The sequence below is a fragment of the Exiguobacterium undae DSM 14481 genome (genome assembly GCF_000620805.1).
GTDB lineage: Bacteria > Bacillota > Bacilli > Exiguobacteriales > Exiguobacteriaceae > Exiguobacterium_A > Exiguobacterium_A undae.
Window position 1 is genome coordinate 1 of sequence record NZ_KK211187.1, and the last position, 41,867, is coordinate 41,867.

Consider the following 41,867-nt stretch of genomic DNA (forward strand, 5'->3'; position numbering starts at 1 on the left):
GTGACCGAAGTCACGTTGACGAAGCTTGCGCTTCATTCATTGTTTGTATCCGAAGATACGTTTTTTGCCTCATCGTTCAGTTTTCAAAGTTCGTCGTGTCGTTTTCAGCGACTTTAATATCTTACCAAGTCACTGACACGATTGTCAATAACTTTTTTGATATTTTTTTCGGTGTGTCACAACCATTTGCGGCACAAGAAGTAATATACCATGGAGTTTTTGTTTATACAAGTGTTTTATTAGAAAAACATTTAAAATAATCTTATTCCCGGTTTTCGTAAGGATTATTCTAATAAACACCTGATTAATTAAAGGTTTTTATTAGATGAATCAAAGTAAAAATCCCCCCGCTTCCTTCTATATGAAGAAAGACGAGGGAATGACCGTTCCAAGTTAGTTTTGTTGATGACGCATCGTTGGGAACAACAGTACATCGCGAATCGACGGAGAATTCGTCAATAACATGACGAGGCGGTCAATTCCGATTCCGAGTCCTCCAGTTGGCGGCATGCCGTACTCGAGTGCTTCAATGAAGTCATTGTCCATTTCATGGGCCTCATCATTCCCTGCTTCTTTTTCAACCAGCTGGGCTTCGAAACGTTCCCGTTGATCGATTGGATCATTTAACTCCGTAAAGGCATTCGCATGCTCACGGCGGACGATGAACAATTCAAATCGATCCGTAAAACGTGGATCTTCCGGATTTTTCTTCGCAAGTGGTGAAATCTCAACCGGATGTCCGTAAACGAATGTCGGCTGAACGAGTGACTCTTCAATTTTCTGTTCAAAGAATTCATTGAGGATATGTCCCGTCGTCATATGCGCTTGGACTTCGACACCATGTTCGTGTGCGAGTTCATGGGCACGCTCTTTCGAAATCTCTTCAAAGAAATCAACACCTGTCGCTTCTTTGACAAGATCCGCCATATGCGCACGTTTCCAGCCGACAGACAAGTCGATGACATCTTCGCCGTACGTGACTTGTGTCGTACCGAGTACTTCCTGCGCCACATGAGCAATCAGGTTTTCCGTCAAATTCATGATGTCGTTGTAATCCGCGTAAGCTTCATACAGTTCGATCATCGTAAATTCAGGGTTATGACGTGTCGAGATTCCTTCATTTCGGAAAACGCGACCGATTTCATACACCTTTTCAAGTCCACCGACAATTAACCGTTTGAGGTGCAATTCGATGGCAATTCGCATGTAAAGTGTCATATCGAGTGCATTGTGATGTGTAATGAACGGACGCGCCGAAGCACCACCCGCGATCGTATGCAACATTGGTGTTTCGACTTCCAGGTATCCGAGGCTGTCGAGGTACTGACGAATACCGCGAATGACTTTACTGCGTGCAATAAACGTCTCACGTGATTCGTTGTTCGTAATCAAATCCAGGTAACGTTGACGGTACCGTTGTTCGACATCTTTTAATCCGTGGTATTTATCCGGAAGCGGACGTAATGCTTTAGTCAGCAACGTAAACGATGTGACATGAACCGAGAGTTCGCCAACATTCGTTTTGAAGACGTAACCGCTGATTCCGACGATGTCCCCTAAGTCACACGTTTTATAAATTTCATATGCTTCTTCCCCAACGTCGTCCTTACGCACATACAATTGGATCTGACCGTTTACATCCTGGACGTTCGTAAAACCGACTTTCCCTTTACGGCGTGTCGTCATGACACGACCCGCGATGGAAACGTCCGGCTTCAGTTCTGCCAATTCTTCTTTTTCATGTTCGCCGTAAGCAGCACGAATACTCGCTGTATCCGTTGAACGTTCGAAACGTGCACCAAACGGATCAAGTCCTTGTTCACGCATGGCGTTCATCTTACCAAGACGCACCTGCATTTGATCATTCATTTCCATGTCCTGACTCACTGTCTTCACTCCTTTTATAATGGTTCACGATGGTTTTCATCCGCTTCGATGAAAAAGCTGCTGGCATGACCGACAGCTCTTAGAAAAACCGATTCGCTCATCTTCAATGGCATTAGCGTACCATAAAACGGGCAATCCCGACCATACTTTACGTGTCACGCGTGTACTGCGGTCGTTTCCAATGTTTCGACATACTGACGCAACAACTCTTGCAGACCCGCATGAGTATCGATATCAAATAACGCTTTGCGGACTTGTCCGTTTCCGCTTAATCCTTTGAGGTACCACGCAACATGGGTGCGCATTTCCCGCACGGCAAGTTTTTCCCCTTTTAGTGCGACGAGACGCGCGGCATGCAACAGGCAAATATCAATCTTCTCACGTGGTGTCGGCTCAGCCGGTAACGTTCCGGATTCAAGATACTGGATCGTCTGATACAGCATCCACGGATTCCCGAGTGCAGCCCGACCGATCATGACACCGTCTACTCCGATCTCATCGATCATCCGTTGGGCGTCTTGCGGCGTCTGGACATCGCCGTTACCGATAATCGGAATGTTGACTGCCCGCTTCGCTTCGCCGATGATGTTCCAGTCGGCAACCCCTTCATACTTTTGGGAACGAGTCCGTCCGTGGATGGCGACAGCCTTCGCTCCACCGGCTTCTGCCGCCCGGACATTGTCGACACAATAAATATGGTGACTGTCCCAACCGGTCCGCATCTTGACCGTCACGGGTTTCTCGACTGCTTGCGATACAGCATGGACCATCTCGTACACTTTATCCGGATCAAGCAACCATTTCGCTCCGGCATCACACTTCGTCACTTTCGGAACGGGACAGCCCATATTGATGTCAATGATATCGGCATTCGTATTGGCATCGACATACTGTGCTGCCTGGACCAACGTTTCCTTCGAACCGCCGTAAATCTGCAGACTGAGTGGTTTTTCCCGGTCATCAACGTACAACATCTGCATCGTCCGTTCATTTTCGTACAGAATCCCCTTATCACTGACCATTTCCGCACAGACGAGACCTGTCCCGAATTCTTTTGCAATCAAACGAAACGCAGGATTACAGACACCCGCCATCGGTGCTAAAATGACACGGTTATTCAGTTCAACATCACCAATTTTAAAACCTGTCATCACGCTCTTCCCTTCTCTGCTCTGAATGCGACTTAAGTTCGATTCGTTTTACATCCGCCCGTTCCGCTTCCGGCAAGTCGACATACAACTCGTCGACGGTTCGTTCCCACCCCGGCACAAAATAGGCAGCATTTAGTTCACGCAACGGCGCCAAGACGAATGCCCGATTGTTCATCCGTGGATGCGGTACCGTCAATCCTTCTGACTGAATCGTCTCGTCATTATACAAAATGATGTCGAGATCGAGTGTCCGCGGTCCATTTTTAAATAACCGCTTCCGCCCTTCCTGGTGTTCAATCTGTTGTAGCTCCGTCAATAGGTGCTCGGCGGATAAGGTCGTATCCAGTTCGACGACCATATTGTAAAAAAGATCTTGATCCACGTAACCGACGGGTGCCGTCTCATAAATCGACGAAGCACGCACCGCTTTCGTCGTTGGCAAAGCACGGATCAACCGGATGGCCGCTTGCAGGTGAGCTGCTTTATCGCCGATGTTCGATCCCAGTGCGACGTAGGCACGATTCATGCATAATCGCCCCGCTTCCGGTGGATTTCAACGGCAACATGTTCATAATGTCCTGCAATCGGCGGATCCGGTTTGATGACCTTGATCGTCGTCTCAAGAATCCGGGGATCGAGCAACAGTACCTGTTCTGCAATGCGGTCTGCAAGCGCTTCGACAAGTTGCAGCGGCTTCCCTTCGACGACCTGCTTCGTGACTTCGTATAACTCCGCATAATTGACACTTTCGCGTAAATCATCCGTCTTACCGGCACTTGATAAATCAAGACCAATCGTCAGGTCGACGTTAAAGCGTTGACCCAACTTCGTTTCTTCTGCAAACACACCATGGTATCCGTAAAAACGCATACCGGTCACCTGTATCCGATCCATCTTCATTCTCCTCCCGGTAATTCCGCAGCCAACATCGTATCCATCATGACAGCTGCCCGTTTGACCGCCTGCACATCATGCACCCGCATCCACTCACATCCCTGTTGAATGCCGTAGCAGACTGTCGCAATCGTCCCTTCGACACGCTGATCAGCCGGCAAGCCAAGCGTCAGACCAATCATCGACTTCCGTGATGTCCCGAGCAGGACCGGATAACCAAAGTCCGTCGTAATCGACAGATGACGCATTAAAAACAGGTTTTCTTGATGTGTCTTCATAAACCCAATGCCGGGATCCAACCAAATGTGGTTTTCTGACACTCCGGCCTGTTTCGCCAATCGAATCGAGTCTTCCAAATCGGCCCGTACTTCAGCCAGCATATCCGGTCCATGAGGTTCTGAGCGGTTGTGCATTAAAATAATCGGGACGTCATGCCGGGCTGCCACCTCGACCATCGAGCCGTCCCCCCATTTCGATCCCCAGACGTCGTTGATGATATCTGCTCCGGCACGAACAGCAGCTTCAGCGACTTCCGGTTTATACGTATCGATCGACACCAATATATCCAGTTCACGTTTCAAGCGCCGAATGACCGGGACAACACGGTCGATTTCGTCTTCAGCCGAGACAAATGAAGCGCCGGGTCTCGTCGATTCACCGCCGACGTCAATCGCGTCCGCTCCGTCCGCGACGAGTTGTTTCGCATGCCGGACTGCCTGCTCGATGTCCACATAGTTCCCGCCATCGGAAAAAGAATCCGGTGTCACGTTAAGAATCCCCATGATTTTCGTCATCCTTTTTCCCTCCTCGACCACTTCGACTGGACAGCGTCATCAAACAATCTCCGGACTGCTTGATATCCGTGTCCTTTAAGACCCGGGAACGTCCGCCCATCCAAGGAAGAGACTGCGACCGCTTCTTGAACCGAGTTCGTATAAAGGATTTCATCCGCTTCCGTCAATTGCGGCAATAACGCCAGCCGTTCCTCGACAGGCAACTCTTCCATCAGGAATTGACGGGTGATACCATTGAGGGCGCCTGTCTCAAGTGGCGGCGTGTACCATCGTTCTCCATAACGCCAAAAGATATTGGACGTGATGCCTTCACAGATAAAACCGTCTTTTGTCAAAAAGAGACCTTCTGCCTCCTGATTAAACAACTGACGTTTGGCAACCAGATTGTTCATATAGTGATGTGATTTCAACCGATAACTCGTTTCCGGTGTACTCCGGGGCAAACGAACCGTTTCAAGCGCCCGTTCCGCCATCTGTCTGGAACCGATCGATTTCGCATACAACAGAACGGTCGGCTGCTCATACGGTTCAATCGAAAGACCGATTTCACGGGCACCGGCGGAGACGTTTAAACGAAAGTAGAGATCTCCCGTTCCGTGCACACGACACAATTCTTCAACCGCCGCCAATAAATCATCACGTCCGTAAGGCAATTTGATGCCGATTGCCGCACAACTCATCTGCAGACGCTCGATGTGATCATCAAAGAGAAACGGATGACCCGCATACGTCCGGAATGTCTCGAAGACCCCCATCCCGTATAGATATCCATGATCGAGCGGCGAGATGCGTACGTCGTTTTCTTGTTTTATCTGTCCATCATGCCAAAGATACATAGTGTGTCAACTCCAAAAAGTTTTTTAACATCTGTTTCCCGTCACGGGTCAAAATCGCTTCCGGGTGGAACTGGACGCCGACGATCGGCAACTCCTTATGACGAAGAGCCATGATTTCCCCGTCTGCTTCTGCCGTCATCGTCAAGGCGTCCGGGAAACTTTCCCGTTCGACGACAAGTGAATGATAACGCGTCACCGGCGTCTCCTGTTCAATTCCGGCAAACATACCGGAACCGTCATGGGTCAGAAAGGACACTTTTCCGTGCATCAATGTCTTTGCCCGGACGACCTTTCCACCAAACACTTGACCGATTGCCTGATGCCCAAGACAGACACCAAGGATCGGCAGACGACCGGCAAAGTAACGGATGGCTTCCAAACTGATTCCGGCTTCGTTCGGAGTACACGGTCCCGGAGAAATGACCAAATGATCCGGTGCCAGTGCTTCAATTTCCTCAATCGTAATCGCATCGTTTCGGAAAACACGGACCTCTTGTCCAAGCTCTCCAAAGTACTGTACTAAGTTATACGTAAATGAATCATAATTATCGATCAGTACAATCATGTCGTTCCCTCCGCTAATTCTTTGGCGACCCAAAGCGCCTTCGCCTTACTGAGTGATTCTTCATATTCGCTTTCCGAATCGGAATCCGTCACGATTCCGGCTCCCGCCTGAATATACGCCATCCCGTCTTTTGCGACAAGCGTCCGAATCAAGATGTTGAAAATCGCATCATCCGCCCAGCTGATAAAACCGAGTGAGCCGGTATAAATCCCCCGGCGGACCGGTTCAAGCTCTTCAATGATTTCCATCGTCCGGATTTTAGGTGCGCCGGTAATCGTACCTCCCGGGAACATGGCGGCAAGGACACTGCTTCCGGTCTCCCCTTCCGCAATCTCACCCCGGACGTTTGAGACGATATGTTGAACGTGTGAATATTTTTCGATCACCATCAACTCATCAACATGAACCGAACCGTAGCGGCTGACCCGTCCTAAATCATTTCGTTCGAGATCAACGAGCATCACGTGTTCCGCCCGTTCTTTTTCGTTATCGAGCAACGTTTTCGCTAAAGCAAAATCCTCTTCTTCATTTTTGCCGCGCGGACGGGTTCCTGCAATCGGACGGGTCGCGAGGGCTGAATCGATTTTTTCGACGAGCAACTCAGGTGACGCCGACACGAGAACCAGTTCCTGATCTGCAAAATAGCCCATGTAAGGAGACGGGTTGACAGTTCGCAACACGTCATAAATGTGCGCTGGTGTCGTCTGGAGCGGCTCTTGCTGGCGGACAGCGAGATTCACTTGAAAGACATCGCCCGCTTCGATATACCGTTTGATTCGATCGGCGGCGTGAATGAAATCATGCCGTTTAAAGGAACGGTCCCGCTGAGGCTGCTTGACGTCCGGAACCTGAAAGACCGGTGCCGGACTCATTTGCCGCCACGAGGCGACTTCTTCGACTAAGGCCAGACGAGCTTCCGCTTCTGTCTCACGGGTCACGGCAACAAATAATTGATTTTTTTCATGATCAAAGACGGCCACCTCATCGTACCAATAGAGTGACAGATCAGCCGTCTCCAGATCGTCCGCCGCCTGCTGCGGCAGGCGTTCTAAATAACGGACAGCATCATAACTGACGTATCCTGCCAGCCCTCCAAAAAACGGCGGCATTCCCGCCGGTCGAGCCGAGGCGTAACGTGAACGGATGTCCTCTAAAATTGTGAATGGAGCATCCGTCGTCTCTTTTCGTTCCCCGGACACCGTCACCGTCGTGAGACCATTCTTTGTCCGAATGTGTCCCACCGGTCGGACCCCCGCCATCGTATAAGCGCCGATCCGGCCGCTTTCGAGCCAGACGTGCCCGGTCCGGTTTGCCGTCAATTCGACGTACCGGTTATAAAATTGTTCCTTCGTCCATGTAAATGCTTCGTATACTGTCTGTCGCACGCTTGTTCCTCCACTTCCGAGCTATTCTGTTTTCATTATACGCAAAAAATCAGTCAGACGGACGACTCAAACGCAAGTCCCATTCTTTCCGACAAGGAAAAAGAGGTCCATTCCGAACAAGCGGAATGAACCTCTGAGTCTGCTAAGATTATAGTTTTGAGCTGTCCGCTTCTTCTTCCACCTGATACAACGGTGTACTGAGGTAGCGTTCTCCGTTTGACGGAATGATCGCCAGAACGTTTTTGCCTTTTCCTAAACGCTTCGCCGTCTTCAAAGCAGCTGCAATCGCTGCACCGGAAGAGATTCCGCCGAGGACTCCGTTCGACTTGGCCGCGCGACGTGCATGATCAAACGCTTCTTCCGTCGTCACTTGCTCGACACCATCATAAATCTGTGTGTCGAGAATCGATGGAACGAATCCGGCACCGATGCCTTGCAACTTGTGTGGACCGGGTTTTCCACCCGACAGAACAGGTGAATCCGTTGGTTCAACCGCGATGATTTCGATTCCAGGGAACGCCTCACGCAAGACTTTTCCAGCGCCGGTGATTGTACCGCCCGTTCCGATTCCCGCGATGAAGGCATCGAGGGATAATCCTTCAAACGCTTCGACGATTTCCGGTCCCGTCGTTTTTTCATGAACGACCGGGTTCGCTTCATTGTTGAACTGTTGCGGCATGAAATAACCGTGTTCGTCCGCTTCTGCCGTCGCCCGAGCAATCGCACCCTTCATTCCTTCTGGACCGGGTGTTAAAATCAACTCCGCACCGTACGCACGAAGAAGAGTTCGACGTTCCATGCTCATCGTTTCCGGCATGACGAGAATCGAACGGTAGCCTTTTGCAGCAGCCACCATTGCGAGTCCGATGCCCGTGTTTCCACTCGTCGGTTCGATGATGGTATCTCCTGCTTTGAGATGTCCCGCTGACTCAGCCGATTCGATCATCGCTAAGGCGATTCGGTCTTTGACGCTTGAACCCGGATTCATATATTCCAATTTCAAGTACACGTCCGCATCTTCCGGTCCTGTCAAATGATTCAATTTAACGATCGGCGTGCGGCCGACTAAATCCAATACTGAATTCGCAATGCGCATGACCATTCCTCCTCATAATGAAAAACTTTAATTCCAAGTAATCCGATAGATCAATTATCCACGGACTGGATGAAAATTGTCAATCAAAGCGTTCTACAGTCGGCTTTGATCCATTTTCCGACTGTTTTTCGACTGCTTCTGCAATCAGACGGTCAATCGTTTCTTGTTCATGCTCGTTTCGCATGACTTGATACACATCCGCCCGCGTGATTTCCTGATCTCCGACTTTGGCGACGACATCTTCGAGTGGTCCACCGATGCTATCTTGAACGACCTTCGGAGAATCTACTTTCGGTAATTCTCCCATGAACGCGTAAGCACCCGTCAAAAAGTTTGTCAGTAATAAAATGAAAATCAACATCCACAAGTACTTAGAGTTTACAGTTCCCATTTTCAGACCCTCTTATGCTCTTTCGAGTGATTTTTCGCGAAGTGCTTGTAATTCTTCGACATCATATTGGTAATGTTCCGAACAGAAATGACAGACCGCTTCCGCTCCACCATCTTCATCAATCATCGCTTGAATCTCATCCGGTCCGAGGGCGACGATCGCCGTCGCTAACTTTTCACGTTCGCACGTACAGTTAAATGACACCGGAATCGTATCGAGCAGTTCGAACGATTCTCCTAAGACAAGACTTAACATCTCTTCCGGTGTTTTTTCTTCACCGACCAGAATCGAGATGGGTTTTAATGCCGCAACTCGTTGTTCCAGTGCCGCAATCGTTTCTTCCGACGCACCCGGCATCAGTTGAACGATCAATCCGCCTGCTGCGATGACCGACTCATCTTCCGGATAGACGAGGACGCCTGCTCCGACGACAGATGGACTTTGCTCGGAAACCGCGAAGTAATACGTAAAGTCTTCACTGATTTCACCTGTTTGAATCGGCGATTGTCCACCGACGAAGTCACGCAGACCTAAATCCTTGATGACGGAAATGTTTCCGCGCCCGACTGCATCGCCGACTTTCAGTTTTGTCAGACCGTCACTGTTGACGTATGTGTCCATTTCGACACGCGGGTGACTGACATATCCCCGGACCTGTCCTTTCGCATCCGCATCGACGATGATTTTTCCGATTGGACCATCCCCTTCGACTTTCAGCGTCACACGGGTATCCCCTTTTTGCATCGTTCCCATCATTGCACCAATCGTTAACGTCCGACCGAGTGCTGCCGTGACGACAGGTGTCGTCTGATGGCGGAGTTGTGCTTCATAAACGGTTTTTGTCGAACGAATCGCAAACGCGCGGACTTCGCCGTTAAACCCTAAGGCTCTGACTAAATAATCATCTTTTAATTGTGCTAATAATTCTTCACGTTTCATTATTTTTCCCTCACTTATTTCGTTCGTAGATAATCCGCAACCCGTCCAGCGTCAAAAATGGATCAACGATTTTAATCGTCGCGGATTCCTCACTGATTAATCGGGCGAGTCCACCTGTCGCAATGACAGTCGCTTCTCCCATTTCTTCTTTCATCCGATGGACCAGCCCATCGACTTGCGCGACGTATCCGAAATACGTACCGGACTGCATCGCATGTACCGTATTTCGACCAATCGTCGACTGCGGTTTGGCAATCTCGATTCGTGGTAATTTCGCCGCTTTGTTATACAAGGCTTCTGTCGACACCATGACACCCGGTGAAATGATTCCACCGTAGTAGCGTTTTTGTGAATCGATATAACAATATGTCGTTGCTGTTCCAAAATCAACGATGATTAAAGGACCATCATATTTTGCCGTCGCAGCGACGGCATTGACGATCCGGTCTGCCCCGACTTCTCTTGGATTATCGACTTTTAAATCGAGTCCCGTCTTGATTCCCGGTCCGATCACGAATGGACGTCGGTTGAAATAACGGACGCACATGTTCTCGAGTGGAAACACGACAGGGGGTACGACAGATGATAACACGATTCCCTCAATGTCTTCCACGTTTAAGTCTGCATCCCGAAACAGGGCTTTGACCAACATGCCGTACTCGTCCGTTGTCCGTGTACGATCCGTTGCAATGCGCCAATGCTGGACAAGTGTCTGTTCATCATAGACGCCAAGTACGATATTCGTATTTCCCACATCAATTACTAAAATCATCTGCTTCCCCACTTTTCTCTGACGATAACTGTTGCATACGTTGTGATTATACCATGCAGCCGGGGCTTCACCTACCGAAGTGCGCCTTGCAACCTGCCTACAAAAAAAGAGGTCAGCATCCCATTCGGAATACTGACCTCTTCGTCAAACGAAATCCATTGATCTTTCACTCCGTCCACCGATTCATCCGAACGGTGTTTCATGAGTGATTAGATTTGATCATCCCGGCGTGGTTGATCTGGTTTTTCCGTATCGACATTTTCCCCTTCGTCGATGACAGAGCCGCGTTGTGTCGGAGATTCTGTCGGTTGATCGATGACAGGTGTCGTCGATTCCGGCGTTTTCTCGTCCGCTTTTGGTTCCGTAATCACTTCAGGTTGATGCTTTTTATATTCGCCTGTCTCTAAGAGATGGTGAATTTGTTTCTGATCAAGTGTTTCCACGTCAAGTAACGTCGTCGCAATCAAATCAAGCTGATCGCGTTTTTCCGTTAAGATCGTTTTCGCTTTTTGGTAACACTTGTTGATGATCGCTTGAATTTCTTTATCGATTTCATGGGCAATCGCATCAGAGTAGTTCTGTTCGTTTTGGAAGTCACGTCCTAAGAAGACATTTCCGCCTTGACCGGAACCAAACTGAAGTGGTCCGAGTTTTTCACTCATCCCGAACTCCATGACCATCTTCCGTGCTAAACCTGTGGCACGTTGGAAATCATTACTCGCTCCAGTCGAAACTTCACCAAAGACGATATCTTCCGCGACACGACCACCAAGTAATCCAGTGATCTTATCTTCAAGTTCTGGTTTCGTCATGAAGTAGCGATCTTCTTTCGGAAGCATGATGACGTAGCCACCCGCATTCCCGCGAGGAACGATCGTTACTTTATGCACTTCATCTGCATCATCGAGTGTGACACCGATGATCGTATGACCAGCTTCATGCCATGCGACAATCTTTTTCTCTTTTGGTGAAATGATCCGACTCTTCTTCGCTGGTCCAGCGATGACACGGTCGATCGCTTCTTCGAGATCGACGATTGAGATCTTGTCACGGTCGGTACGCGCGGCAATAAGTGCTGCTTCGTTCAACAGGTTTTCAAGATCCGCACCAGAGAAACCTGGTGTGCGTTGTGCGATGGCTTTTAAATCAACCGTTGTATCAAGTGGTTTATTGCGTGCGTGTACTTTCAAGACCGCTTCACGTCCGACGACATCTGGACGCTCAACCGTGATTTGACGGTCAAAACGACCTGGACGGAGTAAAGCCGGGTCCAAGATATCCGCACGGTTTGTTGCTGCGATCATGATGATACCTTCGTTTTCACTGAATCCATCCATCTCGACGAGAAGTTGGTTCAATGTTTGTTCGCGCTCATCATGTCCGCCGCCAAGACCAGCTCCACGTTGACGACCAACCGCATCGATCTCATCGATGAAGATGATACATGGGGCGTTTTTCTTCGCATTTTCAAACAAGTCACGTACACGTGATGCACCGACACCGACAAACATCTCAACGAAGTCAGAACCTGAAATCGAGAAGAACGGTACGCCGGCTTCACCAGCTGCTGCACGGGCAAGCAATGTTTTACCTGTACCTGGAGGACCTACAAGGAGGACACCTTTAGGAATACGGGCACCGAGACGGGCAAACTTGCGTGGATCTTTCAAGAATTCAACAACCTCAACGAGTTCTTGTTTCTCCTCATCCGCTCCCGCGACATCGTCAAACGTAATCTTTTTCTTTTCTGTATCATACAGGCGCGCCTTCGATTTTCCGAAGTTCATGACACGGCCACCGCCGCCGCCACCTTGTGCTTGATTAATCAAGAAGAAGAACAGGATGAAGATGATGATGAATGGCACGATCGTCGTCAGTAACGCGATCCAACCGCCATTTGTTTCTGCTGCTTTGAAGTCCATCTTGACGTTTTGGCTACGCAATTGCGTATACAAATCCGTCAGTTCTGTATCAACAGCCGGTACGACGGTTTCATATGTCGTATCCTTTTCACGTAATTCACCCGTGACGTTATACGTCTGTCCCTCATACTGGAACGTCGCCGTCTTCACATCACCTTTTTCAACAGACTCGACAAACTGTGTGTAATTGATTTCTTTGCTTTTGTTCACTGGACTCTGCAAGTATTGCAGAAACAAGATCAAAGCTAGAAAAATGACCCCAAACACGAGGGTATTCTTCACTGCTCGGTTCATCGTAGGCCTCCTCTCCGCACCAACTGATTAAACTTACTCAATCGATACGAATCCTAACGCGGCAAAGCGCGCTTTGTAATTGGTTTCATCTTATCATGTGACAGTCAAGATTAAAAATAATTAGCCGCCGTAGACTGCTGGCTTCAATACTCCAACATAAGGAAGGTTCCGATACTTTTCTTCATAGTCAAGACCGTAACCGACAACGAACTCATGTGGAATGACGAAACCGCTGTAGTCGGCGTGTAAATCGTTTTTACGACCACTCGGCTTATCCAGCAACGTCACGATTTTAACCGACTTTGCTTTCCGGTATTTGAAGAGGTCCACGAGATACCCTAATGTTAATCCGCTGTCGATGATATCTTCGACAATCAGGATGTCACGTCCTTCTACTGATGTGTTTAAATCCTTCTCGATCTTGACTTCCCCTGTCGATGTCGTCCCACCGTGGTAAGTCGACACATCCATGAAGTCCATTTCAAGATGCATGTCCATCTTTTTGACGAGATCAGACATGAACGGCATTGCGCCTTTTAATACACAGACAAGCAGTGGGAAACGATCTCCATAATCCGCTGTCAGTTCACCCGCGAGTTCACCGACTTTATGTTGGATCTCTTCTTCCGAAATCAGTACTTTTTCCATATCATTCATTAAGGTCATGCTAGGTATTCCTCCTCCATTTTAAACACTACATTACCATTCTATCATTAAACCTGATTCTGCGAGGAGTTCAAATGACCCGAATATTGCAATTCGATGTCCGATGACTGCCAGAACTTGCCCTGTTGCATCCACGACGACCGGGATTTGTGTTCGAAGTGTCCGTGGAACTTTAGCATCCATCAAAATTCGGCTGACTTTTTTAGTGCCGACCGCCAGTTGAATCCGATCCCCGGGTAACGGTGGTCGAACCGTCAACGGGAATCGGATGGCCGAAAACGGAATGCCGGTGGTCGCACGGGAAAACGTAACCATTTGTTCACCATAATAATAGGTACCCAAACGCTCCCCCACTTCAAACGGTTCAGGTACAGAGTGTCTCACAGGACAGGGAACACATGTCAAGTAGCCATATGTACGCTGTATCCTCCAGTTTCCATAATACACTTCACCGGACGGCATATCTACTCGTAGCAGTGTCAAAAATCGATTGTAATCGTTCGGTGTGAGTTCTGCGTCCGGCACGAGCACACGCAGGACCAGGCGTCTGAAGTCGGAAGGGAGTTGAAGAACGTTCTTCAGCGGAAGTCCCTGTTCCGTCGTCCAGTCTTTGACGAGCGCCGCGACATAGGCAAGATGTTCTTGTTTTTGTTCATGTCGCAGCATCGCAGCGCGAACGGTCGCGGCTTCATAACCGGGGCGTAAGGCAGCGAGTGCCGGCATCACTTGATGCCGAATCTGATTGCGAAGGTACTTCGTTTCCGCATTCGTCGCATCTTCGTGCCACGCGACTTGATGTTCCGCCGCATAGTCATACAGCTGCTGCTTCGTATACGTCAATAACGGACGGTGGATCTGCCCGTGTGCAAACGGTCGGACTACTGGAATCCCGTCGATATGCGCTTCCCCGCGGAGCAATTGAATCAATAACGTCTCCAGTTGATCGTCCCGGTGATGGGCGAGGACCAGCTGATCGCGTCCAGTCTCCCGCATCACCTCTTGAAAAAAAGCATACCGTCTGCTGCGGCATTTCTCTTGAGTCGCCGTCTCGTCTGTCCATTCAAGACGCGTCATCCGAAAATCGAGTTGGCGTGCCTGCGACCAGGCTTGAATCGATTGTGCTTCTGCATCGGATTCGGCACGAAGTCCATGGTGCACATGAACGATGATGATATCGTGACCTGCTTCATACAACAGATGGGCTAACACCATCGAGTCACAGCCGCCGGATACGGCAACAAGCAAGGGTACGCTTGGAAGTTTTACTTCTACTGCCACGTCTTCATCCTCCCTTTCGCATTAATCTAAACGAAAAAAGCTATCTCTATATGAAATAGAGATAGCTTTTTTACAGAATGACCCGTACGGGAATCGAACCCGTGTTACCGCCGTGAAAGGGCGGTGTCTTAACCGCTTGACCAACGGGCCAAAAAAATATGGTAGCGGCGGAGGGAGTCGAACCCACGACCTCACGGGTATGAACCGTACGCTCTAGCCAGCTGAGCTACACCGCCATATTTTGAATGCGTGTGTCTTAAGCACATTTTCTATAATACTTGGGAGTCAAATGAATGTCAACGCTTTTTCTAAAAATAATTTCAAAAAAATAAAAGATGGAATGAACAGCGTCATTCCACCTCTATTCTTATAAAGAACAGGTCAGCAAGTTATTGACGTTTAGCACCGCGTCCGCCACGTTTTGAATCCGTTTGACGTTTCAATGTCGCAAGACGATCTTCACTGTCTTTAAGGAAACTAGTCATCAACGTATCGAACGTTTGCTCTTTGCGTGGAGCCGGTGCGCCACGGCCACCTTTGTTAAAGCCACCACGGTTTCCACCGCCGCCGCTTCCACCACGTGGTCCTTTGTTATCAAACGAACGTGGTCCGCGGTCTTGACCTGCAGGACGTGGTCCGCGATCAAATTGACGAGCTGGAGGACGTGGACGTTCACCTTCTGGGCGATCGACGGCTTTCTTAATTGAAAGACCGATTTTTCCGTCGTTCTCTACACTCAACACTTTAACCGTGATTTCTTGTCCGACTGTCAAGACATCATTGATATCTTTGACGTAAGAATCTGCTACTTCACTGATGTGAACAAGACCTGTCTTACCCGTCGGTAATTCTACGAACGCGCCGAAATTGGTGATGCCTGTAACTTTCCCTTGTACTTTGCTGCCTACTTCAATCGACATAAATTGTATTGCTCCTTTTTAGTTGATTCTTTCTTATTATACGAGTGATTCTACATTTTTTCAATCAATCGGCAAGCTTCGTTTAATCTTCCGGTGAAAAATAGAAAATCGTTTCGCCTTTTTTCGAGTACAGCAGTTCACTTCTCGCTAAGTTCGCAACATACTTCTTATCATTCAACCGTTCAATTTCTTCTTTCAGACGAGCGGACTCTTTTTCCGCCTTTGCCTGTTCTTGATGCGCAACCTGAAACGACTGCTTCTGTTCAGCGATCAGTTGTTTCTTTTCGATATATGACCACCCCATCAGGGACAGGACAATAAGAAAGATCGACATACAGACTAAGAAGCGCCTCTTCAGACGTAAACGGTTTTCGATTGCATTTTGACTCAACTGTTTTTTCCGGTCATTAAGCGGTTTGATCTTGGGCGGCGTATCGCGCCCTGATTCCAACGGTGCTGGCATATCATCCCTCCTTATCCGAGTGGTCATCTCTGACACTCTCTAGTATACTTCCTTTTTCAACCAAATTACATCGATTCTTCGGAATTCACTTTTTCTTCACGAATGATTTGATACATCTCCGACGCATCTTCTTTTTTGGCGTGTTCCTTAATGCCGTCGATTTGGACGGTGACGATCTTGTTTCCGAACCGGATTGTCATCTCGTCTCCGACCGCCACGTTGCTGCTCGCTTTGGCGACAAGTCCGTTAATCGTAATCCGACCTTGATCCGCGACCTCTTTCGCGAGTGTCCGGCGTTTGATCAGACGGGATACTTTTAAAAATTTATCAAGTCTCATGACTGTTCCTCCTGCTTTGATTGATTCCACAAGGCATCTTGTTCCGCTAATGATAACTCCGTTAACGGACGGTCTGCCAATTGTTCCATTCGGGTAAAGCGGCGAATGAATTTGTCATTGGTCTGCTGTAACGCGTCTTCTGCCGACAACTCCATATATTTTCCGACGAGCGCTAACGAAAACAAGATATCTCCAAATTCCCCTAACTGCTCTTCCGCCGGTGCCTCTTGCAGTTCTTGAATCTCTTCCCGGACTTTATCAAGTGCCCCGGCGACGGTTTCCCATTCAAAGCCGACCTTCGCGACTTTCTTTTGAATCTGTTCTGCCCGCATCAAGGCAGGAGCTCCCTTCGTGACACCATCCAAGAGAGAGGTCCGTTCCGGTTTTTCCTGTGCTTTGATATCCTGCCAGTTATTGACGACGTCGGTTGCCGAGTCGACTTTCACGTCTCCAAAGACGTGAGGGTGTCGGCGGATCATCTTCTCGCTGACACTGCCGATGACATCCCGCACATCAAAATAGCCTTCATCCAAACCGATTTGGGCATGAAGCATGACTTGCAGCAAAACGTCGCCTAATTCTTCAATCATTAAGTTATCGTCCTGAAGGTCGATTGCTTCCAGTAATTCGTACGATTCTTCAATTAAATGTTTTTTCAGCGACTCGTGTGTCTGTTCTTGATCCCACGGACAGCCGCCTTCACCACGCAATCTGGCGATGATTTGTTTGAGCGTCGTGAAATCTCGATTTAAAATCGTTTGATCCGTGACGGGCGGTACATACACCGTCGTCAAGTTGCTGAGCGTCGTCACATGATCCAACTCATACAACGGGACGGTCACGACGTGTTCGCGGCTGGTGCCGGCCGCCGTGACGAGTGTCACCTCATGTTCATCGGGATAACGTTCCATCAGCATGACTTTCAGATCACCCGCGACCAACTGATCGTAGACTTGTCCGATCAACAGATGTTGCCGGATTTGGGCTTCATCGATGTCGAACGCCGTCGCATCCAGCAATTGAAAACCTTCGATTGGATCGACGCCCACTACGGCAAACATTGGATCCAGAAAACTTTGTCCTCCGACGATCTTGATGTTGTCCGATTGGTTCAACAGTTGCTGAACCGTGCTTTCCGCGACCAGCGGATGACCGGGGACCGCGTAAATGACAGGTTCCGTCCGGGCCTGTTCAAGCAGGCTGGCGACGATTTCACTGTAGACCGACTCAAAGCGGTCGTGTTTCTCATAAATAAAATCAAACGATGTAAATTCCATTCCCTCTGCCATCAGTTCTGAAACGACAGGATGATCCGCTGTCCGCAAATAAACGGGTAATGTCGTTTCCTTGAGTAACTTGTAGATGCCAAACGGTAATTGTTCCAGCTCGCCGACGCCTAAGCCGACGACCGTGATTTGATGTGTCATATAATCCCCCTACGTTGATGAATACGATATAGTTTCTCTCCAAAAGGCAACAGCGCCCACTCGCGTTCGGTCAAAACACCGATCCGTAACGCGAAGATACAAAAGACGATAGCTCCACCTAGGACCAACAATCCAACCTCAATCGTCGCTCCGATCCGACTCTCCCAACCGGACAACTGAAACAGTTGTTCGATCACATATAAGAAAATCGCCATCGGGAGGACCGCTTTCATCAACTTGATGTAAAACGCCCGACCAGCCGTCACACGACCAAACTTCCGGTTCAATAAGATCAATTGTGCTGCCGCCATGACAGCAAATCCACCGAACGTCGCCATCCCGGCACCGGTCATGCCATATGCCGGAATCAACCAGATGTTCAGCCCAAATTTAACCGCCAGACCAACGATGACACCTGCAAAGGCGTACTTTTCCGCATCCACCGATTGGAGACAGGAGACGATGATCATCGACAAGGACGCCGTGAATCCGGTTGCCGCAAGCCAACTGAGCGCCATCGTCCCATTGTCATCCTGATAGAGTGCGATATTTAACGGCCGCATCACACCGACGAGACCGACCGTCGCTGCGGCCGCAATCAGCAGACCGGAACGCAACAACGTCTCCAAATGATGTTTCGTCGCGGTGTCATTGCGCTTCCGATATTCTAACAGTAATGTCGGCACACTCGCGAGACTGATTGACGTCGCAAACAAAATCGCAAACTGCAGCAACGGATAACCTCGGTCGAATATCCCTTTTTCCATTTTTGTTTCGATGGAATCACCTAACAGATTCACAAAGGTCAAGCCATCAATCAACTGCATCAATAACAATGCGAGCGAGGCAATGCTGACCGCCATCCCGCTCGTCAACAGGACCCGTCCGACACGACGGATATGCTGTTTCGATACGACCGGGCGACCAATCCGCCCTTTCGCGAACCGTAACAATAAGATGAGCGACGCAACGCTGCCGCCGAGTGCCGTCATATGGGCCGATGCTCCAATCTGATACGGATTCGCACCGACTTGGACACCGTAGTAGGTCACAAGTAACAGCAGGCAGACACGAACGCCATTTTCCGTGATTTGTGAAAACGCCGTCGGCCGCATTTCAAGATCCGCCTGAAACATCCCCCGTAAGACGGCGATGACCGGCAACAGGTAAAACGTAAACGTAACTGCCCGGAGCGGTTCTACCAGTTGTGCGTCCCCAAATAACCGGGCCACTTCAGGAGCAATCCACCAACCGAGCGTCCCGAGGATTAACGACATGCCGGACAAGACGAAAAAGATTGCCCATAACACTTCCCGTTTCTCTTCCGGATGATGTAACGTCAACTTCGCGACAACGACCGGCAACGCATATATACCAAGTGCTGCTGCAATCGCAAATAACGGATAGACGGTCTGATAGACATACAAACCGACGTCTCCCGCCATATTTTGATACGGGATGCGATAGAAAAAGCTCAACAGTTTGGAGACGTAACTCGAAATCGCCAGGAGTGCTGCGCCCTGAGCAATGGTCATTCGTTTACTCATTGCAGGATCCGGCGATCAATCTCAGCGAGCAACCGTTCCGCTTGCTCCGTCGTCTGCTGCAACGTTTGTTTGCCGCGATTCAGTGTCAACACCAATTTTCCGTCCTCTTGTCCCATCCCGAGACCACGCCCGATCGGAACCGTCCATTTGACGAAATCAGCGACATCAAGCGACTGAGTCGTTTGTGCCGAAAGGACGATTTCGATTTTCGGATCCGTCTGTTTGACACGTTCGATCCGTGCCCGCTCTGCAAAAATCCGCATCCGCGTCAACTGAATCAACCGGGCGACTTCGACCGGGAATTCCCCGAACCGTTCCAACATCTCGGACTCGAGCGACTCGAGACTTTCCGGTGTGTCCACATACTTCAATCGTTTATAGAATTCAATTTTCAATTCGGAGTCGGCCATATAATGGCTTGGGATGTAGGCATCCAGGCTGAACGTAAAGTCCGGTACGAATTTTTGGACTCTCCGTTTTCCTTTCATCCGCTCTTTGCGTTCTTCGACCGCTTCCGACAGCATTTGCGAATACAAATCAAATCCGACGGAATCGATGAAGCCTGATTGTTGCGATCCGAGCAAGTTCCCTGCCCCGCGAATCGATAAGTCGCGCATCGCGATTTTAAAACCACTGCCCAGTTCCGTAAACTCCTTGATCGCCTGCAGACGGCTTTCCGCAACCTCGGTCAACCGTTTTTGTGGACGGTATGTGAAGTAGGAATAGGCGACCCGGCTGGACCGACCGACACGTCCCCGCAATTGATACAACTGGGAGAGCCCCATTTGATCCGCATCGTTGACAATCAACGTATTGACGTTCGGAATATCGATGCCGGTCTCGATGATCGTCGTACTGACCAAGACGTCGGCGTCCCCTTCGAAGAAGGTAATGAGCTGACTTTCGAGTTCACTTTCCGTCATGCGGCCATGAGCCGTCACGACACGTGCTTCCGGAACGAGTGCCCGGATTTCCTCTGCTTTTCGTTCGATCCCTTCGACCCGGTTGTAGAGGAAAAAGGCTTGTCCGCCGCGACCAAGCTCACGCTCCAACGCTTCCCGCATGACGATTCCGTCATATTCCATCACATACGTTTGAACCGGATAGCGGTTTTCCGGTGGTGTCTCAAGCACCGACAAATCCCGAATACCGATCATCGACATATGCAGCGTCCGTGGAATCGGTGTCGCCGTTAAGGTCAGGACATCGACATTCGTTTTCAGCTGTTTCAGTCGTTCTTTATGCTTCACTCCGAAGCGTTGTTCTTCATCGATGATCAGCAAGCCGATATCGGCAAACTGAACATCTTTGGATAAGACACGGTGTGTGCCGACGACGACATCCACCGTTCCTTCCTTCAATCCTTTTTTCGTCGCTTTTAGCTCTGCCGCCGAGCGGAAACGGCTCATGACGGACACGTTGATCGGCCAGTCACTGAACCGTTCGAGCATCGTTTCGTAATGCTGTTGCGCAAGGACGGTAGTCGGGACAAGCAAGGCGACTTGTTTGCCGGCCATGACGGCTTTGAAGGCCGCCCGGATCGCGACTTCCGTTTTTCCGTAACCGACATCGCCGCACAACAGGCGGTCCATCGGACGGGAACGTTCCATGTCTTTTTTGATTTCTTCGATCGACCGCAACTGATCGACCGTCTCTTCGTATGGGAATGAGGCTTCGAATGCCTGCGTGCTGTCATCATCTTCCGGAAAAGCAAATCCGACCGCTGCTTCGCGTGCCGCATACAATTTGATCAGCTCATCCGCGATGTCTTCGACGGATTTCTGGACTTTCGCTTTGACCTTTTTCCATTCCATTCCGCCCAGCTTGTAGATTTTCGGTTCTTTGCCTTCAGCCCCGACATATTTTTGGATCAAATCAATCTGGTCGACCGGGACGTACAACGAGTCCTCTCCGGCATAGATCAGATGCAGGTAATCTTGGTGGTTCCCCGCGACATCAATCGTCTTAATCCCGTGGTACCGTCCAATTCCGTGATGAATGTGGACGACATAGTCACCGGTTTTTAATTCCTGATAACTTTTGATCCGTTCGGCATTCGTCAGTTTGGTCGTTTGTTTGCGTCGCCGTGCCGGTTGTTTAAAGACTTCTTCTTCCGTGATGACGACGAGGCGTGCATTTGTCATCTCGAATCCGCCGTGGATGCCGCCGATCAGAATTGATGGATGCCCGCGGCGAATATCGTCTTCCGTCGTATGCAACGAGGCTTCGACCCCATAATCGGATAATGTCTGCCGCATCCGTTCGGCCCGTTCGCGGTTACTCGCTAAAAAGACCATCCACATATCCGCGCGACCGTACCGATCGACCTCTTGCTTCAGACGCTCCATTTGACCGTGGAACGGGGCAATCGGTTTGATGCTGAAATGAATGGCAGCACTCTCCGGAACACCGCTCCGGCGTGTCGGGAGCAAGGACAGATACAGCAGTTGCCGTTGCTGAAACACCTTCATCATCGGAACGGCTAACGTGTACTCACTGACACTCTGTCCCCGTTCGATCAAGGAAGCCATCCATTCCGCTTCTTCCGTATCCTGGACTTCCGCTGCTTCTTCGATCCGGGCAATTTCATCGACGATCAAGACGGCATCTTTAATGTCGTCGAGTAACGTCGTTTGATAAAGCATTGGTGCATATTTCGCAAGCTGTTTTGGTCGCTCGCCGCTTTCAAGCACTTCGACATCGTAGGCGATGCCTTCTTCGAGCGCCGCCAAGACTTCCGTACTTTGGACCCGTTCCTTTGTCACGTCATACAACCGGCGCAACTGTTCCCCGGCGGTCCGCAACCCTTCACCGGTCGCAAAATGTTCGGCAGCAGGCGGTACTAACGCTTCCGCGATGACACCAAGCGAACGCTGTGTTTCCGCGTCGAATGTATAGATCGAATCCACTTCTTCATCAAACAAGTCCAACCGGTACGGACGTTCCACCGTCAACGGATACAAATCAATGATGCTTCCGCGCACCGCAAATTCGCCCGGCGTCGTGACCGTAGCGGTCCGTTCGTATCCGGCATCAACCAATTCTTGAATAAAATCCGGAATCGACAAGATATCGCCGGGTTTAATCCGTTTCGTATGCCCCAAAAAATCGGACGCTGTCGGGACGTACCGTCTCAGACCAACGAGCGGAATGATCAGTATTCCGTCATCCGTCGTCAGGAGACGATGCCTCGTCTCGATGCGTGTCGCCCGGAGTTCCGGGCTCGCGCCGTAAGACAGTTCGGCCGCGAGTGTCTCGTCGACCGGATACAACATCACGTCTTGTTCCGGGACCAATTCAATCAGATCATCGTACAATTTTTGGGCTTGGAACATATTGTGCGTCACGATGACGAACCGTTTTTTTGTTTCCTGATAAATACCCGCGACGAACAGGGCTTTCCCGCTGTTCATCAGTCCTGTGATCAGTTGGGCATTAACGCCGTCACGGAACCGTTCCCGGACGGTTTTAATCTCCGGAATACCGAGTAACAGATTTTGTAGTTGTTTCATACTTTCCCTCCTAGGACGACAGCAAAAACGCTTTGGATGTCCAAAGCGTTTTGTTCAGTTATAACGATTCATCAACGCCAAAAACGGCGTATCGATAAAATCGGTTGCGATATGAACCGAATCAGATAACACATGTTGCAACGTCACCTGTTCTGATTTTGCGAACGGCATCAAGACCCAGTCGATGACTTGGATCGGTGCCGGTGGCCGGCCGACGCCTAATTTTAATCGTTTAATGTCTTGTGTACCGAGATGTTGGATCAACGATTTGACGCCGTTATGTCCTCCGGCACTCCCTTTTGAACGCAAACGCATTTTCTCGAGTGGCAAATCCAGATCATCATAGATGACAAGAACGTCTTCGACCGCAATTTTATAAAAATCGAGTAACGGACGGACCGCTTCACCCGACAAGTTCATATACGTCAATGGTTTAACGAGGACCACGCGCTCCCCTTTAATCATTCCCGTTCCGAAGACCGCTTTAAACTTCGACTCGGTTAATTTTATTCCGTGTTCCTTGGCCAGTGCATCGATTGCCAAAAAACCGATATTATGGCGTGTATTAGCGTACTTGGCGCCTGGATTGCCTAAACCGACGATACATTTCATACCGTCACCTCCTCTGCTTTCTCCTGCCGGATCCTTCAATCCGTCAGATGGTGGAAAAACAACAACGCACAAGGGTCCGATTTCTAAAAACCGGACCTTGGCGTTCATATCTGTTTGAAATCAGCTGAAGAGCGGGCTGATTGATTTTTGCTCATGGACACGGATGATTGCTTCTGCAAGCAAACGTGCGACAGAGATTTGTTTGATTTTGCTTGCGCATTCACGTTTCGTCAAATCAATTGTGTTCAAGACGACGAGTTCTTCAATCGCCGAGTTTTCGATCCGTTCCATCGCAGGACCCGACAGAACCGGGTGTGTACAGCAGGCATACACTTGCTTCGCCCCGTTTTCAATCAAAGCGTTGGCAGCGAGTGTGATCGTTCCTGCTGTATCGATGATGTCATCGATGATGATCGCGATTTTTCCGTCGACTTGGCCAACGATGTTCATGACTTCCGCCACGTTTGGTTTTGGACGACGCTTATCGATGATCGCGATTGGTGCTTTTAATTGTTCCGCTAATTTACGTGCCCGTGTCACACCGCCATGGTCTGGAGAAACAATGACGAGTTCGTTCGGGTCGATGTTCTTCTTCTCGAAGTAAGAAGCAAGCAAGGGAACACCCATTAATTGATCTACTGGAATATCGAAGAAACCTTGGATTTGAGCTGCATGGAGATCCATCGTCACGACGCGTGTCGCACCGGCAACTTCAAGCAAGTTCGCAACAAGCTTCGCTGTGATCGGCTCACGTGAACGTGCTTTACGGTCTTGACGCGCGTAGCCGTAATACGGAATAACGACGTTGATCGTCCGTGCGGAAGCTCGTTTTAACGCATCGATCATGATGAGCAACTCCATCAGGTTTTCATTGACCGGTTGGCTTGTCGATTGAATGATGTAAATATCATCCCCCCGGACACTTTCTTCGATGTTCATTGAAATTTCGCCGTCACTGAAGTGTTTGACTGAACTTTCGCTGACCGGAATCCCGATGACTTTAGCGATTTCCTCTGCCAGTGGTTTGTTCGAGTTAAGGGCGAAAATACGAATTTCATGTTCTAAGACAGTAGACATGGTTAGGTGGCCTCCATTTGTTTGGGTTTAGACGAGTAGAGCGACAGGTAATGAACGAATAAAATTAACGGTAATCGGGTTTGGTCGTCTGACGCTCACGTGCGATTGCCAGTCCGTTTTCCGGAACATCATCCGTAACGGTCGATCCTGCTGCGACAAGCGCATTTTTACCGACAGTGACCGGTGCGATCAAGTTGACGTTGCAGCCGATGAAGGCATCGTCTTCGATGACCGTCTGGAATTTATTTGTTCCATCGTAGTTGACAGTGATCGAACCGCATCCTAAGTTGACGTTTTTGCCGATTGTGGCATCGCCGACGTAACTTAAGTGGGCAGACTTGCTGCCTTCTCCGAACGTTGATTTCTTCACTTCAACGAAGTTTCCGATGCGCGTGTTGGCACCAAGTACGGCTTGTTGACGCAGATGGGCAAATGGACCGACTTGTGCGGCTGCTCCAATTTGACTGTCCGTCACAACCGATTGGCGGACGACGGCATGATCCGCGACTTCACTGTCCCGAATATCCGAGTTGGGTCCGATGATGCATTCAGAACCGATCGTTGTTTTTCCGAGCAATTGTGTCCCCGGGTACAAGACTGTATCCGAACCGATCACGACGTCCGGTCCGATGTACGTTGAAGAGGGATCAACAAACGTGACGCCTTGACGCATCCAATGCTCATTTGTCCGCTTGCGCATCGATGTTTCCGCCTGCGCGAGCGCAACACGGTCATTGACACCAATCGTTTCTTCAAATGTCGGTGCAGCATACGCAGCGATCGTTTCGCCGTCTGCTTTTGCGATTTCGATGACGTCCGGTAAATAATATTCACCTTGTACGTTATCATTTTTGACTTGTTTTAAAGCCGCAAACAACATCTCGTTATCAAACACGTACGTTCCGGTGTTGATTTCTGTGATTGCCAGTTCTTGTTCGTTCGCATCCTTATGCTCGACGATTTTCGAGACGTTTCCGTCCTCGCCGCGAACGATGCGACCGTAGCCTGTGGCGTCATCTGCATGTGCGGTTAGGACCGTCACTTTTGCGCCCGTCTCCGCATGATGCTGCAAGAGTGACTCAAGCGTTGTGCTCGTCAGGAGTGGCGTATCTCCACATACGACGAGTGTCGAGCCTGTTTCGTTCCCAAGTACAGGTTCTGCCATTTGAACAGCATGACCCGTGCCAAGCTGCTCGCTTTGAAGTGCATATTCCACCGATGTGCCGAGCACTTCTTTTACAGACTCTGCACCGTGACCGACAATAACGACTTGACGTGTGACACCAAGTGTCGTCAACTGATCAACGACATGTTGTACCATAGGCTTCCCAGCTACTGGGTGAAGTACTTTGTAGAGCTTTGATTTCATCCGAGTGCCTTTACCCGCTGCTAGAATTACCGCGAAATGATTCATCCTTGTCGCTCCTCCATGTAAATTAGTGTTGATTTCTTTCTGAAATAGTCCACTCGTTCCCACTATAACGAAAATGGCGCACCGAATCAATGACGGGACGGGTCGGAAGTCATGAAAAAGCACAAAAAAAGACAGGTTCTCCCATGAACGGAAACCTGTCTATTGAATTACGATCGATCGGTCGCTTCAAGTGGCGTCAACTCAAGCTCTGACGTTTCAGCATTTTCCTCACGAACCGCGTATGCTTCTAATACTGAATCTTCGACCTTTTTTCGCATTAATGCATTGATTGGATGGGCGACATCACGAAAGATGCCTTCCTGTGTCCGTTTGCTTGGCATCGCGACGAAAAGACCGCTGTTCCCTTCGATCACGCGTAAATCATGGACCACAAATTCGTGGTCGAGCGTAATCGAGGCAAGTGCTTTCATTCGACCCTCTGCTACGACGCGACGAATCTTGACGTCGGTGACATTCATTTTGTCCGCACCCCTTTTTATAACCGTTGTCACAACTCTTCGTTGTCTACTTCTACTTACGGCTTAAAACATTCAAAGGTTTAGCTTTTGCCAATCTTTTTACGCATAATTTCCAAAAGTTTGATAATTACAGTATAGTTACAAAAAAATCGTGTGTCAAATTCAGGTATTGTCACCATCTGTGAAATACTGGTCGACATTTCCGCGCTTCACTTGGATTTGTCCAAGATCCACGTCGACGTCCGCAAGCTTCATCAGACTGACGTACTCATTGACCATCTTCTTCTCGGCACCTTCTGCTTCAATCAGCACACCGACACCCGCGACGTTCGCTTCAAACTCACTGAGCAGACTCATCATGCCGCGAATCGTTCCGCCGGCTTTCATGAAGTCATCAATCAGCAGGACATTGGCACCACGGGGAAGACTCCGCCGTGCCAGCGCCATCGTCCGAATCGCTTTTGACGAGCCGGAAACATAATTGATGCTGACGGTTGATCCTTCCGTCACCCGGCTGTCCGAGCGGACGATCACAAACGGAACACCCAGCTGTTCGGCGACTGCGTACGCAAGCGGAATCCCTTTCGTCGCGATCGTCATGACCACGTCGACCTTCTTCTGACTGAAGACAGAGGCGAAGACTTGCCCCATCTGTTTGACCATCCGCGGATCCCCGAGCAAGTCCGTCAGATATAAGTATCCGCCCGGCAACAAACGGTCCGGTCGTGCCACCCGTTCACATAACTCATCGATAAACGGTAACGCCTTCGCACTGCTCCACGTCGGAATGAACATGACGCCTCCAGCTGCCCCGGGAACGGTGACGAGTCGACCTGTCCCCTCATGCTCTAACATTTCACTGACAATATCTAAATCTTCACTGATCGAAGATTTCGCAGATTTATAACGTTCCGCGAATATCGTCAATGAGACCAGATGATGCGGATGGTCCAGCAGGTAACGTGTCATGTCTACGAGCCGACCGCTTCTCCGAATTTTCATCTAAATTGTTCCACCTCTCCGTAATTCCGAATATTCACTAGTGAATATATCATTTTCATACGGAAACTATCAATGGTTTTCCCCTAAAAGACGAACGACGTAGACTTCGTTGCAAAAACCTCGTAATCCGTTATAGAGCCGTTGTGCCCGATTCTCATGTTCCGTCAAAGCGAAGACAGTTGGTCCGCTCCCGCTCATCAGGACGCCTTCCGCGCCGCAACTCGTCATGAATGCTTTAATCTGTTCGACTTCCGGATGCATCGGTAAGGTCACCGATTCAAGAACATTGCCCAGCGCATCACAAATCGCCGTGAAGTCCTGATTTTTGACTGCTTCGATCATCGCCTCGACATCCGGGCGCTCGGCCGTTTTTAAATCCAGTGCCCCGTACACGTCTGCCGTCGAGACACCGATTGTCGGTTTCGCGAGGACGACCCAGCACGGCGGAGGAGACACGAGTTTCTCCAGTTTCTCACCACGTCCGGTCGCGATCGCTGTCCCGCCCATGACACAGAAGGGAACATCGGAACCAACTTCCGCTCCGATTTCCGCCAGTTGTTCAAGCGTTAAGTCGAGCTTCCACAATTCGTTCAGCCCACGCAGCGTCGCTGCCGCATCACTCGAGCCGCCCGCTAATCCGGCTGCGACCGGAATGTGTTTTTCAAGGTAGATCTCGACCCCGCTCTTGATATCAAACCGCTCTTTCAAGACCGCTGCCGCCTTATACGCTAAGTTGCGTTCGTCGTTCGGCACATACGCATGTTGCGCATTCATCCGAATCTCACCAGAAGCTAGTTCCGTTAATTCGAGCCGGTCTGCCAAATCAACTGTCGTCATCACCATATGTACATCATGATAACCGTCCGGACGTTTCGCCGTCGCATCCAATACTAAATTGATTTTTGCTGGTGCTTTTACAATAATCGTCATCGTGCCGTTCCTCCTCTAGTACGTATCCTGTACGAATTGTATCAACCTTTGCACAAAAAAAGAAGCGAACATTTCTGTCCGCTTCGGAAGGTAAGTTTACGAATTCGCAAATTCGATTTGTACGGAGTCGGTTAATACGTCGGCATAGCTATAAGAAACTCGCTCGACATTGTGGCGCTCTGCGTCTAGCTTGACTACAAACACCGATGGATACGTCTCAACGAGCGTTCCGATTCGGGTTACGACCTTTTTACGACCGCCGCTTGCTTTTAGCGTCAGTCTTTCACCAACATGTGTTTCAAAAACATGTCTGATTTCGTTCAACGTCTTTGGCATACGCTTCACCTCACTAATATTTATTATAGCATATGAATTAAATATTAGAAAGGGCAAATATTATATCCGTTCTTTTGTCTACCGTCAACGTTTTTTAATCGGCAAAAGTGCGTCGGCCAGCTGTGCGAATTCCTGCAGACTGAGTGTCTCACCGCGACGGCGCGGATCGATTCCTGCTTCGTGCAACGCTGCCTCAACCGCCTCTTTCTCCGCTTTTCCGAAGTGACTGGATAAGTTATTCAAAATCGTCTTCCGACGTTGCGCGAAACTGGCACGCGTTACTTCAAAGAACAACTTCTCATCCAACGTCTTAACGGCCGGTTCCTTTCGGATGTTCAGACGGATGACAGCCGAATCGACGTTTGGCGCCGGAATGAACACGTGTTTTGGAACCGTGAAGCATACTTCCGCTTCCGCATAGTATTGAATGGCAATCGATAACGAGCCGTAGGCTTTTGTCCCCGGTTTCGCTCCGATTCGTTCCGCCACCTCTTTTTGAATCATCATGATCAATGTCCGGAACGGTGTCCGTGCTTCCAGAATCCGCATGATGATCGGCGTCGTCACATAGTATGGAAGGTTCGCGACGACCGCAAGATCGGTAATGCCTTGTTGCGTGAATTCCTGATCGACGATTGTCTCAAGATCGAGCTCAAGCGCATCACCGTGGATGACCTTGACGTGAGGATATGGTGCCAGTGAATCATCCAGGATTGGTAAAAGCCGTTGATCAATTTCAAGGGCTACGACCTTTTTCGCTTGTTTCGCAGATTGCTCCGTCAACGAGCCAATTCCGGGACCAATTTCGAGCACTCCGCTGTCCGGTGTTAAATTGGCGGCACCGACGATGTTCCCCAGTACATTTAAATCAATTAAAAAGTTTTGCCCTAACGACTTTTTGAAGGAAAATCCGTGTTTTGCCAAGATTTCCTTTGTCCGGTGCAATGTTGCAATGTCTTTCAATCCTGTTCCTCCTCTATCTGTCTCAAAGCATCTTCCCATTCTTGTTTCGTAATCCGAATCGACGCCACTCGTTTGACGAGTTGTTTCGCGTTCGGCTCTCCGATTGCCAGCACCTGTCCAAGCCGTTTGCGACGTTTCGAAGCAGCAGGTCCGCCAATCAAATCGGCTGCGAGAATCATGTCCCGCGTCACTTCCGCTTCCTGCTGTTCTTCTGTCTCATACACTGCGCTGAGGGCTCGTTCAATCGCCTGCGGTGACGCGTGTTCGACGCCGATTTTACCGCGTTTGTCTTTGGCATCCGCCCGTGGCAAATAAGCCTGTTTACATCCCGGAACCCGCTCGTTGATCCGTGCCCGGATCCGGTCCCCGGGGAAGTCCGGATCGGTAAAGACGATCACACCGCGCCGTTCGAGCGCTTTCGCGATGCGTTGCAACGTCTGTTCGTTGACAGCAGAACCGTTTGTTTCAATTGTATCGACATCGAATACTTCCTGTAACCGTGTCGTATCGTCCCGTCCTTCTACGACGATGACTTCTTTTAAGCGTTTCCGCATCGTTTCTTCTCCACCTTTTTCAAACACTTCCGTAATTGTACCTGTTTCCACAAAAAAAACAAGGAAGCGTCAACTGCCCGCTTCCGTCTCTGCTTCGTTCGGAATGACCCAAATCTGAATCGTTTTTCGGCCAAACTGTTTCGCTGTCGTTTCGCCGTCTACGAGAACATCGATTTTATTGCCTTTGATCGCACCACCGGTATCAAGCGCAATCGAAAGCCCGACTCCTTCGACATAAACTTTTGTGCCGAGCGGGATGACTTTCGGATCGACGGCGATGATCGGTAACCCTTGGTAGGTGATCGTATCCGTCACGTCGTAACCGGTTGCCGTCAAGGCACGTCCATCATACAACCGACTTCCGTTCGATGCCGGATCATTGGTGTAGGCTGTTGCTTCCACCATCAGGGTTTTCGCTTCTTTAAAATCCAAATCCGTTGCAGCTTGAGGTGCTTCCGCTAACGGCACTGTCGCTTTTTCCGTATCGAAGACCGGTGCCGGTGTGGCGGCAACCGCCTCGACGGGTTTTGTTCCGACTTTCACGACTTGTTTAACCGGTTGACTCGTCACATCATTCGCAATTAATTTCTTTTCTTTGCTCAGACCGTCCGCAAGCGTCAATTGATACTTTTGCGTCCGGATCCCGGGGCGTCCGGTTTTCGTCACTAACTGTTCGCCGACCGGCAGTGTATCGTCTTCAATCGTCTCGACCTCAAACGGTAACAGCTGTTCTTCCGTCAAAACAGCACGCCGCGTCGTATTGACCGTGACGAGCATATCTTTTTGGACCGTCGTCTCAAGACTCGGCAATACTTTATCTTCCGCTTGTAGCTTCACGCCCTGCATCGCCAACAGCTCCCGGACTGTCGTCTGATAGGTATAGATTTCCCGGGCTTTTCCTTCAACGATCAATTCGACCGGGAACGCTTCCCGGTACCGGACCGTCATCCCGGTCGTCAAGACCGCATCTTTTGCCGGATAAATGTCGTCGGTCTCCATTTGTTTGATGCCGCGTTCCTTCAATAGATCATCCACCCGCCGTGCTTGGGTTCTGACGGTTTGTGCTTCCCCGTACCCCATGATCAAGGTGACTTCTTTCGCCGGTTGAACGACAATCAAATCATTGTCCGGAAGATCGGCACTGAGCGCCGGCTCGATTTCATCCTGAGCGCGGACGGAAATCCCCGCTTCCTGCAACACGCCGTACACCGAAGTCTCAAGCGTCTCGACCTGTGTCTCGCGTCCATCCACCATGATCGTAACCGTACGGGGGTGATCCATCGACAGATACAATAGACTGGCGATCAGCAACAGCGTCGCGCCAATCGTCATATAAGCGACTGATCGAATCATGGAAGCCGGAAGACGCGTTTTGCGTTTTCAGTCGTCGCCTGTTCGATATCCGCATACATCATCCCGCGCAACTGTGCGATTTCTTCCGCAACGAATCGGACGTACGCCGGTTCGTTTCGTTTTCCGCGGTATGGAGTTGGTGTCAGGTACGGACAGTCCGTCTCGACGAGCAAACGATCGAGCGGCACTTCTTGCGCCACCCGTTTTGGTGTCTTCGCATTTTTAAACGTCACGGGTCCACCGAGTGAGATATAGAAGTTCATCGCCAGACAGCGCGGTAACAGTTCTGCGCTCATGCTGTAGCTGTGCAAAATCCCACCGACTTCCTTGGCGTCTTCTTCTTCGAGGATACGGAGTGTATCTTCCGTCGCCTCACGGTTGTGAATGACGATCGGTTTATTTTTTTGTTTCGCCAAGCGGATTTGTTTTCGAAACGCCTCTTCTTGAACATCCTTCGGTGATGTATCCCAGTGGTAATCCAGTCCGATTTCCCCTAGGGCGACGACTTTCGGATGATCCATCAACCGTTCGACTTTCTGATAGGCCGCCTCGTCGAAATCAATCGAATCAACAGGATGCCAGCCGATGACCGCATAAAGATCATCATAGTGCTCGACCAGTTCCATCGCCCGGTCAATCGTCTTATGATCAAATCCGACGACAATCATCGGTGACACGCCGTTTGCGCGTGCCCGTTCAATCGTTTCCTCGACGTCACCGTCGAATTGATCCGAATTTAAGTGTGTGTGTGTATCAATCAACATACCGTTCGACTCCCTCTTTCAAAAAAACGCCTGCGACATGAAGTCCACAGGCATCTGAATTATTTTACGCTTGCTCCGTTTGCCATCGTCGATGGGACCGTCGCTAGTTCAAGCTTACCTGATTTTTCAGCAGCCAGCACCATTCCTTGTGACAATTCTCCCCGTAATGTGACCGGTTTTAAATTGGCGACAACGATGACTTTCCGACCGACTAAATCTTCCGGCTCGTACCATTCAGCGATTCCAGAGACGATTTGACGTGTCTCTTTCCCCATATCAACGGTTAACTTCAACAATTTTTTTGCTTTTTTGATTTTTTCAGCCGTCACGACTTCTCCGACACGCAGTTCGATTTGATCGAAGACATCAATCGTCGTCTCCGGACGCTCGTCGGCATCGACCTCTTCTTCGACGGTCTCTTCTTCGACACGTGCAGCAGACGCTTGTTTCATCATCTCGACGATTGCCTCGACTTCTTCTTTCATGTCGCGACGCGGGAAGATCGGTTGGGCGACGCCCACTTTTGTTCCTTCCTCGATTGCTGCAAATTGTTCGAGGGCTGTCCAGTCCATCGGCTGTCCTTCAAGACCAAGCTGAAGGAACATTTCTTTTGGAGAACGTGTCATGAACGGTTGTAGCATGATCGCAACGTGGCGTAATGCGCCGACCAGATGGACCATCGAAGAAGCCAATTCGTTTGTTTTCGCTTCGTCTTTTGCAAGCACCCACGGCTGTGTTTCATCGATGTACTTGTTCGCCCGGCTGATCAATTGCCAGATGTGCGACAAAGCGACCGAGAATTCCATATGCTCCATTGATGCTTCGACTTTCTCGACCGTTTCTTTCGCAAGCGTCGACAATGTCTCATCAAACGGCGTGACATTTCCGACATAGGCCGGGATGACACCGTCGAAGTATTTTGTGATCATCGCAATCGTCCGGTTGAGTAAGTTACCGAGATCATTCGCAAGGTCAAAGTTCATCCGTTCGACGAATGCTTCTGGTGTGAACATCCCGTCTGATCCAAATGGTACTTCACGAAGCAGATAATAACGTAACGCATCGAGTCCATACCGATCGATCATTGGAATCGGATCGACGACGTTTCCTTTTGACTTCGACATCTTTCCATCCTTCATCAGTAACCAGCCGTGTGCAAAGACTTGCTTCGGAAGCGGCAGGTCAAGCGCCATCAGCAATGCCGGCCAAACGATTGTGTGGAAGCGGACGATTTCTTTTCCGACCAGATGAACATCCGCCGGCCAGTATTTATCGAAGTTTCCTTGATCATCCGTCCCGTAACCAAGTGATGAGATGTAGTTCGTCAACGCATCGACCCAGACGTAGACAACGTGTTTCGGGTTCGACGGTACTTTAACGCCCCAATCAAATGTTGTCCGGGAGACCGCAAGATCCTGAAGACCTGGTTTAATGAAGTTGTTGATCATCTCATGTTTCCGCGATTCCGGTAGGATGAACGATGGGTTCGCTTCATAGTACTCGACTAAACGATCCGCGTATTGGCTGATTCGGAAGAAGTAACACTCTTCCCGAACGAGTTCGACCGGATGACCGCTGTCCGGGCTTTTGCCGTCAACGAGTTGTGACTCGGTGTAATACGTTTCGTCCGGAACGGAATACCATCCTTCATATTCGCCGAGATAGATGTCCCCTTTTTCGAGTAACGTCTCAAACACACGTTCCACGACTTCCTTGTGACGCGGTTCTGTCGTCCGGATATAGTCGTCATACGAGATATCCAGGCGATCCCACAAGACTTTGATCTGTTCAACGACGCCGTCGACAAACTCTTGTTCCGACACGCCGGCTTCTTTTGCTTTTTCCTGAATTTTTTGTCCGTGCTCATCTGTTCCTGTTAAGTAACGAACATCAAATCCTTGAAGGCGTTTATAACGCGCCATCGCGTCTCCCGCGACCGTCGTGTATGCATGACCGATATGTAGCTTTGCGCTAGGATAATAAATCGGTGTCGTGATATAAAATGTTTTTGCCATGATATTCCTCCGTTCTGTATTTCATTTCATTATTATACGCTGTTCTGCCGTCTGTGTCGAAACTCGTTTTTTGTCGAATCGAAACATTTTTTGACATCAGACATCAAATTACAGAAAAACACACTCAATAGTTTCATTTCCTTTAAAAAGGGAAAAACTATTAATAAATCGTTTCAGATATGGTTTTTTTGAGAAATAAATGACATTTTGATTTCAAGCTATTCAGATTGGTTGACTACTTTTGGAAAGTTTAGTATTCTACATTCTATAGAAGTGATGTCGAATTTTGACGATTTTCCAAAAAAAAAGAGAACCTAGACATCAGAGGAGGAACAACAAAATGAAATCAACAGGTATTGTACGTAAAGTAGACGAGCTCGGTCGAGTAGTTATTCCAATTGAACTTCGTCGGACTCTTCAAATCGCAGAGAAGGATGCACTCGAGATTTATGTCGACAACGAGCAGATCATCCTTAAAAAATACAAACCAAACATGACTTGCCAAGTAACAGGCGAAGTATCAGAAGATAACTTCAAATTGGCAGACGGTAAATTGATTCTCTCTCCAGACGGCGCACAACGTGTCCTCGTTGAGTTAAAAGATTTCCTCGATCGTCATTACGCAGGAAACGAATAAGCCAAAAGAAGCGATTCCAAACGGAGTCGCTTCTTTTTTTAGGATTCATGATAACGGAGGTACAGTTCCTGACGATCAAGTCCCCGCTCCTTGGCCACTCGTTTCAAGGCAGCATTCGGTTTTTCCCCTTGTTCGATGTACCGTTCGATTTGTTGCAGCGGATCGGCTTCTTGCGCGATTTCAGTCGGTCGCTCCTCGGTTGATCCTTCGACGATGACGACAAACTCGCCGCGGACGTCTTCTCCCGCCCATTCGAGGGCTTCCGTCACTGATCCACGGATGTATTCTTCATACCGTTTCGTCAGTTCCCGGGCTAACGTCAGCTGACGGTCACCGAGTACGTCACGTAAGGCCCCCAGCATCTCTTTTAAACGATGGGGTGCTTCATAGAAGATCAGAGTACCGCTTTCATACCGAACCGTTTCCAGTGCCTCCCGGCGCTCTTTTTTCTTACGCGGTAAAAATCCGTAATAGAGAAACCGTTCCGTCGCAAGACCGGATGCGACAAGTGCCGTCAAAGCTGCATTCGCTCCGGGTAAGACAATGACCGGTACATCGGCGTCGATCGCCGAGCGAATCAAATCACTGCCCGGGTCGGAAATGCCCGGCATCCCGGCGTCCGAGACGAGTGCGACTTGTTTGCCGTCCTGCAAGTCCGCGAGCAAACGTGCTCCGCTGACCTGTTTATTGTGTTCATGGTAACTGACGAGTTTCGTCTCAATCTCAAAATGATTAAAGAGTTTCATCGTTTGTCGTGTATCTTCCGCCGCGACGAGATCCGACTCTTGTAAAATCCGGACAGCCCGGTACGTCATGTCTTCTAAGTTTCCGATCGGCGTCGGAACGATGTACAGTCCCGCCGTTTGTCCTTTAAAGCTGCTGGTTGCTTTCATGCGATGTCATCCCTCCTTGAATGAGTTGTTCCTTTTTGGTCCGTGTCAGTTGTTTGATTGCATACTCTCGTTTCAAGGCGTCTGACTTCGTCGTGAATGTTTCGGTGTATTCGAGCACGACCGGCAGTCTGGCCCGGGTGTATTTTGCCCCTTGTCCGGCATTATGTGTCGCCAACCGCTTTTCAACATCGACGGCATACCCGGTATAGAGACTGCCGTCCCGACAACGGACGATATAGACGGCGTGGTGCTCAGACATCGAACTGGTTCCGCATCTGCTCGGTGTACGTATCATCCTGCTCATAAACGATGAACGGGGGCAATACTTTCAACCCCGGTTTGGCGTCTTTGATGCCTTCAATCAACAGCATGTTGGCTTCTTTGCCCTCTTTCGGATAAATCAGTTGCATCCGCTTCGGTTCAAGCCGGTACTGACGCATCAAGGTCACGATGTCGAGCAGACGCTCCGGGCGATGAACAAATGCCGTTTTCCCGCCTTGCTTCAGGAGATCGGCGGCCGACCGGATACAGTCTTCCAGCGTACATAAGACTTCGTGCCGGGCAATCGTATAATGTTCACTCTGGTTCCGGTTCGAGGATTCGTTGGCCAAGAAGTATGGCGGGTTACACGTGACGGCATCGTACAGCCCGTATCCCAACTGTTTTCCTGCTTTCTTGACATCTCCTTCGATCATCTTCAACTGGTCCTGTTTTTCGTTAAACGCGATGCTGCGCCGTGCCATGTCGACCAGACGCGGTTGAATTTCAAGACCTGTGATCGTCCCTTTGGTCCGGTACGATAAAAATAACGGAATGGCTCCGTTGCCGGCGCAAAGATCCACTAATTTCCCTTGTTGGATCGGTACCCAGGCGAATTGTGCGAGTAACGCGGCATCAAGCGAATATGAAAATACGCTGGGACTTTGAATGATGTGCCCTTCTTTTCCAAGCAGATGATCAAGTCGCTCATCTGATAGTAGTTCAGCCATACAGTTCTTCCTTTCTGAAAAAAAGACTGACTCCTAGGAAGTCAGCCTCTCAATGTTTCGTTAACATGGACAAGCAGAACAGACAGTCTCCGTCTTTACGGACTTGACCATAATGCAGGTTACAAATATGGAACCCTTCTTGATAGAGCCGTCCTAAATTGTCATAACCGGCTCCAACCCCGGCTTCCGCTTCCGCTTCTTCCGTGATCGGTTGTTGTTCATCACGCTCCACTTTCTCACGGAGGTGGTGATTCTCAAGATAAAGGTGTTGATTCTCCTCCATCATATAAGCAAGCTGATCTTTTAACACGCTCAGATGCTCCGTCAGCAAGTGAATCTGTTGCTCGATCGCATCGACACGCGTAATGATTTCTTTTTTATCGACTCTCTCCACGCGTATGCACCCCGTCATTCTTTTGGTCGTTTTTGTTTTACGGCACCGACGGACAGTAATTCCTCCATCGAGTATGTGAGGACCCGGGAACGGTCTTTTAATTCGATTTGGACGATTTGATCGAGGATATTCAGACCAACGACTCGTCCTTCCCCTTCAGGAACGGTCAGACGTTTTCCGTAATCCGGCAAATCGCGTCGCATTTCTTCGTACGTGTCATTTTCGTATTTGAGACAACACATCAAACGACCGCACACACCAGAAATCTTGGTTGGATTTAAGGAAAGATTTTGATCTTTTGCCATCTTGATCGAGACGGGTTCAAATTCTCCTAAGAAAGAAGAACAACAGAGGACGCGGCCGCACGGACCGATTCCACCAAGCAACTTCGCTTCATCCCGTACGCCGATTTGACGTAATTCAATCCGGGTCCGGAAGACCGCAGCTAAATCTTTGACGAGTTCACGGAAGTCGACACGACCTTCCGCTGTGAAATAGAAAATGACTTTATTTCGATCAAATGTATATTCGACGTCGACTAATTTCATATCGAGCTTGTGCTCCCGAATTTTTTCGACGCAGACAGCGTGCGCATCAAACGCCGCCATTTTATTTTCACGGACAATCATCGCGTCTTTATCATCCGCGACGCGAAGAATCGATTTTAGCGGCAAGACCACATCATCTTCGTCCATTTGTTTATCGGCAATTACCACTTCACCATATTCAATGCCCCGCACTGTCTCAACGATGACGGATTGTCCTCGTGATAATGACTCTTGTCCAGGTGCAAAATAATAAATTTTGCCCGCTTCTTTAAAGCGAACGCCTACTACTTCTAGCATATCGCTCTACCCTTTCTGTAAGTCAAACATGAGACGCTCAACTGTTAATTGAGGATTAACATTTGCTTCGATCCGTTTAACGGCTGCGAGTACTGCCTGCAACCAACGTGTGATCGTCGTCTGACTTTTTCCACCCATCTGTTCAAGTAATGGTCGGCTGTTCGCATAGGTGATCATTTCCCATGACGGATTCAGTTTAAGATGCAGGACATCTTCAAAGAAACACGTCACCAGTTCCAGACCAATCCGCGCATCTTGCCGGTTTTTAAATTGAGTGATCCATTTCTCTTGGACGAACAGAGGTAAATCGGCCGGACGATTCGCTAATTCCTCCATCAATTGTAACACTGACACTCGCGCATTTACAAACCAGTCTTCGACCAATGCTTGCTCCGCATCCTCGATTTTCGGATAGACCCTTGCTGCGAGTTGGGTTAATTCGCTATCCCGTCCCGTTTTTTCGGATAAGACCTGTCCGATCAACAGGCGATCCGCCGGTCGAAAACTTAACAATTGACCGCGTGAACGAATCGTCGGTAACAACAACTGCGGCTGATTCGTGATTAAAATCGCCACTTTTCCCGCACCCGGTTCTTCAAAGAACTTCAATAAACTGTTCGCGGCTTGCGGCGTCATCTTATGCGATTGCGTCACGACGTAGATTTGGCGATCCCCTTCGAGACCACGCAACGACAGATCATGCATCAACTGCTGAATCTGTTCCTTCTTGATTGTCGCCCCATCCGGTTCGATTTGATAGTAGTCGACCAAGTTCCCACTGTCCATCCGGCGGCAACTCCGGCATGTTTGACACGGCTCGATTTGATCTTTTTTCTCACAAAACAGACTTTTGGCGAACAACTGAGCCGCCTCCAGAAGAAGCGGCTCATAGTCTCCGGTAAAGATATAAGCATGATTGATCCGATTGGTCCGTAACGAGTTTTGTAAAATGGTCGCGATGACCGATTGTGTTTGTTCTAGTTCATGGAATGTTTGCATCAGAATTGATGAAACCCTTCGATTGGCAAGACGAACACCGTCGCTCCACCGACCTGTACTTCAACAGGATAAGGGATATAGGAATCAGCATGACCGCCCATTGGGGAGATTGGCGAAACCATCTGTTCTCGGCTCGAACAATTCTTTTTAATCAGACGCATCAAGTCATCCAGGCGTTCACTCTGAACACCAATCATAAACGTCGTGTTTCCCTCTTTCAGGAATCCACCCGTCGTTGCAAGTTTTGTCGCCCGGAAATCATGTTCGACCAATGCTTCTGCTAAACGTAAGCTGTCTTTATCTTGAACAATCGTAATAACCATTTTCATGATAATCGCTCCCTTTTCTCTAGATAGGTCAGGACATCCTGACGCAAGATTTGTTGTAAGTCATCGATTGAGTGGTTGGCGTCCACCAGTTGAATGCGCTCCGGCTCCTGTTCGGCTAATGTCAAAAATCCTTCGTATACCCGTTGACGGAAGCCGTCATCTCGTTGCTCAATCCGGTCGAGCGCCCCCCGCTCCACCATCCGTCGTTTCGAATCCGCGACCGTCAAGTCAAACAGATAAGTCCGATCGGGTGTCAGACCGTTTGTAGCTTGCCGGTTGATTTCCTGCACCTGTTCAATGGAATAACCCAGTCCATACCCTTGATAGGCAATCGATGCATCGATGAACCGGTCGCATAACACGATTTTCCCGGCGGCAAGAGCCGGACGGATCAATTCATTGACATGTTGCGCGCGTGACGCTGCGTACAGTAGAATTTCGGTCATCTCATCCATCTCTTTAAAATCCGGATTCAAAATCAATGATCGAATTTCATTACCGATTCGTGTGCCGCCCGGTTCCCGCGTCATCACGATTTCATATCCTTCGGCTTTCAAATGATCTGCAAGTAGTTGTAATTGAGTCGTTTTTCCGGCGCCATCTGGCCCCTCTACGGTAATAAAAGTTCCTGTCATTCTGTAATTCCTTCCTGTATCACACGCAATTTTCCTTCATATAGAAGCTCCCCACCTTGGAGATGGACGGATGTGGTCATATACTGCTTCATCATTTCGATGTGTGCTTGCGTCACCCGTTCGCCCCGTAGTAAGAGTGGAACACCGGGGGGATAGGGAATGATCGTCTCAAGTGAAACAAAATCGACTGCCTCTTCAAAAGACCGTTCGACTGCCACGGTACGCTCCAGTTGATCGAGTGGACAAGCAAGTGATGATACCTTTATTTTACCCATAATAGGTTGTTCCATATACCTTTTATCGGGAATTCCTTCTGTTTTCATCATATCAAGTGCCTGTTTGATTTGTTCAATCCATGCATTTCGTTCGGATTCCGGTAAGAGGCGCAACGGTAAAATACAAACGACATGTTCTCCGAGAGCAAACTCTGTATCTATCCCCTGCTTGGCCAATGCTGCCAACACTTGATTCCCGGAATACCCGCGGCAGGAGACAATCATCCGCGACCAATCATCAAACGTAAATACGTCCAACTCAGTGTGTTGATTGAGTTGTTGGTGAAAGTGTTCATGGCTGTTCCGTATTTCCAACATCTGTTCAACCGTAAATTGTTGACGGTAATCGCGGGCAAAATCAAGTGAAGCCATCAGCAAGTAGGACGGACTGGAGGTTTGAAAGGCTTGAAGCGCACGTGTTAGCCGTCTTCGTTCGTCATCCGTGAAACGTTCATGGATCCACGCCCCCATCGTCAATGCAGGTAAGGTCTTATGGGCAGATTGAACAACGGCGGTTGCACCTAACTCAAAGGCAGAGCGAACTCCAAAAGCTTCCCCAAAATGTGCACCATGTGCTTCATCGACGAGTAAGGGTAACCCGTGCGACTTCGTCAATTGAACCCATTTATCAATTTCGGCGCTTTCTCCATAATAGGTGGGTGACGTCAAAAAGACTGCTACTCCTCCGGGATACAGTTTCAAGGCCTCTTCTAATGTTTCACGTGAAACATTTCCACTGATTCCTGTTGCATGGTAGTCCGGTTCCATTAAAACAGGCGATAACCCCAACCATTCCAACGCATTAAAAACAGACTTGTGTGAGTTCCGTTGCACATAGATCCGGTCTCCACGACTCGCAACTGCCGCTAACATCGCCCAATTTCCGACAGTCGATCCATTCACCAGAAAATGACTGTCCGAGGCATCATAGATTTGACGCAACAAAAGTTTTGCTTCGTAGATGGCTTCTTCAGGATGATGAAAATCATCCAAACCAGCCAACTCTGTTTTATCCCATTCTAAAAAAGAAGGTAAGCCGTTTAGTACTGTTCCGTTTTTATGACCGGGAACGTGCCAAGAAGTAGCTTTCCTTTCTACATGAGCATACAGTGCTTCAACAATCGGCATCCGACCTTTCATATCCGTACAGTCCTTTCTGATTTAAAGTACAAAAAAACCGACCTGCAGATGCAGATCGGTTTCTTCAATTGCCTGGCAACGTCCTATCCTCACAGGGGGAAGCCCCCAACTACTTTCGGCGTTCAAGTGCTTAACTTCCGTGTTCGGCATGGGAA

Annotated in this window: 43 protein-coding genes and 2 tRNA genes; 1 reads left to right on the forward strand and 44 read right to left on the reverse strand. The window is 49.3% G+C overall.

Annotated features, from left to right (window positions below; all coding sequences use genetic code 11):
* Positions 1-393: 393 nt before the first annotated feature.
* From lysS to metG, 35 genes are all read right to left on the reverse strand, one after another.
* Positions 394-1,875 (reverse strand): lysine--tRNA ligase, encoded by a 1,482-nt coding sequence (gene lysS / locus P397_RS0100690; protein WP_174544521.1) that lies wholly within the window; start codon positions 1,873-1,875, stop codon positions 394-396.
* Positions 1,876-2,042: 167 nt separating this feature from the next.
* A complete protein-coding gene (gene dusB, locus P397_RS0100695) occupies positions 2,043-3,038 on the reverse strand; it encodes a tRNA dihydrouridine synthase DusB (RefSeq protein WP_028105316.1) in 996 nt (331 codons plus the stop codon).
* On the reverse strand, positions 3,025-3,564 hold the full coding sequence (gene folK / locus P397_RS17005) for a 2-amino-4-hydroxy-6-hydroxymethyldihydropteridine diphosphokinase (RefSeq protein ID WP_035387541.1): 540 nt from the start codon (positions 3,562-3,564) through the stop codon (positions 3,025-3,027). Before folK ends, dusB begins: the two co-directional genes overlap by 14 nt.
* A complete protein-coding gene (gene folB, locus P397_RS0100705) occupies positions 3,561-3,932 on the reverse strand; it encodes a dihydroneopterin aldolase (RefSeq protein WP_028105317.1) in 372 nt (123 codons plus the stop codon). The genes folK and folB overlap by 4 nt, the downstream gene beginning before the upstream one ends.
* Positions 3,933-3,934: 2 nt before the next feature.
* Entirely contained in the window at positions 3,935-4,726 is a 792-nt protein-coding gene (gene folP, locus P397_RS0100710; protein WP_026831535.1) for a dihydropteroate synthase, read from the reverse strand.
* Positions 4,723-5,562 (reverse strand): aminotransferase class IV, encoded by an 840-nt coding sequence (locus P397_RS0100715; protein ID WP_028105318.1) that lies wholly within the window; start codon positions 5,560-5,562, stop codon positions 4,723-4,725. Before P397_RS0100715 ends, folP begins: the two co-directional genes overlap by 4 nt.
* The gene (locus P397_RS0100720; protein ID WP_028105319.1) at positions 5,546-6,127 is read right to left on the reverse strand and encodes an anthranilate synthase component II; all 582 of its coding nucleotides are present in this window, start codon (positions 6,125-6,127) and stop codon (positions 5,546-5,548) included. The genes P397_RS0100715 and P397_RS0100720 overlap by 17 nt, the downstream gene beginning before the upstream one ends.
* Positions 6,124-7,512 (reverse strand): anthranilate synthase component I family protein, encoded by a 1,389-nt coding sequence (locus P397_RS0100725; protein WP_028105320.1) that lies wholly within the window; start codon positions 7,510-7,512, stop codon positions 6,124-6,126. Before P397_RS0100725 ends, P397_RS0100720 begins: the two co-directional genes overlap by 4 nt.
* Positions 7,513-7,660: 148 nt before the next feature.
* Complete coding sequence (gene cysK / locus P397_RS0100730) at positions 7,661-8,608, reverse strand: cysteine synthase A (RefSeq protein ID WP_026831539.1); 948 nt, start codon at positions 8,606-8,608, stop codon at positions 7,661-7,663.
* A 79-nt stretch (positions 8,609-8,687) separates the two neighbouring features.
* Positions 8,688-8,999, reverse strand: coding sequence for a SurA N-terminal domain-containing protein (locus tag P397_RS0100735; RefSeq protein WP_035387542.1), 312 nt, complete (start codon positions 8,997-8,999; stop codon positions 8,688-8,690).
* A gap of 12 nt (positions 9,000-9,011) precedes the next feature.
* A complete protein-coding gene (gene hslO, locus P397_RS0100740) occupies positions 9,012-9,938 on the reverse strand; it encodes an Hsp33 family molecular chaperone HslO (protein WP_028105321.1) in 927 nt (308 codons plus the stop codon).
* A gap of 10 nt (positions 9,939-9,948) precedes the next feature.
* A complete protein-coding gene (locus P397_RS0100745) occupies positions 9,949-10,710 on the reverse strand; it encodes a type III pantothenate kinase (RefSeq protein ID WP_026831542.1) in 762 nt (253 codons plus the stop codon).
* A gap of 209 nt (positions 10,711-10,919) precedes the next feature.
* Complete coding sequence (gene ftsH, locus P397_RS0100750) at positions 10,920-12,926, reverse strand: ATP-dependent zinc metalloprotease FtsH (protein WP_028105322.1); 2,007 nt, start codon at positions 12,924-12,926, stop codon at positions 10,920-10,922.
* Positions 12,927-13,046: 120 nt separating this feature from the next.
* Positions 13,047-13,592, reverse strand: a complete 546-nt coding sequence (gene hpt, locus P397_RS0100755) for a hypoxanthine phosphoribosyltransferase (RefSeq protein WP_012368964.1) — start codon at positions 13,590-13,592, stop codon at positions 13,047-13,049.
* Positions 13,593-13,625: 33 nt separating this feature from the next.
* On the reverse strand, positions 13,626-14,870 hold the full coding sequence (tilS, locus tag P397_RS0100760; protein WP_028105323.1) for a tRNA lysidine(34) synthetase TilS: 1,245 nt from the start codon (positions 14,868-14,870) through the stop codon (positions 13,626-13,628).
* 78 nt (positions 14,871-14,948) lie between these two features.
* Positions 14,949-15,020: transfer RNA gene (locus tag P397_RS0100765), tRNA-Glu, on the reverse strand.
* 9 nt (positions 15,021-15,029) lie between these two features.
* Positions 15,030-15,106, reverse strand: a tRNA-Met gene (locus P397_RS0100770).
* Positions 15,107-15,259: 153 nt separating this feature from the next.
* Positions 15,260-15,790 carry a S1 domain-containing RNA-binding protein gene (locus P397_RS0100775; RefSeq protein WP_012368962.1) on the reverse strand — a complete coding sequence of 177 codons (531 nt, stop codon included), beginning with the start codon at positions 15,788-15,790 and terminating at the stop codon, positions 15,260-15,262.
* A gap of 82 nt (positions 15,791-15,872) precedes the next feature.
* On the reverse strand, positions 15,873-16,253 hold the full coding sequence (locus P397_RS0100780) for an FtsB family cell division protein (protein WP_026831545.1): 381 nt from the start codon (positions 16,251-16,253) through the stop codon (positions 15,873-15,875).
* Positions 16,254-16,318: 65 nt separating this feature from the next.
* Complete coding sequence (locus P397_RS0100785) at positions 16,319-16,591, reverse strand: RNA-binding S4 domain-containing protein (protein WP_028105324.1); 273 nt, start codon at positions 16,589-16,591, stop codon at positions 16,319-16,321.
* Entirely contained in the window at positions 16,588-18,018 is a 1,431-nt protein-coding gene (yabN, locus tag P397_RS0100790) for a bifunctional methyltransferase/pyrophosphohydrolase YabN (protein WP_028105325.1), read from the reverse strand. Before yabN ends, P397_RS0100785 begins: the two co-directional genes overlap by 4 nt.
* Complete coding sequence (locus P397_RS0100795; RefSeq protein ID WP_235183938.1) at positions 18,015-19,553, reverse strand: polysaccharide biosynthesis protein; 1,539 nt, start codon at positions 19,551-19,553, stop codon at positions 18,015-18,017. Before P397_RS0100795 ends, yabN begins: the two co-directional genes overlap by 4 nt.
* A gap of 8 nt (positions 19,554-19,561) precedes the next feature.
* Entirely contained in the window at positions 19,562-23,077 is a 3,516-nt protein-coding gene (mfd, locus tag P397_RS0100800; protein ID WP_028105327.1) for a transcription-repair coupling factor, read from the reverse strand.
* 54 nt (positions 23,078-23,131) lie between these two features.
* Positions 23,132-23,689: an aminoacyl-tRNA hydrolase gene (gene pth / locus P397_RS0100805; RefSeq protein WP_026831550.1), complete on the reverse strand. Its 558-nt coding sequence runs from the start codon at positions 23,687-23,689 to the stop codon at positions 23,132-23,134.
* Between the two features lie 120 nt (positions 23,690-23,809).
* Positions 23,810-24,766, reverse strand: a complete 957-nt coding sequence (locus P397_RS0100810) for a ribose-phosphate diphosphokinase (protein WP_014969100.1) — start codon at positions 24,764-24,766, stop codon at positions 23,810-23,812.
* A 64-nt stretch (positions 24,767-24,830) separates the two neighbouring features.
* Positions 24,831-26,180: a bifunctional UDP-N-acetylglucosamine diphosphorylase/glucosamine-1-phosphate N-acetyltransferase GlmU gene (glmU, locus tag P397_RS0100815; RefSeq protein ID WP_028105328.1), complete on the reverse strand. Its 1,350-nt coding sequence runs from the start codon at positions 26,178-26,180 to the stop codon at positions 24,831-24,833.
* A gap of 167 nt (positions 26,181-26,347) precedes the next feature.
* Positions 26,348-26,659 (reverse strand): septation regulator SpoVG, encoded by a 312-nt coding sequence (gene spoVG, locus P397_RS0100820; protein ID WP_026831552.1) that lies wholly within the window; start codon positions 26,657-26,659, stop codon positions 26,348-26,350.
* A 162-nt stretch (positions 26,660-26,821) separates the two neighbouring features.
* Complete coding sequence (purR, locus tag P397_RS0100825; RefSeq protein ID WP_026831553.1) at positions 26,822-27,661, reverse strand: pur operon repressor; 840 nt, start codon at positions 27,659-27,661, stop codon at positions 26,822-26,824.
* Positions 27,662-27,730: 69 nt separating this feature from the next.
* Positions 27,731-28,591, reverse strand: a complete 861-nt coding sequence (gene ispE / locus P397_RS0100830; protein WP_028105329.1) for a 4-(cytidine 5'-diphospho)-2-C-methyl-D-erythritol kinase — start codon at positions 28,589-28,591, stop codon at positions 27,731-27,733.
* Positions 28,592-28,687: 96 nt separating this feature from the next.
* Positions 28,688-28,927, reverse strand: a complete 240-nt coding sequence (locus tag P397_RS0100835; RefSeq protein WP_012368950.1) for a Veg family protein — start codon at positions 28,925-28,927, stop codon at positions 28,688-28,690.
* An 84-nt stretch (positions 28,928-29,011) separates the two neighbouring features.
* Entirely contained in the window at positions 29,012-29,890 is an 879-nt protein-coding gene (gene rsmA, locus P397_RS0100840; protein ID WP_026831555.1) for a 16S rRNA (adenine(1518)-N(6)/adenine(1519)-N(6))-dimethyltransferase RsmA, read from the reverse strand.
* Positions 29,887-30,444: a ribonuclease M5 gene (rnmV, locus tag P397_RS0100845; RefSeq protein WP_026831556.1), complete on the reverse strand. Its 558-nt coding sequence runs from the start codon at positions 30,442-30,444 to the stop codon at positions 29,887-29,889. The genes rsmA and rnmV overlap by 4 nt, the downstream gene beginning before the upstream one ends.
* 69 nt (positions 30,445-30,513) lie before the next feature.
* The gene (locus tag P397_RS0100850) at positions 30,514-31,797 is read right to left on the reverse strand and encodes a 3D domain-containing protein (protein WP_028105330.1); all 1,284 of its coding nucleotides are present in this window, start codon (positions 31,795-31,797) and stop codon (positions 30,514-30,516) included.
* A complete protein-coding gene (locus tag P397_RS0100855; protein WP_026831558.1) occupies positions 31,794-32,561 on the reverse strand; it encodes a TatD family hydrolase in 768 nt (255 codons plus the stop codon). The genes P397_RS0100850 and P397_RS0100855 overlap by 4 nt, the downstream gene beginning before the upstream one ends.
* A 59-nt stretch (positions 32,562-32,620) precedes the next feature.
* Positions 32,621-34,576, reverse strand: coding sequence for a methionine--tRNA ligase (metG, locus tag P397_RS0100860; RefSeq protein ID WP_028105331.1), 1,956 nt, complete (start codon positions 34,574-34,576; stop codon positions 32,621-32,623).
* A 340-nt stretch (positions 34,577-34,916) separates the two neighbouring features.
* On the opposite strand from metG, the gene P397_RS0100865 reads away from it, so the two are divergent.
* On the forward strand, positions 34,917-35,213 hold the full coding sequence (locus P397_RS0100865; protein ID WP_012368944.1) for an AbrB/MazE/SpoVT family DNA-binding domain-containing protein: 297 nt from the start codon (positions 34,917-34,919) through the stop codon (positions 35,211-35,213).
* A gap of 38 nt (positions 35,214-35,251) precedes the next feature.
* Here P397_RS0100865 and rsmI read toward each other — a convergent pair whose 3' ends face one another.
* The 9 genes from rsmI to P397_RS0100910 are packed head-to-tail and all read right to left on the reverse strand — an operon-like array spanning position 35,252 to position 41,712.
* Positions 35,252-36,106 (reverse strand): 16S rRNA (cytidine(1402)-2'-O)-methyltransferase, encoded by an 855-nt coding sequence (gene rsmI / locus P397_RS0100870; RefSeq protein ID WP_028105332.1) that lies wholly within the window; start codon positions 36,104-36,106, stop codon positions 35,252-35,254.
* On the reverse strand, positions 36,084-36,365 hold the full coding sequence (locus P397_RS0100875; protein WP_026831561.1) for a GIY-YIG nuclease family protein: 282 nt from the start codon (positions 36,363-36,365) through the stop codon (positions 36,084-36,086). Before P397_RS0100875 ends, rsmI begins: the two co-directional genes overlap by 23 nt.
* A complete protein-coding gene (locus P397_RS0100880) occupies positions 36,358-37,095 on the reverse strand; it encodes a tRNA1(Val) (adenine(37)-N6)-methyltransferase (RefSeq protein WP_028105333.1) in 738 nt (245 codons plus the stop codon). Before P397_RS0100880 ends, P397_RS0100875 begins: the two co-directional genes overlap by 8 nt.
* A 49-nt stretch (positions 37,096-37,144) precedes the next feature.
* Positions 37,145-37,507, reverse strand: a complete 363-nt coding sequence (gene yabA / locus P397_RS0100885) for a DNA replication initiation control protein YabA (RefSeq protein WP_026831563.1) — start codon at positions 37,505-37,507, stop codon at positions 37,145-37,147.
* On the reverse strand, positions 37,504-38,334 hold the full coding sequence (locus tag P397_RS0100890) for a PSP1 domain-containing protein (protein WP_026827009.1): 831 nt from the start codon (positions 38,332-38,334) through the stop codon (positions 37,504-37,506). Before P397_RS0100890 ends, yabA begins: the two co-directional genes overlap by 4 nt.
* Before the next feature lie 6 nt (positions 38,335-38,340).
* A complete protein-coding gene (locus P397_RS0100895) occupies positions 38,341-39,333 on the reverse strand; it encodes a DNA polymerase (RefSeq protein ID WP_026831564.1) in 993 nt (330 codons plus the stop codon).
* Positions 39,333-39,662, reverse strand: a complete 330-nt coding sequence (locus tag P397_RS0100900) for a cyclic-di-AMP receptor (protein WP_012368937.1) — start codon at positions 39,660-39,662, stop codon at positions 39,333-39,335. Before P397_RS0100900 ends, P397_RS0100895 begins: the two co-directional genes overlap by 1 nt.
* Positions 39,659-40,297: a dTMP kinase gene (gene tmk / locus P397_RS0100905; RefSeq protein ID WP_028105334.1), complete on the reverse strand. Its 639-nt coding sequence runs from the start codon at positions 40,295-40,297 to the stop codon at positions 39,659-39,661. The genes P397_RS0100900 and tmk overlap by 4 nt, the downstream gene beginning before the upstream one ends.
* Positions 40,294-41,712 carry an aminotransferase class I/II-fold pyridoxal phosphate-dependent enzyme gene (locus P397_RS0100910; RefSeq protein ID WP_235183939.1) on the reverse strand — a complete coding sequence of 473 codons (1,419 nt, stop codon included), beginning with the start codon at positions 41,710-41,712 and terminating at the stop codon, positions 40,294-40,296. Before P397_RS0100910 ends, tmk begins: the two co-directional genes overlap by 4 nt.
* Between the last annotated feature and the right edge of the window lie 155 nt (positions 41,713-41,867).

Coding starts and splice junctions, on each gene's coding strand:
- lysS (WP_174544521.1), bottom strand. CDS start 1,875: ATGGAAATGAATGATCAAATGCAGGTGCGTCTTGGTAAGATGAACGCC.
- dusB (WP_028105316.1), bottom strand. CDS start 3,038: ATGACAGGTTTTAAAATTGGTGATGTTGAACTGAATAACCGTGTCATT.
- folK (WP_035387541.1), bottom strand. CDS start 3,564: ATGAATCGTGCCTACGTCGCACTGGGATCGAACATCGGCGATAAAGCA.
- folB (WP_028105317.1), bottom strand. CDS start 3,932: ATGGATCGGATACAGGTGACCGGTATGCGTTTTTACGGATACCATGGT.
- folP (WP_026831535.1), bottom strand. CDS start 4,726: ATGACGAAAATCATGGGGATTCTTAACGTGACACCGGATTCTTTTTCC.
- P397_RS0100715 (WP_028105318.1), bottom strand. CDS start 5,562: ATGTATCTTTGGCATGATGGACAGATAAAACAAGAAAACGACGTACGC.
- P397_RS0100720 (WP_028105319.1), bottom strand. CDS start 6,127: ATGATTGTACTGATCGATAATTATGATTCATTTACGTATAACTTAGTA.
- cysK (WP_026831539.1), bottom strand. CDS start 8,608: ATGCGCATTGCGAATTCAGTATTGGATTTAGTCGGCCGCACGCCGATC.
- P397_RS0100735 (WP_035387542.1), bottom strand. CDS start 8,999: ATGGGAACTGTAAACTCTAAGTACTTGTGGATGTTGATTTTCATTTTA.
- hslO (WP_028105321.1), bottom strand. CDS start 9,938: ATGAAACGTGAAGAATTATTAGCACAATTAAAAGATGATTATTTAGTC.
- P397_RS0100745 (WP_026831542.1), bottom strand. CDS start 10,710: ATGATTTTAGTAATTGATGTGGGAAATACGAATATCGTACTTGGCGTC.
- ftsH (WP_028105322.1), bottom strand. CDS start 12,926: ATGAACCGAGCAGTGAAGAATACCCTCGTGTTTGGGGTCATTTTTCTA.
- hpt (WP_012368964.1), bottom strand. CDS start 13,592: ATGACCTTAATGAATGATATGGAAAAAGTACTGATTTCGGAAGAAGAG.
- P397_RS0100775 (WP_012368962.1), bottom strand. CDS start 15,790: ATGTCGATTGAAGTAGGCAGCAAAGTACAAGGGAAAGTTACAGGCATC.
- P397_RS0100780 (WP_026831545.1), bottom strand. CDS start 16,253: ATGCCAGCACCGTTGGAATCAGGGCGCGATACGCCGCCCAAGATCAAA.
- P397_RS0100785 (WP_028105324.1), bottom strand. CDS start 16,591: ATGAGACTTGATAAATTTTTAAAAGTATCCCGTCTGATCAAACGCCGG.
- yabN (WP_028105325.1), bottom strand. CDS start 18,018: ATGACACATCAAATCACGGTCGTCGGCTTAGGCGTCGGCGAGCTGGAA.
- P397_RS0100795 (WP_235183938.1), bottom strand. CDS start 19,553: ATGACCATTGCTCAGGGCGCAGCACTCCTGGCGATTTCGAGTTACGTC.
- mfd (WP_028105327.1), bottom strand. CDS start 23,077: ATGAAACAACTACAAAATCTGTTACTCGGTATTCCGGAGATTAAAACC.
- pth (WP_026831550.1), bottom strand. CDS start 23,689: ATGAAATGTATCGTCGGTTTAGGCAATCCAGGCGCCAAGTACGCTAAT.
- P397_RS0100810 (WP_014969100.1), bottom strand. CDS start 24,766: ATGTCTACTGTCTTAGAACATGAAATTCGTATTTTCGCCCTTAACTCG.
- glmU (WP_028105328.1), bottom strand. CDS start 26,180: ATGAATCATTTCGCGGTAATTCTAGCAGCGGGTAAAGGCACTCGGATG.
- spoVG (WP_026831552.1), bottom strand. CDS start 26,659: ATGAATGTCACCGACGTCAAGATTCGTCGCGTCGTAGCAGAGGGTCGA.
- purR (WP_026831553.1), bottom strand. CDS start 27,661: ATGAAAATTCGGAGAAGCGGTCGGCTCGTAGACATGACACGTTACCTG.
- ispE (WP_028105329.1), bottom strand. CDS start 28,591: ATGACGATTATTGTAAAAGCACCAGCAAAAATCAATTTAGTATTGGAT.
- P397_RS0100835 (WP_012368950.1), bottom strand. CDS start 28,927: ATGCCAAAGACGTTGAACGAAATCAGACATGTTTTTGAAACACATGTT.
- rnmV (WP_026831556.1), bottom strand. CDS start 30,444: ATGCGGAAACGCTTAAAAGAAGTCATCGTCGTAGAAGGACGGGACGAT.
- P397_RS0100850 (WP_028105330.1), bottom strand. CDS start 31,797: ATGATTCGATCAGTCGCTTATATGACGATTGGCGCGACGCTGTTGCTG.
- P397_RS0100855 (WP_026831558.1), bottom strand. CDS start 32,561: ATGTTGATTGATACACACACACACTTAAATTCGGATCAATTCGACGGT.
- metG (WP_028105331.1), bottom strand. CDS start 34,576: ATGGCAAAAACATTTTATATCACGACACCGATTTATTATCCTAGCGCA.
- P397_RS0100865 (WP_012368944.1), top strand. CDS start 34,917: ATGAAATCAACAGGTATTGTACGTAAAGTAGACGAGCTCGGTCGAGTA.
- rsmI (WP_028105332.1), bottom strand. CDS start 36,106: ATGAAAGCAACCAGCAGCTTTAAAGGACAAACGGCGGGACTGTACATC.
- P397_RS0100875 (WP_026831561.1), bottom strand. CDS start 36,365: ATGTCTGAGCACCACGCCGTCTATATCGTCCGTTGTCGGGACGGCAGT.
- P397_RS0100880 (WP_028105333.1), bottom strand. CDS start 37,095: ATGGCTGAACTACTATCAGATGAGCGACTTGATCATCTGCTTGGAAAA.
- yabA (WP_026831563.1), bottom strand. CDS start 37,507: ATGACGGGGTGCATACGCGTGGAGAGAGTCGATAAAAAAGAAATCATT.
- P397_RS0100890 (WP_026827009.1), bottom strand. CDS start 38,334: ATGCTAGAAGTAGTAGGCGTTCGCTTTAAAGAAGCGGGCAAAATTTAT.
- P397_RS0100895 (WP_026831564.1), bottom strand. CDS start 39,333: ATGCAAACATTCCATGAACTAGAACAAACACAATCGGTCATCGCGACC.
- P397_RS0100900 (WP_012368937.1), bottom strand. CDS start 39,662: ATGAAAATGGTTATTACGATTGTTCAAGATAAAGACAGCTTACGTTTA.
- tmk (WP_028105334.1), bottom strand. CDS start 40,297: ATGACAGGAACTTTTATTACCGTAGAGGGGCCAGATGGCGCCGGAAAA.
- P397_RS0100910 (WP_235183939.1), bottom strand. CDS start 41,712: ATGAAAGGTCGGATGCCGATTGTTGAAGCACTGTATGCTCATGTAGAA.